The organism is Streptomyces sp. NPDC059679, from assembly GCF_042734105.1.
Lineage (GTDB): Bacteria > Actinomycetota > Actinomycetes > Streptomycetales > Streptomycetaceae > Streptomyces.
In genome coordinates, this window is sequence record NZ_JBHWES010000060.1 from 21739 (window position 1) to 77263 (window position 55525).

Below are 55525 nucleotides of genomic sequence, written 5' to 3' on the forward strand. Positions count from 1 at the left end.
CCGCCCGCCGGGTCCCTCGTCCGGCGCAGCCGGACGCCCCACCTGTTGCCGCCGCCGACGCACGGCATTTGACTTTTGCTGCGCGGAGGTCGTGCGACGCCGGGCACGGAGGTGGCGGAGATGCTGTCGGCGAAAAGGCTGTTCCAGGAGATCATCGACAACGATGAATCCTTCCGGCTCTTCTGCTCCATCGCCGCCGGCGGCGAGGCCCAGGGCGGCTGGGAGAACGGAAGGATCGCCGCCCTCGTACCGGAGAGTCGGCGCGCCCTCGCCCCGAAGATCACCCGGCATGGCGCGGACGAGGACAAGCACGGCAGGATCTTCAACGCCCTGCTGCGCCGGCGCGGCCTCGAACCGGTCGAGGTCCCGCGCGAGACCGACTACACCATGCTGCTCGAAGCGCGTGGCATCGGCCTCGGCCACGACAAGCTGCGCCGCGACGAGCCGCTGACCGAGCAGGACATCATCACCTACCTCGTCCACAGCCGGGTCACCGAGCAGCGGGCCTCCGCCCAGATGGCGATGTTGTGCCGGTACTTCGGGGACGATCCGCTCGTCGGCCGCGCGGTCAGGATGATCTCGGACGACGAGGACAACCACCTCGCCTACTGCCACGAGGAACTGCTGCGCCTTGCCGCCGCCGGGCACGGCCCGACCATCCAGCGGGCGCTCAAGGAGTGCGCACTCGTCGAAGCGCGGGTCCACCGCGACGTCAGCCTCGCCGTCATGGCCCATATGGGCCGCATCCTGGGCTGGTCGAGGGCCAGGGCCGCGCTGCTGGCGGCCGGCATCCACGCGCTGTATCTGTTCGAGTGGCTGGGCGGCTGGCGGCGCATGGTGACGCTGCGGATGCCGGAGCGGCGGGACGCGCTCGGCGGGCGCGCGACGCCCGCTCCCGAGTTCGCCTGACCCAGGTTCGGCTGACCCGGTTCGCCCGAGGGCCCCGGCGTTACGCCCGAGGGCCGCGGCGCTACGCCCGAAGGCCGAGCCGCCCGGTCACAGCCAGCCGCGTCGCCTGAAGAAGCGGTGCAGCCCGAAGACCACCCCGGCCATGAGCAGCAGCACCGCCGGATAGCCCCATGTCCACGACAGCTCGGGCATGTGGTCGAAGTTCATGCCGTAGACCCCGGCGATCAGCGTGGGCACCGCGGCCATCGCCGCCCACGCCGAGATCTTCCGCATGTCGTCGTTCTGCCGCACGCCCATCTGTGCCAGATGCGCGGCGAGTATGTCCGACAGCAGCCGGTCCAGCCCCTCGACATGTTCGTTCACCCGGGTCAGATGGTCGCTGACATCGCGGAAGAACGGCCGCGACCCCTCGTGGACGAACGACACCCCCGCCCCCGCGAGCCGCGCCATCGGCTCCGCCAGCGGCCCCGTGGCCCGCCGGAATTCGAGCGCCTGGCGCTTGAAGCCGTAGATCCGGCCGGCCGTGTTCATCGCCGACCCGACCGGGCTGAACACCTCCGTCTCCAGCTCGTCCAGGTCGAGGCGGAGCGCGTCCGCGACATCCAGGTAGTGGTCCACGACCGCGTCGGACACCGCGTACATCACGGCCGTCGGCCCGTGCTGCAGCACCTCGGGCATCTTCTCCAGCCGCTCGCGCACCGCGCTCAGCGGATTGGCCTGGCCGTGCCGTACGGTCACCACGAAGGAGTCGCCGACGAACACCATCAGCTCGCCGGTACTGACGGTATCGGCCGTGTCGTCGTACTCGACCGGCTTCAGCACCAGGAACAGCGAGTCGTCGTAGACCTCCAGCTTGGGCCGCTGGTGGGCGCTGAGCGCGTCCTCGACGGCCAGCGGGTGCAGCCCGAACTCGCTGGTGACCAGCTCGAACTCCTTCTCGGTCGGCTCGTGCAGGCCGATCCAGAGGAAGGAGTCACCCTCCGCTCGCGCCTGGTCGAGGGCGTCGGAGAAGTCGGCAGGCCCCTCGGTACGCCGCCCGTCTTGGTAGATGCCACAGTCCACGATCACGCGGGGCATTCTGCCCCGCTTGCGACGAAAGCGCACGGGCGGCTCCTGGGCGAGCCAGGGAGCGCTGTTCGGGGGCCGTAGGGTGGCAGCCATGCCCACGCTCATCCTCGTACGGCACGGCCGGTCCACCGCCAATACCGCAGGAGTCCTCGCGGGCTGGACGCCCGGCGTCGCACTCGACGAGCGCGGCACCGCCCAGGCCGCGGCTCTGCCCGGACGGCTCGCCGCGCTGCCGCTCGCCGCCGCCGTCACCAGCCCGCTGCAGCGCTGCCAGGAGACCCTGGCCCCGCTGCTCGCCGCCCGGCCGGAGCTGCCCCTGCACACCGACGAGCGGATCGGGGAGTGCCACTACGGCGACTGGTCCGGGCGCAAGCTCGCCGAGCTCGCCGACGAACCCCTGATGAGAGTTGTCCAGCAGCACCCGTCCGCCGCCGCGTTCCCGGGCGGCGAGTCCATGCGGTCGATGCAGGCGCGCGCGGTCGACGCGGTGCGCGACTGGAACGCCCGGATCGAGGAGGAGCACGGCGCCGACGCGGTGTATCTGATGTGCTCGCACGGCGACATCATCAAGGCGCTCATCGCCGACGCCCTCGGCATGCATCTGGACCTCTTCCAGCGCATCTCGGTCGAGCCCTGTTCGGTCACCGCCGTCCGCTACACCCAGCTGCGCCCCTTCGTCGTGCGGCTGGGCGACACCGGCGACTTCGGCTCCCTCGCGCCCGTCGCGCCCCGTGAGGAGGGCGCGGACGAGGGCCCGGGCGGGAGCGCGGACGCGGGCCGGACCGGGGACGCGGAGGTGGGTGGCGGCGCGGGGGCACCGTGATCGCCGAGCGCAGTAGGGTGGTGCCGCGGAGCCGCCGGGCCGCGCACAGCCGTGGCCGGGCATACGTGCGTCCCAGCAGTCGACAGCCAAAACCCTGAAAACCACGTCGCAAACCACGCCGAACCAAATGGAGCAGGACGTTGTCCCGTCAGGTGTTCCTCTATGACCCGCCGGACCGTTTCGTCGCCGGCACGGTCGGGCTGCCCGGGCGCCGCACCTTTTTCCTGCAGGCGTCCGGGGGCGGCCGGACCACCAGCGTCGCGCTGGAGAAGACCCAGGTCGCCGCGCTCGCCGAGCGGATAGACGAGTTGCTGGACGAGGTGGTGCGGCGCACCGGTGGCAACGCCCCGGTGCCGGCCGTCGCGCCTCAGGAGCTCAGTGACACCGCGCCGCTGGAAGTCCCCGTGGAGGAGGAGTTCCGGGTCGGCACCATGGCGCTCGCCTGGGACGGCGAGGAACAGCGCATGATCGTGGAGGCGCAGGCCCTCGTCGAGCTGGAGGCCGAGTCGGAGGAAGACCTCGCGGAGGCCGAGGAGCGGCTGCTCCAGGACGAGGTCAACGGGCCGCCGATGCTTCGGGTACGGCTCACCGGGCCTCAGGCGCGCGCGTTCGCCAAGCGCGCCCTGGAGGTCGTCAACGCCGGCCGGCCGCCGTGCCCGCTGTGCAGTCTGCCGCTCGACCCGGAGGGACACGTATGTCCGCGCCAGAACGGATATCGCCGCGGGGCATGACGCCTCCGGAGCCCGCCGGGCCTTCGGAGCCCGCCGGGCCTCCGGGGGCTCCCGAGCCGTCCGAGCTGTTGGCGCTGGGCGAGCTGACGGTGCGCGGCCGGGTCCGGGAGGCGTCCAACGCGGTGCTGTACTGCACCGTCGAGTACGAGGGCCACAGCGCCGCCTGCGTCTACAAGCCGGTGGCCGGGGAGCGCCCGCTGTGGGACTTCCCGGACGGCACGCTGGCCCAGCGCGAGGTCGCGGCGTACGAGCTCTCCGAGGCCACCGGCTGGGGCCTGGTGCCGCCGACCGTGCTGCGGGACGGGCCGTACGGGCAGGGCATGTGCCAGCTGTGGATCGAGGCGGCCACCGGCGAGGACGGCGACGGCGCGCCGGAGCTGCTGGCGCTCGTCGACGGCGATGAGCCGGGCCCGGGGTGGAAGGCCGTCGCCTTCGCCGAGGTGGACGAGGGCCGCACCGCGCTGCTGGTGCACGCCGACGACGAGCGGCTGCGCCGGCTGGCCGTCCTCGACGCCGTGATCAACAACGGCGACCGCAAAGGCGGCCATCTGCTGCCCACCGCCGACGGGCAGATCTATGCGATTGATCACGGTGTGACGTTCAACGCGGACGACAAGCTGCGCACCCTGCTGTGGGGCTGGGCGGGCGAGCCGCTGTCCGACGAGGCGCTGACCGTACTGCGGGGGCTCGCGGACCGGCTGGCCGACGGCGATCCGCTCACCGCCCGGCTGGCCGAGCTGATCACCGAAGCCGAGATCGCGGCGCTGCGCGCCCGGGTCGCGGCCCTGCTGCGGTCCGGGTGCCACCCCAAGCCCAGCGGACAGTGGCCCGCCATCCCCTGGCCCCCGGTCTGACCGCGTACCGGTCGGACGGAGCAGACACAGCAGGTCACGGGCGATTCCGCAAGACCGCCTATCAAGCCAACTAGGCCCCATCCGGTTCGTATCCGGAAGCTGCGTCCGGTTACGCTCGACACATGTATGCCTGGCCCGCTTCCGAGGTGCCCGCCCTGCCTGGCAGAGGCCGCGACCTGAGGATCCACGACACCGCGACCGGGGGACCGCTCACCCTCGACCCCGGCCCCGTCGCCCGCATCTACGTCTGCGGGATCACCCCGTACGACGCCACCCACATGGGGCATGCGGCGACCTACAACGCGTTCGACCTCGTACAACGCGTGTGGCTCGACACCAAGCGGCAGGTGCACTACGTCCAGAACGTCACCGATATCGACGACCCCCTGCTCGAGCGCGCCGTGGCGAACGGCGACGACTGGACGGCCCTCGCGGAGCGCGAGACCACCCTGTTCCGCGAGGACATGACGGCGCTGCGGATGCTGCCGCCGCGCCACTACATCGGCGCCGTGGAGGCGATCCCGGGCATCGTGCCCCTCGTGGAGCGGCTGCGCGACGCGGGCGCCGCCTACGAGCTCGAGGGCGACATCTACTTCTCCGTCGAGTCGGACCCCTCCTTCGGCGGCGTCTCCGGGCTCGACGCCGAGGCGATGCGGCTGCTGTCGGCCGAGCGCGGCGGCGACCCGGACCGCCCCGGAAAGAAGAACCCCCTGGACCCCATGCTGTGGCTGGCCGCCCGCCCGGGCGAGCCGAGTTGGGACGGCGGATCCCTGGGGCGCGGCCGCCCCGGCTGGCACATAGAGTGCGTGGCCATCGCGCTGGACCACCTCGGCATGGGCTTCGACATACAGGGCGGCGGCTCCGATCTCGCCTTCCCCCACCATGAGATGGGCGCCTCGCACGCCCAGGTGCTCACGGGGGAGCGGCCGTTCGCCAAGGCGTACGTCCACGCGGGCATGGTCGCCCTCGACGGCGAGAAGATGTCCAAGTCCAAGGGCAATCTCGTCTTCGTCTCCGCGCTGCGCCGCGACGGCGTGGACCCGGCGGCCATCCGCCTGGCGCTCCTCGCGCACCACTACCGCGAGGACTGGGAGTGGACCGACGGCGTCCTCCAGGAGGCCCAGGAGCGCCTGGCCCGCTGGCGCGCCGCCGTCTCCCGCCCCGACGGCCCCCCGGCCGACGCCCTCCTGGACGAGATCCGCACCGCCCTGGCCGACGACCTCGACGCCCCGGCCGCGCTGGCCGCGGTCGACCGCTGGGCGGCGGCGCAGGCGGCCGAGGGCGGTACGGACGAGGGGGCGCCGGGTCTGGTGTCCCGCGCGGTGGACGCGCTGCTGGGCGTCGCGCTCTAGAAGAGCGACCCCGGCCCGGGGGGCCCGGGGGGCGCCCCCCCCCCCGGGCCCGGGCCCCCCCCCCCCCCCCGGCCGGGTGGTGGGGGGGGCGGAGAGTGCCCACCACGGCGGGGCGGGCGGGCGGGGGCGGGGGGGGGGGGGGGGGGGGGCCCGCGGGGGGGGCGGGGGGGGGGGGGCCGCCCCCAATACCCCCCCCCCCCGGCCCGGGGGGCGGGGCCCCGCCCCCCGCGCGGGGGGCGCCCCCCGCCCCCACGGCCGTTGCTTGCCTTGTGGTACGCCGATGGCGCCATGCGGGGGCTACTGGGGTCCGGGGGAGGGCCCGTAGCGGCACCCGCAGCGGCATTGCTCTGTGGCTCGGGCCGGAGGCCCGGCCTGAGCCTCCGGGTCCGGCCCGGGGCGGCCCGGCTCGGCCCGGGCCAGGGCCAGGGCGCGCTCAGCCGTCCTGGTCGCCGTCGGGGCGCTCGCGGCCGCCGCTCTGCTCGCCGCCGCTCTCGTCGCCCTCGCCGCTCTCGCCGTTCTCGTCCCGCTCCTCCGCCGTGTCGTCCTTCGCCGAAGGTCTCCGCGGCCGCGTGGAGCCGGAGCCGGTGCCGGTGCCAGGGCCGGTGCCGGCACCCGGGGCCGAGGAGTCGCGCAGATACGAGCCGGGGCCGCCCGTGCCGCCCTCGCGTCCGTCCGCGATCCCGCCGCCCGCGTCCGTCGCATGGCCGCCCGGGCCCGGCTGGCCGTCCCGGCGCCGCAGATAGCGCTCGAATTCGCGGGCGATCGCCTCGCCCGACGCCTCCGGCAGCTCCGCCGTGTCGCGGGCCTCCTCCAGAGACTGGACGTACTCCGCGACCTCGCTGTCCTCGGCGGCGAGTTGATCGACCCCAAGCTGCCAGGCGCGCGCGTCCTCCGTCAGCTCGCCGAGCGGGATGCGCACGCCGATCAGGTCCTCGAGGCGGTTGAGCAGGGCCAGGGTGGCCTTGGGGTTCGGCGGCTGCGAGACGTAGTGCGGTACGGCCGCCCACAGGCTGACCGCCGGGACCCCGGCGTGGGTGCACGCCTCCTGGAGGATGCCGACGATGCCCGTCGGCCCCTCGTAGCGCGACTCCTCCAGGTCGAGGCTGCGGGCCAGATCCGGGTCGGAGGTGACGCCGCTGACCGGCACCGGCCGGGTGTGCGGGGTGTCGCCGAGCAGCGCGCCGAGGACCACGACCATCTCGACGCCCAACTCATGGGCATAGCCGAGGATCTCGTTGCAGAACGACCGCCAGCGCATGCTCGGTTCGATGCCGCGCACCAGCACCAGGTCGCGCGGCTTGTCGCCGCCGCCCGCGCGGACCACCGAGAGCCGGGTGGTCGGCCAGGTGACCTTGCGGATGCCGCCTTCGAGCGCCACGGTCGGCCGGTTGACCTGGAAGTCGTAGTAGTCCTCGGCGTCGAGCGCGGCGAAGACCTCGCCCTTCCATTCCCGATCCAGGTGCCCCACCGCGGTGGAGGCGGCGTCTCCGGCGTCGTTCCAGCCCTCGAAGGCACAGATCATGACCGGGTCGATCAGCTCGGGAACCCCCTCAAGCTCGATCACCCAGCGCCTCCTTCCGACCGGGGCGGACGGGTCCGTACCGCCTCCGGCTGCAGTTCCATTCGCATCGTCCCAAGCCTACGGCGTCCGGGGCCCCCCGCCGCAGCCCCCATGTGGGGGTGGGGAGGAGCAAGGGACAGAGGCGAGCCAGAGGGCCAGGCAGGGGGAGTAACGGAGCGGCGAGCAGAGATTCATCCGATCTGTTCTCCGGCCGCTCTGAGGAAATTTCGTGCACCCCTCTGGACGGACGGGCCCATGCGGCGCTATACATCGGATCACCGCGAAAGGTCCGATGTTCTATCGCGCCGTACAGGGAGTCCCCATTGAGATTGCGCCCGACCGTCACCGAGATCGAGGTCCATGACGTCCGGTTTCCCACCTCCGAACAGCTTGATGGCTCGGACGCCATGAACCCCGACCCCGACTACTCGGCGGCGTACGTCGTGCTGCGCACGGACGCGGCGGAGGGCGCGGAGGGGGACGCGGCCGACGAGACCGGCGGCGCCAGGGCCGAGGGGCACGGGTTCGTCTTCACGATCGGCCGTGGCAACGATGTCACCGCGGCCGCGATCCGCTCGCTGCGCCCCCACGTCGTGGGCCGCCCCGCCCCGCTGACCGCCGCCGACCTCGGCGCCCTCTACCGGGATCTGACACACGATTCGCAGCTGCGCTGGCTCGGCCCCGAGAAGGGCGTGATGCATATGGCGGCCGGCGCGGTGGTCAACGCCGCCTGGGACCTCGCCGCCCGGCAGGTGGGCAAGCCGCTGTGGCAGTTCCTCGCCGACATGCCGCCCGAAGACCTCGTCGAGCTGGTCGACTTCCGGTATCTCACCGACGCCCTCACCCCCGAGGAGGCGCTGGAGATCCTGCGCGCCGCCGAGCCGGGCCGCGCCGAGCGGGCCGCCCAGCTGCGCGAACGGGGCTACCCCGCCTACACCACCTCCCCGGGCTGGCTCGGCTACTCCGACGAGAAAATGATCAAGCTCGCGCAGGAGGCCGTCGCCGACGGCTTCGAACAGATCAAGCTCAAGGTCGGCGGCGACCTCGACGAGGACCTGCGGCGGATGCGCCTGGCCCGCGAGGCCGTCGGCCCCGACGTGCGGATCGCGGCCGACGCCAACCAGCGCTGGGACGTGGCCGAGGCGCTGCGCTGGATGCGCGCCCTGGCGCCGTACGAGCCGCACTGGATCGAGGAGCCCACCAGCCCCGACGACGTCCTCGGGCACGCCGCCATCCGCAGTGGACAGCCCGTCAAGGTCGCCACCGGCGAACATGTCGCCAACCGCGTCGTCTTCAAGCAGCTGCTCCAGGCCGGCGCCGTCGACTTCGTACAGATCGACGCGGCGCGGGTGGCCGGCGTCAACGAGAACCTGGCGATCATGCTGCTCGCCGCCAAGTTCGGCGTGCCGGTCTGCCCGCACGCCGGCGGGGTGGGCCTGTGCGAACTCGTCCAGCATCTGGCGATGTTCGACTTCGTCGCGGTCTCGGGCAGCTGGGAGGACCGGGCCATCGAGTACGTCGACCACCTCCACGAGCACTTCGCCGACCCGGCCGTCGTCGAGGGCGGCCGCTATCTCGCCCCGGCCGCGCCCGGCTTCTCCGCCCGGATGCACCCCGAGTCCATCGCCGCCTACCGCTACCCGGACGGGCCCGAGTGGCAGGCCCGGAACGTCGCACCACAGGAGGGAACCTCGTGAACCAGGCCCACCCGACCGGCGACTTCGAGGGGCTGGCCGCGCTGGTCACCGGCGGCGCCTCCGGTATCGGCGCCGCGATCGCCACCCTGCTGCGCGATCGCGGAGCGCGGGTCGCGGTGCTCGACCGCGACCCGGCCGGCGCCCCCGCCGGCACCCTGGCGGTGAAGGCCGACGTCACTTCGGACGAGGCGATACGGAGCGGGGTGGCCGAGGCCGTCGCCGAGTTCGGGGCGCTGCACACCGTCGTGGGCAACGCCGGGATCGGCGCCATCGGCACCGTCGAGGACAACGCCGACGACGAGTGGCACCGGGTACTGGACGTCAACGTCCTGGGCCTGGTCCGTACCGCCCGCGCCGCGCTGCCCCATCTGCGCGCCGCCGCGGCCGAGCGGCCCGGCAGCGTCTCCATCACCCACACCTGCTCGATCGCGGCCACCGCGGGGCTGCCGCAGCGCGCCGCCTACAGCGCCAGCAAGGGCGCCGTGCTCGCGCTGACCCTGGCCATGGCCGCCGACCACGTACGCGAGGGCATCCGCGTCAACTGCGTCAACCCCGGCACCGTCGACACCCCCTGGGTCGGCCGGCTGCTCGGCCGGGCCGACGACCCCGCGGCCGAACGCGCCGCCCTGGAATCCCGTCAGCCGGCCGGACGGCTGGTGGCCGCCGACGAGGTGGCGGCGGCCGTCGCGTATCTGGCCAGCCCCGCCGCCGCGGCCGTCACCGGCACCGCGCTGGCCGTCGACGGGGGGATGCAGGGCCTGCGCCTGCGCCCCGCCACCTGACGGACCCGGGGTGTACGCCCCGCCCCCACAGCCCTGGAGCACAGAGCCGCACCACTCGATCAAGGACGGGATTCGATGACGAGACTCCGCACGACCGGCACCGTCGCCTGTGCCGTGCTGCTCGCCGCCGCCGCTCTCGCGGGCTGCAACCGCGAGAGCAACGGCGCCGGTGGTGGCAAGGTCGGCATCGACATGCCGCGCACCGACACGGACTTCTGGAACTCCTATCAGCAGTACCTCGAGAAGGGCATCGACGACGGCACGGTCAACGCGCTGCCGCTGTCCAACTCGCAGAACGACATCGCCAAGCTCGTCGCCAACGTCCAGGCCTTGACCGACCAAGGCGCCAAGGCGATCATCATGGCCCCCCAGGACACCGGCGCGATCTCCTCCACCCTGGACGACCTCAAGGAGAAGAAGATCCCCGTCGTCAGCGTGGACACCCGCCCGGACGCGGGCGAGGTCTACATGGTCGTACGGGCCGACAACCGCGCCTACGGCACCAACGCCTGCGAGTACCTGGGCAAGCAACTGGGCGGCAAGGGCCGGGTCGCCGAGCTGCAGGGCGACCTCAGCTCCATCAACGGCCGCGACCGCTCCGAGGCGTTTGCCTCCTGTATGAAGGAGAAGTTCCCGGGCATCAAGGTGCACGAGCTGCCCACCGACTGGAAGGGCGACGTCGCCTCCGCCAAGCTGCAGAGCCTGCTGGCCCAGCACAAGGACCTCGACGGCATCTACATGCAGGCCGGCGGCGCATTCCTGCAGCCCACGCTCGCGCTGCTGGAGCAGAAGAAGCTGCTCAAGCCCGCCGGGTCCGACGGGCACATCACGATCATCTCCAACGACGGCATCCCGGAGGAGCTGGACGCGATCCGCTCCGGGAAGATCGACGCCACCCTCTCCCAGCCCGCCGACCTGTACGCCAAGTACGCGCTGGAATACGCCAAGGCGGCTCTGGACGGCAAGAAGTTCAAACCTGGCAAGACCGACCACGACTCCGAGATCGTCAAGATCAAGAACGGCCTGGAGGACCAGCTCCCGGCGCCGCTGGTCACCAAGGAGAACGTCGACGACAAGAAGCTGTGGGCCAACCAGCTCGAGAAGAAGTAGCCATGGCCGTCGCTGACCAGCCCGCCGCCGCTGACCAGCCAACCTCCGCGGAGCCCACCGTCGTACGGGCGGAGCGCATCGTCAAACGGTTCGGGCCGACCCTGGCCCTGGACCGCGCGCATCTGGCCGTACGGCCGGGGGAGGCCCATGCGCTGGTCGGGCGCAACGGGGCGGGCAAGTCCACGCTGGTGTCCGTGCTGACCGGCATGGAGCGCCCCGACGAGGGCACCGTCACCTTCTCGGACGAGCCCGCCCCCGGCTACGGCGACACCGCCGCCTGGCAGCGCAAGGTGGCCTGCGTCTACCAGAAGTCCATGGTGGTGCCCGACCTGACGGTCGCCGAAAACCTCTACCTCGGCCGCTTCCAGGGCACCTCGCGGATCCGCTGGCGCGCGCTGCGCCAGGACGCCCGCGCCCTGCTGGCCGAGTACGGGGTGGATGTCGACCCGCAGACCCGCGCCAAGGACCTCACCGTCGAGCAGGGGCAGTTCGTCGAGATCGCCAGGGCGCTGTCCTTCGGCGCCCGTCTGATCATCCTCGACGAGCCCACCGCGCAGCTCGACGCAGGGGGCATCGAACGGCTCTTCAGCAAGCTGCGCGAACTGCGCCGCCAGGGCGTCGCCTTCCTGTTCATCTCGCACCATCTGCAGGAGGTCTACGAACTCTGCGACACCGTCACCGTCTTCCGCGACGCCCGGCATGTGGTGACCGCCCCGGTCGCCGAGCTGCCCAAGGACGAACTGGTCGCGGCGATGACCGGGGACGCCGAGGCCGGGCCGCCCAAGGGGGTGCGGGGCGCGGTGCCCGCGGCCGTGCCGGGCGAGGAGACCGGCCCCGGCGCGGAGCCGGTGCTGCGCACCGAAGCGCTGTCCCGCGCGGGCGAGTTCGACCCACTCGACCTGGTGGTGCGGCCGGGCGAGGTGGTGGGCCTGGCCGGGGCGACGGCGAGCGGCAACACCGCGGTCGGCGAGACCCTGGTGGGGCTGCGCAAGCAGGACGGCGGGCGGGTGGTGGTGCGCGGCCACGCCGTGCGCCCCGGAAGCGTGCCGCACGCCATCGACGCGGGCATCGGGTACGTACCCGAGGACCGGCACCGCCAGGGCCTGGTCCTGGGCCGCAGCGTCGCCGAGAACGCCACGCTGACGGTGGCCGACCAGCTCGGCCCCTTCGGCACGGTGCTGCCCTCCCGGACCCGGGCCTTCGCCGGCCGCATGATCGCCTCGCTCGACATCAAGACCTCGGGCCCCGGGCAGGTCGTCTCCGGCCTCTCGGGCGGCAACCAGCAGAAGGTCGTCATCGCGCGGGCGCTGGCGCGCGAGCCGAGCGTCCTGGTGGCCATCCGCCCGACCGCCGGCGTGGACGTGAAGTCCAAGGACGCGCTGCTGGGCGTAGTACGGGAGGTGGCGGCGGCCGGCAGCGGCGCGCTGATCGTCTCCGACGAACTGGACGACCTGCGGGTGTGCGACCGCGTTCTGGCGTTCTTCCACGGGCGCGTCGTGGCCGAGTTCGGCAGCGACTGGAGCGACCGCGGGCTGGTCGCCGCGATGGAGGGGATGGCGGGACCGGAGACGGAGCACGGCGCAGAGAAAGCAGCAGGCACAGCAGGAGACGGCAGAAACCGCGCGTTCGAGGGGAAAGAGGGAAGCCAGTCATGACCGATACCACACGGCAGCGCCCCGCCGAAGTGGTGGCGGCCGGCGAAGCGGCGGCGACGGCCGGACGGGCGCGACCGAAGATCGACATCGCCCGCTGGCGGGATCTGTCACTGGTCCCGGTGATCTTCGTGCTGGGCGTGATCGGCTTCATCGTCTCGCCCGCCTTCCTCACCCAGGACAATCTGATCGGCGTCGTCCAGCAGTCCACCGAGCTGGGGCTGCTGGTGCTGGGCGAGGCGCTGATCCTGATCTGCGGGCGGATGGACCTCTCCCTGGAGTCGACCATCGCCGTCGCGCCCGTGATCGCCCTGTGGCTGGTGCTGCCCGCCCACGGCGCCCGGTTCGAGGGCCTGGGCCTGCTGCCCACCTGGACCGCGATCCCGCTGTGCCTGGCCGTCGGCGCCGCGATCGGGGCGGCCAACGGCTTCCTCATCCTCAAACTGCGCGTCAACGGGTTCATCGCCACCCTCGGCATGCTCACCATGCTGCGCGGCCTCCAGGTCGGCGTCGCCGAGGGCCAGTCGATCATCAACGTCCCCGAGTCCTTCCGCTACCTGGGCAAGGCCGACTGGATGGGCGCCCCGGCGGCCGTGTGGATCTGCCTGGGGCTGTACGCGATCGGCGGCCTGGCGCTGGGCTATCTGCGGCACGGGCGCGCGCTGTACGCCATCGGCGGCAACCCGGAGGCCGCCCGTGCGGCGGGCATCCGGGTGGACCGGATCACCTGGATCGTGCTGTCCGTCGGCGGGCTGCTCGCCGCCTTCGCCGGCATCCTCTACACCGGCCACTACGGCTCGGTGGCCGCCACCCAGGGCAACGGCTGGATCTTCCAGGTGTTCGCCGCCGCGGTCATCGGAGGCATCAGCCTCAAGGGCGGGCGCGGCACGCTCTTCGGGGCGCTCACGGGTGTGCTTACGCTGCAGTTGGTGGTCAATGTGATGACGCTCGGTGGCGTACCGCCCCTGTGGAACCAGTTCATCAACGGCTCGATCATCATCGTCGCGCTCATCATCTCCCGCTACGCCAGCGGCGAGAAGCAGGACTGACCAGAAGGACGGGTGACCCATGGCGCAGCCACCTGGGGCCGGAGGGCCGCGTGAGCTCGGGCGCACGGGCGTGTACGTACCGGCGCTCGGGCTCGGCTGCGCGCCCCTGGGCAATCTGTACACGACCATGCCCGACGAGCGCGCCCTGGCCACCGTCCAGGCCGCCTTCGAGGCCGGATGCACCTATATGGACACCGCGCCGCACTATGGGGTCGGCCTGTCGGAGGAGCGCCTTGGCCGCGCGCTGACGGGCCGCGACCGCGCCTCGTACACCGTCTCCACCAAGGTGGGGCGCGCCCTGCGGCCCCGGAAGCCGGAGGAGCCGGTCGATGCCCAGGGCTTTGTGGACACCCCGGACCGCGTCCGCGAGTGGCGACTGACCCGGGACGGGATCCGCGCCACCCTGGAGTCCTCGCTGGACCGCCTCGGCCTGGAGAGCGTGGACATCGTCTACCTCCACGATGTGGAAAACCACATCCGCGAGGTCTATGAGACCGCCTTCCCGGCCCTGGCCGAGCTGCGCGACCAGAAGCGCGTACGCGCCATCGGCTTCGGCATGAACCACAGCGATGTGCTCGCCCGGTTCGTGGCCGACCTCGACGTCGACGTGGTGCTGTGCGCCGGCCGCTGGACCCTGCTGGAGCGCACCGCCTACGACGACCTGCTGCCGGTGTGCGAGCGGCGCGGCACCTCCGTGGTGGTCGGCGGCGTCTACAACTCCGGGCTGCTCGCCGACCCGAGCCCGGACGCGCACTACAACTACGAGCGGACGCCCCCCGACATGCTGGAGCGCGCCCGGCAGCTGGCCGCGGTCTGCGGCGAGTTCGGCGTACCGCTGCGGGCGGCGGCCCTGCGCTTCCCCTTCGGCCACCCGGCCGTGGCCGCGGCGGTGGTCGGCTGCGCCTCGCCGGAGGAGGTGCGGGACAACGCCGAGATGTTCGGCCACGACATCCCGGACGAGCTGTGGCCGGCCCTGGTGGACCGGGGCCTGCTCGACGAGGATGTCCCCCTGCCGGCCGCCCGCTGACTGAACCGCACCGACCGACCGCCTGTTGTCCGACCGCCGACCCGCCGCCGATCCCGAGGAGCGCCCCTCCGTGCCGCGCATCGACGCCCATCACCACCTGTGGGACCTGGACCGCCGCGAACAGCCGTGGATGGACGGCCCCTGGGCCGACCCGATCCGCCGTACGTTCACCCTCGACGACCTGGAGCCGCACCTCGCCGCGCACGGCGTCGACGCGACCGTCGTCGTCCAGTCCAGCTCCTCGCACGAGGAGACGCTGGAACTCCTCGCCACAGCCGAGGCGTCGGACCGTGTCGCGGGCGTCGTGGGCTGGGCCGACCTCACCGACCCCGGCCTGCCCGAGGTGCTCGCGGCCCTGCGCGCCGCGCCCGGCGGCGACCGCCTCGCCGGCCTGCGCCACCAGGTGCAGGACGAGCCGGACCAGCGGTGGCTGGACCGCCCCGACGTCCGCCGGGGGCTGACCCAGTTGGCCGGGGCGGACCTCGCCTACGACCTGCTGGTCACCCCGCGCGAGCTGCCCGCGGCCATCGACGTCGTCCGCGACCTGCCCGAGGTGCGCTTCGTCCTCGACCACGCGGCCAAGCCGCCCGTCGCGAGCGGCGCCCGCGACCCGTGGGACCGGCAGCTGACCGAGCTGGCGGCCCTGCCGAACGTCGTCTGCAAGCTCTCCGGCCTGGTGACCGAGGCCGACTGGGACGGCTGGCAGCCCGAGCAGGTGCTGCCCTACGCCTGGCATGTGCTGGACGCCTTCGGCCCCGACCGGGTGCTCTTCGGGTCCGACTGGCCGGTGTGCACCCTGGCCGCGTCCTACGACCAGGTGGTCGACCTGGCCGGCCGCGCCACGCTCCGCCTCACGGAGGCGGAGCGGGCGGCGGTGTTCGGGGGCACGGCGGCCCGTGCGTACGGTCTGAAGGTGTAGCGCCGCGTACGCGCCGCCTGGACGCCCAGGCGCGTACGGCCCGAACGCCCAAGCCTCACCGCGTACGGCCCGAGCGTCCCGTCACAGCGTCGAGCGCAGCCACTGCTCCACGCTCGCGACATGCACCGTCGCCCAGGACCGCGCCGCCTCCGCGTCGCGGTCCCGCAGCGCGCCCAGGATCGCCCGGTGCTCGTGCAGCGTGCGGCTGACCGCGTCCTCCTGGGTCAGTCCGCGCCAGACGCGGGCGCGGGTGGTGGGCCCGGACAGGCCGTCCAGCAGCGAGCACAGCACCGAGTTGCCGGAGGCCTGGACGATGCCCCGGTGGAACTCCAGGTCGCAGGCGACCAGCTCCTCCACCGACGGCTCCGGCCCGAGCGCGTCGAGCTGCGCGGCCAGCGCGTCGAGCGTGGCGTCGCTGATCCGGGCGCAGGCCTGCGCGGTGGCCGCGGGCTCCAGGATGCGCCGGACCGCGAGGAATTCCAGCACCGTGTCGTCGCGGTGGAAGTCGACGACGAAGCTCAGCGCCTCCAGCAGCAGCTGCGGGTCCAGGCTGGTGACGTACGTACCGTCGCCCTGGCGCACGTCCAGGATCCGGATCAGCGACAGGGCGCGCACCGCCTCGCGCAGCGAGTTGCGGGACAGGCCCAGCTCGGCGGCGAGTTCGCTCTCTTTGGGAAGCCGGTCACCCGGGCGCAGCGCACCCGAGACGATCATGCCTTTGATCTTTTCGATCGCCTCGTCGGTGACCGCCATCATGGACCTCCCCGGTTCAGACATCCGATGTCTGCCCCCATTATGGCGCCTGACGTCGGCTGCTCGTCGACGAGGGCAGCATGGCACGCCGAACGGACCGGCGTCCCCTGCCGGGGTGGACGCCGGTCCGCTGGCGATCACATGGGGTGCCTGGGGTGCGCTGTACGCGATCAGAAGGTGAACGGACCCGGCGACTGGGCCGAGGTGGCGGTGCAGTTCACCGTGATGAGACCGAAGATCACCAGCTTCAGCGACTTGGCCTCGAGCTTGTCACCGGCGGCGACCGTGCCCTTGAGCGGACCGGTGGTCACGTCGGCCCCGGTCTTGATGGCCGGGTTGGAGTTGCCGGTGAACGTCGTGGTTCCGGAGCCGTTCTTCGACAGGGTCAGCGTCGAGTTGACCGAGTTCGCCGGAACGTCGATGGGAGCTTTGATGGCGCCCGAGGACAGGGTGATCGTCGCGGAGGTCCCGCTCTGCGTGGCCGTGAGGGTGGCCAGGCCGGAGCCGTAAGTTCCGCACTCGGCCGTGAGGGTCGCGGTGGTCGGGTCGACCGCGCTCGCGCTCGGCGCGAGCGCGAGCGCGCCCATGGCCATTCCCGCTGCTCCCAGTGCCGTGCCGATCCCGAGTTTCATGCGTCTCATGGGATTGCCTTCCGGTGTGGGGGAAGTGCCTGCCTAGCCGCGTCAGTGCTTGTTGCTTGTTGACTTGTTGCGTGGAGCGGCGCACATGAGACACGGCGGGATCCCGGGCGCGCCCGAGGGCGCGTCGCTGCGTACGTGTGCGCGGTGCGGGGGGTGAGATCACGCGGGGCTGCGGCTCGGGCCTCGCGCAGACCGCCACCGTTCCTGACGTGACGTCAGGCGGGGCGCTGTTATTGATGCGCGCGCCATCGAAGAACGCAAGAGCGATTCATTGATTTTTTACTGGCGAGTCAGTTGGCGCAGCGGCCGAGGGGGAGGCTCCACGGCGGAGCCTCCCCCTCGGGAGTACGGGCGTACGGGCCTACGGGCGACGTACGGGCCGGGTTCGTCAGACCGCGCGCTGGTCCAGCAGCTTCTGGACCCGGGCGCGCACCTCGTCGCCGTCCAGTCCGCGGATCGTCAAGGTGGTGCGGCGGCGCAGCACATCGTCCGCCGTCTGCGCCCACTCGTGGTCGCGGGCGTAGACGACCTGGGCCCAGATCTCCGGCGCGTCCGGGTGGATCCGCTCACCGAGCGCCGGGTCCTCGTTGGCCAGCCGCGCGATGTCGAAGGAGAGCGAACCGTAGTGCGTCGCCAGGTGGCGCGCGGTGTCCGCGGCCATCCGCGGGCCGGGGGTGCCGCCGTCCACCAGCAGCCGGTGGGCGACCGCGTGCGGGTTGGCCAGGCCCGGCAGCGGGACGTGCTTGGGCAGCTGGGATATGGGCTCCATATCGTCCGCGAGCGGGTGGCCCGGCAGCTGCGCGAGCTTGTTCATCACGGTGCGGCCGATGTGGCGGAAGGTGGTCCACTTGCCGCCCGCGATGGAGAGCATCCCACCGCGGCCCTCGGTGACGACCGTCTCCCGCTTGGCTTTGGCGGTGTCCCCGGGGCCGCCGGGCAGCACCCGAAGACCGGCGAAGGAGTAGGTGATCAGGTCGCGGGACAGCTGCTGGTCCCGGATGGAGAAGGCGGCCTCGTCGAGTATCTGGGCGATGTCCTGCTCGTTCACCCGGACATCGGCCGGGTCGCCCTCGTACGCCTCGTCGGTGGTGCCCAGCAGCAGCATGTCCTCCCAGGGGAGGGCGAAGGTGATGCGGTACTTGTCGATCGGGGTCGCCAGCGCCGCCCGCCACGGCGCGGTGCGCTTGAGGACCAGGTGCGCGCCCTTGGAGAGCCGGATGGAGGGGGCCGCGTTCGGGTCCTCCATCCTGCGCAGGTGGTCCACCCACGGACCGGTGGCGTTCAGCACCAGACGGGCGTTCACTCCGAACTCGGTCCCGTCCAGGCGGTCCCGGAGCTCCGCGCCGGTGACCCGGCCGTCGGTCTTCCGCAGCCCCACCACCTCGGCGTGGTTGAGCACGGTCGCGCCGGCCTCGACGGCCGCCCGCACCGTCATCAGGGCCATACGGCTGTCGTTCATCTGGCCGTCGCCGTACACCGCGACCGCCTTGAGGCCGTCGGTGCGCAGCTCGGGGACGTCCCGTGCGGCCTTGTCGGCGCTGATCACATGGCCGACGCCGTCCCGGAAGGCGGAGAGGGCCGAGTACGCGAACACGCCCGCGCCGAGCTTGGCCGCGCCGTGCGGGCCGCCCTTGTAGACCGGCAGGTAGAAGGTGAGCGGATTCGCCAGGTGGGGGGCGACGCTGCGGGAGACCGCGCGCCGCTCGAAGTGATTCTCGGCGACCAGCTTGACCGCGCCGGTCTGCAGATAGCGCAGACCGCCGTGGAGCAGCTTGGAGGAGGCCGAGGAGGTGGCGCCGGCGAAGTCGCCGGCGTCCACCATGGCCACCCGCAGTCCCGACTGGGCCGCGTGCCAGGCAGTGGTGATGCCCAGAATGCCGCCGCCGATCACCAGGAGGTCGTGCGTTGCCTTGGCCAGCTGTTCCCGGGTTTCGGCGCGGCTCGGAAGAGAGCCGGCAGCCGGGTGCGTCCCGAGGGCCGGGACGCTCTGCAGGGTGGTCATTGCTTACTCCTCGTCTTCGATCCAGCCCATGGTCCGCTCAACGGCCTTGAGCCAGTTCTTGTACTCGCGGTCGCGGACATCCGCGTCCATACGGGGGGTCCACTCGGCGGCGCGGCGCCAGTTGGCGCGCAGCGCCTCGGTGTCCGGCCAGAAGCCGACGGCCAGACCGGCGGCGTAGGCGGCGCCGAGGCAGGTGGTCTCGGCGACCATCGGCCGCACCACGGGCGCGTCCAGGGCGTCGGAGAGCGTCTGCATCAGCAGGTTGTTGGAGGTCATACCGCCGTCGACCTTGAGCGCGGTGAGCTCGACGCCGGAGTCCTTGGTCATCGCGTCGACGATCTCGCGGGTCTGCCAGGCGGTGGCCTCGAGCACGGCGCGCGCGATGTGGGCCTTGGTGACATAGCGGGTCAGACCCGCGATGACGCCACGCGCGTCGGCCCGCCAGTAGGGGGCGAACAGACCGGAGAAGGCCGGCACGAAGTAGGCGCCGCCGTTGTCCTCGACCGAGCTGGCCAGGGTCTCGATCTCGGCCGCGCTGTTGATCAGCCCCATCTGGTCGCGCATCCACTGCACCAGCGAGCCGGTGACGGCGATCGAGCCCTCGAGGGCGTACACCGGCTTCTGGTCGCCGATGCGGTAGCCGACGGTGGTCAGCAGGCCGTTGTACGAGTTGACGGGCTTGGCACCGGTGTTCATCAGCAGGAACGTTCCGGTGCCGTAGGTCGACTTGGCCTCGCCCTCGGAGAAGCAGGTCTGGCCGAAGAGGGCGGCCTGCTGGTCACCGAGCGCGGAGGCCACCGGCACGCCCGCGAGGACGCCCTCGGCGGTGGTCCCGTACACCTCGGCGGAGGAGCGGATCTCGGGCAGCACGGCCGCCGGGATCTCCATCGAGGACAGGATGCGCTCGTCCCAGTCGAGGGTCTGGAGGTTCATCAGCAGCGTGCGGGAGGCGTTGGTGACGTCGGTGACGTGCACGCCTCCGTTGGTGCCGCCGGTGAGGTTCCAGATCACCCAGGAGTCCATGGTGCCGAAGAGGATCTCGCCGGCCTCCGCGCGCTCACGCAGCCCCTCGACGTTGTCGAGCAGCCAGCGGATCTTCGGGCCCGCGAAGTACGAGGCGAGCGGCAGACCGGTCTCCCGGCGGAACCGGTCCTGGCCGACGTTGCGGCCGAGCTCGCGGCACAGGGCGTCGGTGCGGGTGTCCTGCCAGACGATGGCGTTGTGCACCGGCTCGCCGGTGTTCTTGTCCCACAGCAGCGTGGTCTCACGCTGGTTGGTGATGCCGATCGCCTTCACATCGGCGGAGGTGATACCGGCCTTGCTGATCGCTCCGGCGACAACTTCCTGCACGTTCTCCCAGATCTCGGTCGCGTTGTGTTCGACCCAGCCGGGCTTGGGGAAGATCTGCTCGTGCTCCTTCTGATCGACCGAGACGATGCGGCCGTCCCGGTCGAAGACGATGCAACGGCTCGAGGTGGTGCCCTGGTCGATCGCTGCGATGAACGGGCCGGTGGAGTGGGTGTCGGTCATGGTGTGCGGCTCTCCTGCGCGTCAAGAGGGGGTGGAATGGGGTTAGGGCTAGGCGAAGGCGATCTCGTAGATGCCGCCGGCGATGGCGCCGCCGATGAGCGGGCCGACGACGGGGATCCAGGCGTAGCCCCAGTCCGAGCCGCCCTTGTTGGGCAGCGGCAGGAGGGCGTGGGCGATACGGGGACCGAGGTCACGGGCCGGGTTGATGGCGTAGCCGGTCGGTCCGCCGAGCGAGAGGCCGATGCCGACCACGACCAGCGAGGTGATCAGCACGCCGATGACGCCCAGGCCGTGGCCGTCCCCGTTCAGACCCTGGGTGAGGATGGCCAGCACCAGGACGGTCGTGGCGATGATCTCGGTGGCCAGGTTCTGCACCGTGTTGCGGATCTCGGGGCCGGTGGAGAAGATGCCGAGCACCGGGCCGGCGTCCGACGTCGCCTGGGCGGCGGCCTTGGCCGTGTCCTGGGCGCCGGGGCCGCCGACGATCTCGCGGTCGGTCAGATGGGCCTGGAAGTGGCCCAGGTAGGCGACCCACACCAAGGTGGCCCCGATGATGGCGCCGGTCATCTGACCGAGCACATAGATCGGCACATCGCTCCACTCGGTGCCGCCCTCGATCGCGAGGCCCAGCGTCACAGCGGGATTGAGATGTGCCCCGGACAGGGGGGCCGAGATATACGCGCCGGTCAGTACGGCGAAGCCCCACCCGAAGGTGATGGCCAGCCAACCCGCGCCGAACGCCTTGGAGCGCTTCAAGACAACGCCGGCGACCACACCACCGCCGAGCAGGATGAGTACGGCGGTACCGATGGTCTCGCCAATGAAGATGTCGGAGCTGGACACCCGCGACTCCTTTGTCCTTCGTCCAGATGGACACCGGGAAGCGCCGTACCACGGGAATCAACCGATGGTCCGCGCCCCCTCGGTGAGGGCTGGTCGGCCCGCGGCGAGTCACACCTTAGCGAATATTGTCGTCAGATGTTCGACAATGCCGACCGACGAACGGCAGTTTTCTGCACGGTGAAGGTTGAGGTCAAGGGTCGTGTGACTGAAAACTCGTACCGGGATGAGCGGGGGTGAACCGACCGATACCGGCCGGTAACTCTCAGAAGCGACTGGCGCCCAAATCGCGGGAAACCGACCGTGCGCAGTCCCGCACCGCGGCGATCAGATCGGAGCGCAGCTCGCCCTCCTTGCACACCCGCTCCACCGCTCCGGCGACACCCACCGCGCCCACCGGCATCCGCCGCCGGTTGTGGATCGGGGCGGCGATCGACGCCACGCCCTCCCAGGTCTCCTCCACGTCCGAGCCCCAGCCGCGCGCCCGGGTCAGGTCCAGGACCGACTCGAAGCCCGCCATGGAGGTCACCGTGCGGGGCGTGAACGCCTCGCGCTCGGCCTCGGCCGCCTCGCTGTGCGCCACCGGGTCGTACGCGGACAGCACCTTGCCCAGCGCCGTGGAGTGCAGCGGCTGCATCGCGCCGACCTCCAGCACCTGGCGGCTGTCGTCGGGGCGGAAGACATGGTGGACGATGAGCACGCCCTGCTGGTGCAGCACGCCCAGATACACGCTCTCCCCGCTGGAGCGCGCCAGGTCGTCGGTCCACACCAGGGCGCGGGCGCGCAGTTCGTGCACGTCCAGGTAGCTGTTGCCCAGGCGCAGCAGCTCGGCGCCCAGCTGATAGCGGCCCGACGCCTCGTCCTGCTCGACGAAGCCCTCCTGCTGGAGCGTGCGCAGAATGCCGTGCGCGGTGCCCTTGGCGAGCCCCAGCGACGAGGCGATGTCTGACAGCCCCAGACGGCGCTCGCCCCCGGCGAGCAGACGCAGCATCGCGGCAGCCCGCTCGAGCGACTGGATGGTCCGTGCCATCGCGCACCCCTCCTGACACTACGGTTCGACAATGCTGAACACTATCGGTCCATGCCGACCCCGTGGTACAGCGGGGAAAGGGTAAACGATCACAGACCCTCCGCGGGCGGCACCCATCCGCCGCCCATCCCGCCCCATGCGAGCTGTCCCGTCACGTGGAACACCACTCGCCGAAAGCTCCCCGGCGGCTACTCTGGCTTGGTGCGCCCTCCGCCGAGGAGGGCGCAAAGCCGACAGCCGTCGCACCCAGGGAGTTCACCCATGGCCTCGCATACGCCTATGTCCGCAGCCACCGACCCCGCCGACCGGGTCCGCGCACTCCGCGAGGCCCTCGCCACCCGCGTGGTGGTCGCCGACGGCGCGATGGGGACGATGCTCCAGGCCCAGGACCCCACCCTCGAGGACTTCCAGCAGCTCGAGGGGTGCAACGAAATCCTCAACATCACCCGCCCCGATATCGTCCGCTCGGTCCACACGGAGTACTTCGAGGCCGGCGTCGACTGCGTGGAGACCAACACCTTCGGCGCCAACCACGCCGCGCTGGGGGAGTACGAGATCTCCGACCGGGTCTACGAGCTGTCCGAGGCCGGCGCCCGGGTCGCCCGCGAGGTCGCCGACGGATTCGCGGCCGACGGACGCCCCCGCTGGGTGCTCGGCTCCATGGGCCCCGGCACCAAACTGCCGACACTGGGCCACGCCCCGTACACCGTGCTGCGCGACGCCTACCAGGCGAACGCCGAGGGCCTGATCGCCGGCGGCGCCGACGCCCTGCTGGTGGAGACCACCCAGGACCTGCTGCAGACCAAGGCCGCGGTCCTCGGCGCCCGCCGCGCCCTGGACGCCTCGGGCTCCGACGCCCCGGTGATCTGCTCGGTCACGGTGGAGACCACCGGCACCATGCTGCTCGGCTCGGAGATCGGCGCCGCGCTCACCGCGCTGGAGCCGCTGGGCATCGACATGATCGGTCTGAACTGCGCGACCGGCCCGGCCGAGATGAGCGAGCACCTGCGCTATCTGGCCCGCCACTCCCGTATCCCGCTGTCCTGTATGCCGAACGCCGGCCTGCCGGTGCTGGGCAAGGACGGGGCGCACTACCCCCTCACCCCGGGCGAGCTGGCCGACGCCCAGGAGACGTTTGTGCGCGAGTACGGGATGTCGCTGGTCGGCGGCTGCTGCGGCACCACGCCCGAGCATCTGCGCCAGGTCGTGGAGCGGGTCCGCGAGCTGACCCCCACCGAGCGCACCCCGCGCCCCGAGCCCGGCGCCGCCTCCCTCTACCAGACCGTGCCGTTCCGTCAGGACACCTCGTATCTGGCGATCGGCGAGCGGACCAACGCCAACGGCTCGAAGAAGTTCCGCGAGGCCATGCTGGAAGGCCGCTGGGACGACTGCGTGGAGATGGCCCGCGAGCAGATCCGCGAGGGCGCCCACCTGCTCGACCTGTGCGTGGACTACGTCGGCCGGGACGGCGTCGCCGACATGGAGGAGCTGGCCGGCCGCTTCGCCACCGCCTCCACCCTCCCCATCGTGCTGGACTCCACCGAGGTCGACGTCATCCGCGCCGGCCTGGAGAAGCTGGGCGGCCGCGCGGTCATCAACTCCGTCAACTACGAGGACGGCGACGGCCCCGAGTCGCGCTTCGCCAAGGTCACCCGGCTGGCCCAGGAGCACGGCGCCGCGCTGATCGCGCTGACCATCGACGAGGAGGGCCAGGCCCGCACCCCGCAGAAGAAGGTCGAGATCGCCCAGCGGCTGATCGCCGATCTGACCGGCAACTGGGGCATCCACGAGTCGGACATCCTGATCGACACCCTGACCTTCACCATCTGCACCGGCCAGGAGGAGTCCCGCAAGGACGGCGTCGCAACCATCGAGGCGATCCGCGAGCTCAAGCGCCGCCACCCGGACGTGCAGACCACGCTGGGCCTGTCGAACATCTCCTTCGGCCTCAACCCGGCCGCCCGCATCCTGCTCAACTCCGTCTTCCTCGACGAATGCGTCAAGGCGGGCCTCGACTCGGCGATCGTGCACGCCTCCAAGATCCTGCCGATCGCCCGGTTCGACGAGGAGCAGGTCACCACCGCCCTCGACCTGATCTACGACCGCCGCAGCGAGGGGTATGACCCACTGCAGAAGCTGATGGCGCTGTTCGAGGGCGCCACCGCCAAGTCCCTCAAGGCCGGCAAGGCCGAGGAGCTGGCCGCACTGCCGCTGGAGGAGCGCCTCAAGCGCCGCATCATCGACGGCGAGCGCAACGGCCTGGAGGCCGACCTGGACGAGGCCCTGCGGGAGCGGCCCGCCCTGGACATCGTCAACGAAACCCTGCTGGACGGCATGAAGGTCGTCGGCGACCTCTTCGGCTCCGGGCAGATGCAGCTGCCATTCGTCCTCCAGTCCGCCGAGGTGATGAAGACCGCGGTGGCCCATCTGGAGCCGCATATGGAGAAGTCCGAGGACAGCGACGGGGCGGGCAAGGGCACCATCGTGCTCGCCACGGTCCGCGGCGACGTCCACGACATCGGCAAGAACCTCGTCGACATCATCCTGTCCAACAACGGCTACAACGTGGTCAACCTGGGCATCAAGCAGCCGGTCTCGGCCATTTTGGACGCCGCGCAGGAGCACCGCGCCGATGTGATCGGAATGTCCGGGCTGCTGGTGAAGTCCACGGTGATCATGAAGGAGAACCTGGAGGAGCTGAACCAGCGCAAGCTGGCCGCCGAATACCCCGTCATCCTCGGTGGGGCGGCGCTGACCCGGGCGTATGTCGAACAGGACCTGCACGAGATCTACGAGGGCGAGGTCCGCTACGCCCGCGACGCCTTCGAGGGCCTGCGGCTGATGGACGCGCTGGTCGCCGTCAAGCGCGGCGTACCGGGCGCGACCCTGCCCGAGCTCAAGCAGCGCCGGGTCCCCAAGCGCGCGGCGGCGGCCGTCGAGGTGGCGGAGCCGGATGAGGGGCCGGTCCGCTCCGACGTGGCCACCGACAACCCGGTGCCCACCCCGCCCTTCTGGGGCAGCCGCGTGGTCAAGGGCATCCAGCAGGCGGACTACGCGTCCTGGCTGGACGAGGGCGCGCTGTTCAAGGGCCAGTGGGGCCTCAAGCAGGCCCGTACCGGCGAGGGGCCGAGCTACGAGGAGCTGGTGGAGACCGAAGGCCGGCCGCGGCTGCGGGGCTGGCTCGACAAGCTGCACACCGAGAACCTGCTGGAGGCGGCCGTCGTCCACGGCTACTACCGGTGTGTGTCCAAGGGCGACGACCTGGTCCTGCTGGGCGAGGACGGCAGCGAGCTGACCCGCTTCACCTTCCCGCGCCAGCGGCGCGGCCGGCGGCTGTGCCTGGCGGACTTCTTCCGCCCGGAGGAGTCCGGCGAAACCGATGTGGTCGGGCTGCAGGTCGTCACCGTCGGCTCGAAGATCGGCGAGGCCACCGCCGAGCTGTTCGCCGCCGACTCCTACCGCGACTACCTCGAGCTCCACGGGCTGTCCGTGCAGCTGGCGGAGGCGCTTGCCGAGTACTGGCACGCCCGCGTCCGCGCCGAGCTGGGCTTCGCGTCCGAGGACCCCGCGGACGTCACCGACATGTTCGACCTCAAGTACCGCGGCGCGCGCTTCTCCCTGGGCTACGGGGCCTGCCCCGACCTGGAGGACCGCGCGAAGATCGCCGACCTGCTGCGCCCGGAGCGCATCGGGGTCAAGCTCTCGGAGGAGTTCCAGCTGCACCCCGAGCAGTCCACCGACGCGATCGTCATCCACCACCCGGAAGCCAAGTACTTCAACGCACGGTGACGGGCCCGTCGCGCTCCGCGGCGATCGGCGGGAAGCCGTCGGGCGTCGCGCGGCGGGCCGTCGTACACTGGTCGATCCGGTAGAGGCCGGTCGTCTTCCGCATCGTGAGAACCGCGAAACCAGCGAGAACCGCGAAGCCAGCGAGAACCGCGAGAGTCGCGAGAACCGCGGAAGACGGCCGGCCTCCGTGCCCCTCTCCCGGAGGTGATCGGATGACCAGCAGCATCCCCGCCGTCGACCCTCGTACGGCCGAAGGCTCCGCCCTGCAAGCCGTCCTGCTCGACATGGACGGCACCCTGGTCGACACCGAGGGCATCTGGTGGGACACGGAGGTCTCCATCTTCGCCGAGCTCGGCCATGCGCTCGCCGAGGAGTACCGCGAGGTGGTCGTCGGCGGCCCCATGACCCGCAGCGCCTCCTTCCTGATCCAGGCCACCGGTGCGGACATCGCGCTCGCCGAGCTGACCGGACTGCTGAACAGCCGCTTCACCGAGCTGATCGACGGCACCGTGCCGCTGCTCCCGGGCGCCCGCAGGCTGCTCACCGAGCTGGTTGCGCACGGCGTGCCCACCGCGCTGGTCTCGGCCTCCCACCGGCGGGTGATGGAGTCGGTGCTGCGCTCGATCGGCCCGGAGCACTTCGCGCTCACGGTCGCGGGCGACGACATCGGCCGGACCAAGCCGCACCCGGACCCGTATCTCTTCGCCGCCGCGGGGCTGGGCGCGGACCCGGCGCGCTGTGTGGTGGTGGAGGACACGGTGACCGGCGTGACGGCGGCCGAGGCGGCCGGATGCCAGGTGGTGGCCGTGCCGTCGCTGGTGATGATCGAGCCTGCCGTGGGGCGTACGGTCGTCGGCTCGCTGGAAGAAGTCGACGTCCCGTTTTTGCGCACTCTGATCACCGGAATGCACTGATCGCGCACCGAGCGTATTTCGGTTAAGGACAGGCCGGGAAATAGACGGCCCTAATTCCGCTTACCCAGCGGCATGGCGGGAGAAGTGATGTTTCTCACCGCGCCGGCCGTCGACGGGGTGGCGAGGGGTCTGCTTCGAGTCCCGTCTGGTCCGATTTGTGCGGACCCATGTGTCCGGATTGATGGCATGTCAGTGGAAACGTGATGGCGTCCGGATATCGGTGAACCGTTACATGTTATCGGGGCGTGATAACGCCTCAACTTCGTTGTGTTCCAGTAGGGCTGGCGCCGCGGACTAATCTCTTCGCGAGTAGTTGATCGATCGCAGGGAGACTCCCGAGAATGAACCGTAAGTCGCTGGTGCTGCCGGTCCTGGCGGGACTGATGACCTCCACGCTCGCCGCGTGCGGCGGTACCGACGGCGCAGGGTCGGACGACGGGGCGATCGTCGTGGGGAGCACCGACCGCATCGAGGCCTCGAAAGTTGCGACCGCGCCGCTGGACCCGGCCCAGGCGTATGACTTCGCCTCCTGGAGCGTGCTGCACAGCACCTTCCAGACGCTGATGAGACTGCCCCGCTCCGGCACCGACCCCATCCCCGACGCCGCCGAACAGTGCGGCTTCCAGGACCGGCAGAGCGAGCAGTACCGCTGCAAGCTGCGCAAGGGGCTGAAGTTCTCCAACGGCCACGATCTGACCTCTGCCGATGTGAAGTTCTCGCTGGAGCGGGTGCTGCGGATCAAGGACCAGAGCGGGGTGTGGTCCCTGCTGTCCAACGTGGACAAGGTGGAGACCCCCAACGACCGCGAGGTCGTCATCCACCTCTCCAGCCCGGACGCCACGTTCCCGTCGAAGCTCACCACGCCCGCCGCGGCGATCCTCGACAGCGAGGTCTACAAGAAGGACGCGGTGCAGAAGGGCTTCGACATGGTGGGCTCCGGCCCGTACACGGCGAAGACCGAGGTGGAGAACAACCGGCTGACGAAGGTGGTCTTCACCAAGAACTCCGAGTACCAGGGCGATATCCAGCCGCGCAGCGACAAGCTCGAGATGCGCTTCTTCGACGACGCCAAGAGCATGGAGAAGGCCCTGACCAAGGGCGATGTCGACGTCGTCAACCGAGGCTTCTCGCCCGAGCAGATCGAGCGGATGGACACCACCGGTATCAAGGGCATCCAGCTCCAGGAGACCTCCGGCCAGGGCATCCGCTACCTCGTCTTCGACACCTCGGCCCCGGTGGTGAAGAACAAGGCCGTCCGCCAGGCCATCGCGCGCATCGTGGACCGCCAGGCGCTGGTGCGCGATGTGTACAAGCGGACCGCCGAACCGCTGTACTCGATGGTCCCCAACAACATCACCTCGCACACCAACTCGTTCCACAACGAGTACGGCGACCCGAACGTCGGCGCCGCGCGCGATCTGCTGCAGCAGGCCGGCATCGAGACCCCGGTGCAGCTGACGCTGGCCTACACCACCGACCACTACGGCCCTGAGACGGCCCTGGAGTTCAAGAAACTCCAGGCCCAGCTGAACGCCAGCGGGCTGTTCTCGGTCAGGATCAAGGGCGTCAAGTGGACCGAGTTCCGCCCGGCCGTCGTCAAGCGGGAGTACGCCGTCTACGGCATGGGCTGGCTGCCCGACTTCCCGGACGCGGACACCTACGTCGCGCCGTTCCTCACCAAGGACAACTGGCTCAACTCCCCGTACCACAACAAGACCATCGAGGACGAGCTGATCCCCAGGACCCGGCAGGAGGCCCAGCGGGCCCTCGCGGTCAAGGATCTCCAGAAGATCCAGAACCTCGTCGCCGGCGATGTGCCGTATCTGCCGCTGTGGCAGGGCAAGCAGTACGTGGCCGCCCGCGACGGCGTCGTGGGGACCGAGTACCTGCTCGACGCCTCGAGCATGCTCCAGCTGTGGGAGCTCGGCCGCACCAGCGACGGCTGAGCCGACTCGGACCCGGGTAGCAGCACCGAGGGCCGTATCCCGCACCGCCAGGAGGCGGCGGGGGATACGGCCCTCGGTCTTGCCCTGCGTACGTCGGTGCGCCTCGGCGCCTCGGTGTGCGCAGACGCGTCTTGAAGCGAAGCGGAGGGCTTGCACGCTACTGCGCGCCGGGGCGCACCAGCCCGCTCTCATACGCGTACACGGCGGCCTGCACCCGGTCCCGCAGCCCCAGCTTCGTCAGCACATGCCCCACATGGGTCTTCACCGTCGTCTCGCTGACGAACAGATCCGCGGCGATCTCCGCGTTGGACAGCCCCTTGGCGACCAGCTTCAGGACCTCCACCTCGCGCTCGGTGAGGGTGTGCAGCGTGTCCGGCACCGGCTCCTCGCCGGACGGCAGATGCCCGGCGTACTTGTCGAGCAGCCGCCGGGTGATGCTCGGCGCCAGCATCGCCTCGCCCGCCGCCACCACCCGGATCGCCTGCACCAGCTCATGGGCGGGCGCGTCCTTGAGCAGAAAGCCGCTGGCCCCCGCGCGCAGCGCCTCCACCACGTACTCGTCCAGGTCGAAGGTGGTCAGGACCAGGACCTTGGCCGGACCGTCCCGGCCCGGGCCGGTGATCTGCCGGGTCGCCTCCACACCGTCCATCCGCGGCATGCGGATGTCCATCAGCACCACATCCGGCTGCAGCGCCCGCACCTGATCCAGGGCCTGCAGACCGTCCCCCGCCTCGCCGACGACCGCGAGATCCTGCTCCGCCTCGAGAATCATCCGGAAGCCGGTGCGCAGCAGCGGCTGGTCGTCGACCAGTAGGACGCGGATAGCCACAGGTTCTCCTTCGCTGGACCGCTAGACCTGCCCCATTCTGCCGGACTGCGCGGGCACGGTGGCCGCCGGATAAGGCGGGGGAGTCCCACCGAATTCCGGGCAATGCGCCTGGTGGTCGCACCAGCCGCACAGCTTGGTCTGGCGCGGCAGGAAGACGCCGGTCTCCATCGCCTCCGAGATCGCCTCCCACAGGGCCCGCACCTTGCGCTCCACGGCCAGCAGATCCGACTCGTCCGGGTCGTACGTCAGCACATCCCCGCTGCCCAGATAGACCAGCTGGAGCCGGCGCGGCACCGCCCCCCGCAGCCGCCACAGCACCAGGGCGTAGAACTTCATCTGGAACAGCGCCCCCGCCGCGTACTGCGGGGCGGGCGCCTTGCCGGTCTTGTAGTCGACGATCCGCACCTCGCCGCTCGGCGCGACGTCCACCCGGTCGATATAGCCGCGCAGCGTCAGCCCGCCCTCCAGCTTCGTCTCCACATACAGCTCCCGCTCGGCGGGCTCCAGACGCGTCGGGTCCTCCAGCGAGAACCACTGCTCGACCAGCCGCTCGGCATCCGCCAGCCACTGCTCCAGCCGCTCCGGCTGCTCCGTGCCGTCCTCCGTACGGAACAGCTCCGTCAGCTCCGGCCGCGCCTTCAGCAGCCGCTCCCACTCGCCCGGCACCATCGAGCGGGCGCGCGAGGCGGTGCGCTCCGCGGCCGGGGCGTCGAACAGACGCTCGAGCACCGCGTGCACCACCGTGCCCCGGGTCGCGGCGGCGCTCGGCTTCTCCGGCAGTTTGTCGATCACTCGGAAGCGGTACAGCAACGGACACTGCATGAAGTCCGCCGCGCGCGACGGCGACAAGGACGGCTTCGACGGCGACGCGGCCGGCGGCACAGCGGAGGACCGACCGGACTGCGGCGTCCGATCGGCCCGTTCGGCCTTCCCGGTGGAGGTTCCCATGGCGCAGACCCTACGGCCCGCCACCGACAGCCGGACGCATACCATCGACGTCCGAGGTCCTCGCACTGCATGATCGTGGGGACCATACCGAAGAAGGGGTGCGAACCGCGCATCCGACGAGGGGACACCGTGGAAAACAGCGGGCAGCGGCAGTCCGACAGCGGGGGATCGGACCGGACGACCGAGCCCGAGGGCGAGAAGCCGCAGCGCCCCCGTGAGGCGGGCGGCGGCTTCCTGATGGGCCGGCCGTTCGGTGTGCCCGTATACGTCTCGCCCAGCTGGTTCCTGGTCGCCGCGCTCATCACCTGGGTCTTCGGCGGCCAACTGGAGCGGGTGCTGCCGGAACTGGGCGCCGCGCGCTACATCGTCTCGCTCTTCTTCGCGGTGGCCTTCTACGCCTCCGTGCTGGTCCACGAGCTCGCCCACACCGTCGCGGCGCTGCGCTTCAAGCTCCCGGTGCGCCGGATCCAGCTCCAGTTCTTCGGGGGCGTCTCGGAGATCGAGAAGGAGTCCGAGACGCCCGGCCGGGAGTTCGTCCTGGCCTTCGTCGGCCCGCTGCTCTCCCTGATCCTCTCCGGCCTGTTCTACCTGGGCATGCTGCTCGTGGAGCCGGACACGGTGGTCGGGGTGCTGCTGGCCGGGCTGATGATCTCCAACCTCATCGTGGCCGCCTTCAACCTGCTGCCGGGCCTCCCCCTGGACGGCGGCCGGATGCTGCGGGCCGTCGTCTGGAAGATCAGCGGCAAGCCCATGACGGGCACCATCGCCGCGGCCTGGACCGGCCGGGCGCTCGCGGTCGCCGTGCTGGTGGGCCTGCCGCTGGCCACCCAGACCGGCGGGTTCGGCGACGAGGCCGAGGGCTTCGGCAGCGTCGACTCGCTGACCGACGCGCTGCTCGCCGCCATACTCGCCGCGATCATCTGGACCGGCGCCGGCAACAGCCTGCGCATGGCCCGGCTGCGCGAGCGCCTTCCGGACCTGCGGGCCCGTACGCTCACCCGGCGAGCCGTCCCGGTCGCGGCGGACACCCCCCTCTCGGAGGCGCTGCGCCGCGCGAACGAGGCCGGGGCGCGGGCCCTCGTCGTGGTCGACGGCCAGGGCGCACCCACCGCCGTGGTGCGCGAGGCGGCCATCGTCGGGGTCCCCGAGCACCGCCGCCCCTGGGTCGCGGTCAGCGGCCTCGCCCAGGACCTCAAGGAGGGCATGCGAGTCTCCGCCGAACTCACCGGCGAGGAGCTGCTGGACACCCTGCGTGCCACCCCGGCCACCGAGTACCTGGTGGTCGAGGACACCGGGGAGATCTACGGCGTCCTGTCGACGGCAGACGTCGAGCGCGCCTTCGTGGCCGCGATGGCGCGGACGCCTTCTTGAGGCTTACCGGATCGAGCCTTACCGGACCGGCGGTCGGAGCGTCCCCGCAGGCCCGGTAGGCTGGCCACATGTCCGAACCGACCGGTGCCGCCCGCCGTCGCGGGCCCTTCCAGGTCGGGGACCAGGTCCAGCTCACCGACCCCAAGGGACGCCACTACACCTTCACGCTCGAGGCCGGGAAGAACTTCCACACCCACAAGGGTTCCTTCCCCCACGACGAGCTGATCGGTGCCCCTGAGGGAACCGTCGTGCGTACCACGGGAAACGTCGCGTACCTCGCGCTGCGCCCCCTGCTCCCCGACTATGTCCTGTCCATGCCACGCGGTGCCGCCGTGGTCTACCCCAAGGACGCGGGGCAGATCCTGGCGATGGCCGACATCTTCCCCGGCGCGCGCGTCGTCGAGGCGGGCGTCGGCTCGGGGTCGCTCAGCACCTTCCTGCTGCGTGCCATCGGTGACCAGGGCATGCTGCACTCCTACGAGCGCCGGGCCGACTTCGCCGAGATCGCCAAGCAGAACGTCGAGCGCTACTTCGGCGCCCCGCACCCCGCCTGGCGGCTCACCGTCGGCGACCTTCAGGACAATCTCTCCGACACCGACGTCGACCGCGTCATCCTGGACATGCTGGCCCCCTGGGAGTGCCTGGGCCCCGTCTCCAAGGCGCTGGTCCCCGGCGGCATCCTGTGCGCGTACGTCGCCACCACCACGCAGCTGGCCCGCACCGTCGAGGCCATCCGCGAGCACGGCACCTTCAACGAGCCCGCGGCCTGGGAGACCATGGTCCGCACCTGGCACGTCGAGGGCCTTGCGGTGCGCCCCGACCACCGCATGATCGGCCACACCGGCTTCCTGCTCACCGCCCGCCGCCTCGCGGACGGCGTGGAGCCCCCGCTGCGCCGCCGCAGGCCCGCCAAGGGCGCCTACGGCGAGGACTACGCGGGCTGGGGCAACGGCGGCGGGACGGCCGCGGGCGCGGACAGCGCCACGAACGGCTCCGCCGACCGCGGCTGACCCAGGGCCTGTCGTCAAAGGGAGCGCCCTGCTCCCGACGCCCGGCACGGCACCTCGCTGCGTTGTCGCATCGCCCAAGTACGCCCAGTACGAGGGCGACGCTCCGCCTTGCGATGTACCGCACCAGACGCCGCTCGCGGCCGGACGCCCCCTTTGACGACAGACCCAGCCCGTACCGCCAACCCCGCACCAACACCTGGGCGCGGCCACCGACTTCCGCCGGGATTTGCCCGGGGAGGCGGTGGCCGCGCGCTGTGAGATGTGGCACTATGCGGGGCACCCCCCGACGCCACCGCTCTCACAGGAGTCACGCCGCGTGCTGCCTCTGGGCCCGGACCTCCCGCACACCCACCCCCGGCCGGTGCACTGGCTCGCGACAGCGGCCGCCCTCGCCGCCGTCGTCGCCGGGGCCGCGGTGCTCCAGCCCTCCGACGCCAAGGCCACGACGGACACCTCCACGGCCTCCGCACCGGGATCGGGCGCCCCGGTGGTCAAGGCCCCGGACCCCACCGCCGCGGACTACCCCGTGGACTGCGGCCCGGCGAAACTGGACGTCACGGACCGCGCCTCGGGCGATCTGGACGGTGACGGGCGGCCGGAGACGGTGGCCGTGGTGCGCTGCCACTCCGAGACCGGCACCCCGCCCAGCGGCATGTATGTGCTGGCCCAGCCGGACGGCAAGAACAGCGAGGGCGGCAACGACAGCGGGAAGGCCGGCAAGAGCGGCGGCAGCGGCCCGGCGAGGCCGCGGATCGTCGCCACCTTCCTGGATCCCAAGGAAGGGATGAGCATCAAGGATTTCGCGCTGCGCGGAACCAAGGTTTCGGCCACTCTGCTCGGCTACTCCTCGGAGCAGGTGGCGCGCTGCTGTCCGGACCTTCAGCGCGAAGTCAATTGGCAGTGGAAGGACGGCAAGTTCGTCCTCAAGGCCCTGCCGGTTCCGGGCAGTGTCTGATCGATCACCGTCTGATCGATCACTCGGCGTCGGGCCCGTACACCTCGACCCGGTCGGACACTCGCCGTACGTGGATGCACTCACCGGGACACTCCTTGACGGAGTCCACGACCTCGGTGAGCAGGGGCAGCGGGACGCGTGTCGTCGCGCCCTGGTCCTGCAGCAATTCGTCGTCGGCGCTCTTGACGTAAGCTAGACCGTCGATGTCGAGTTCGAAGATCTCGGGTGCGTACTGGGCGCAGATCCCGTCGCCCGTGCACAGATCCTGGTCGATCCAGACCTCAAGGTCACCGAGCTCCTCGTTCCGCACAGTCACGATCTGCCGTCCCCTGATACATGATTCAACATTGACTAAATAGCGCCAGCCTTGGCGGGTGTTGACCATCTCGACGATACAACCGGTCGCTTTCCGATGTTGTTGGGTGGGTATTCACCTGGCGTGAGGGAGTGCGCAAGGGTGAAGATCGGACACACGCCGACCGGGTTTGTGATCTAGGGGTTTCAACCCGCACCGGCCCAGGTAGGGTCAGGAAGCGTCCAGCTCCCCTTGGAGGAGGTGAGGACCGTGGCAGCCCACGACGACGACATCAACCGCGGCATCCGGCCGGGGCGGGGGTCTGACGACCCAGCCGGCCAGGTTGCCTATCTCGAGCAGGAAATCGCCGTCCTGCGACGCAAGCTCGCCGACTCTCCGCGGCACACGAGGATTCTCGAAGAGCGGATCGTCGAGCTGCAGACAAACCTGGCGGGCGTGTCCGCGCAGAACGAGCGGCTCGCCAACACTCTCCGTGAGGCCCGCGACCAGATCGTGGCCCTCAAGGAGGAGGTCGACCGGCTCGCGCAGCCGCCGGCCGGCTTCGGGGTGTTTCTGCAGGCGAACGAGGACGGCACGGCCGACATCTTCACCGGAGGACGGAAACTCCGGGTGAACGTGAGCCCGAGCGTCGATCTCGAGGACCTCAGGCGCGGCCAGGAGGTCATGCTCAACGAGGCGCTCAACGTGGTCGAGGCCATGGAGTTCGAGCGCGCCGGGGACATCGTCACCCTCAAGGAGGTCCTTGAGGACGGCGAGCGCGCCCTGGTGATCGGGCACACCGACGAGGAGCGCGTGGTGCGGCTCGCCGAGCCGCTGCTGGACATCACCATCCGCCCCGGCGACGCCCTGCTGCTCGAGCCCCGCTCCGGCTACGTCTACGAGGTCGTGCCCAAGAGCGAGGTCGAAGAGCTCGTCCTCGAAGAGGTCCCGGACATCGACTACACCAAGATCGGCGGCCTGGGCAACCAGATCGAGCTGATCAGGGACGCGGTCGAGCTCCCGTACCTCTACCCCGACCTGTTCAAGGAGCACGAACTGCGGCCGCCCAAGGGTGTGCTGCTGTACGGCCCGCCCGGCTGCGGTAAGACGCTGATCGCCAAGGCCGTGGCCAACTCCCTTGCCAAGAAGGTCGCCGAGGTGACCGGGAAGCCCGCGGGGAAGAGCTTCTTCCTCAACATCAAGGGCCCCGAGCTGCTGAACAAGTACGTCGGCGAGACGGAGCGGCACATCCGGCTGGTCTTCCAGCGGGCGCGGGAGAAGGCCAGCGAGGGCACACCGGTCATCGTCTTCTTCGACGAGATGGACTCCCTCTTCCGGACCCGCGGCTCCGGTGTCAGCTCGGACGTGGAGAACACCATCGTCCCCCAGCTGCTCTCGGAGATCGACGGTGTCGAGGGCCTGGAAAATGTGATCGTCATCGGCGCCTCCAACCGCGAGGACATGATCGACCCGGCGATCCTGCGCCCCGGCCGCCTCGATGTGAAGATCAAGATCGAGCGTCCGGACGCCGAGGCCGCGAAGGACATCTTCTCGAAGTACCTGACGGAAACCCTGCCGATCCACGGCGACGACCTCACCGAACACGGTGGATCCCCCAAGGCCGCCGTCGGCGGCATGATCCAGTCGGTCGTCGAGCAGATGTACACCGAGTCCGAGGAGAACCGCTTCCTCGAGGTCACCTACGCCAACGGTGACAAGGAAGTCCTCTACTTCAAGGACTTCAACTCCGGCGCCATGATCCAGAACATTGTGGACCGGGCCAAGAAGATGGCCATCAAGGACTTCCTGGACCACAACCAGAAGGGCTTGAGGGTCTCCCATCTGCTCGCCGCCTGCGTGGACGAGTTCAAGGAGAACGAGGACCTGCCGAACACCACGAACCCCGACGACTGGGCCCGGATCTCCGGCAAGAAGGGCGAGCGGATCGTCTACATCCGCACCCTGGTCACCGGAAAGCAGGGCGCGGACACGGGACGCTCCATCGACACGGTGGCGAACACCGGTCAGTACCTGTAACACCGCGGTCCGGCTGCGGATGTCCTGGACGGGGCATCCGCAGCCGGATGCGCTTTTCGGACCGTGATTTCGGATGTGTATGTCGGACCTGTCAGCACAGCGAGCGGGCACCTACGAGCCGGACCGGAGCAATGACTGAAATGATCGCCTCAGGGCCGTGCAGCGGCTCTAGGCTCTGCGGTACCGCGGCAGCGCGGTGCGGGGGATCGGGGGCCGCGCACGGACCGGAAGCACAGCGGTACTTGAGCGCCGAACCCGCCCAGGGGCGGCGCCGGGCAAGGAGGGCCGCATGACCGTACGGCGAGTAATGGGGATCGAGACGGAGTACGGGATCTCCGTCCCGGGCCACCCGAACGCCAATGCCATGCTCACCTCATCCCAGGTCGTCAACGCGTACGCGGCGGCGATGCACCGGGCGCGCCGCGCCCGCTGGGACTTCGAGGAGGAGAACCCGCTGCGGGACGCCCGCGGCTTCGACCTCGCCCGCGAGTCCGCGGACGCCAGCCAGCTCACGGACGAGGACATCGGCCTGGCCAATGTGATCCTCACCAATGGGGCGCGGCTCTACGTCGACCACGCACACCCCGAGTACTCCGCCCCCGAGGTGACCAACCCCAGGGACGCGGTGCTCTGGGACAAGGCGGGCGAGCGCATCATGGCCGAGGCCGCCCTGCGCGCCGGCCAGCTGCCCGGAGCCCAGCCGATCCACCTCTACAAGAACAACACCGACAACAAGGGCGCCTCCTACGGCACGCATGAGAACTACCTGATGAAGCGGGAGACCGCCTTCTCGGACATCGTGCGCCACCTGACCCCCTTCTTCGTCTCCCGGCAGGTCGTCACCGGCGCCGGCCGCGTGGGCCTGGGCCAGGACGGCCATGAACACGGGTTCCAGATCAGTCAGCGGGCCGACTACTTCGAGGTCGAGGTGGGCCTGGAGACCACCCTCAAGCGCCCCATCATCAACACCCGCGACGAGCCGCACGCCGACGCCGAGAAGTACCGGCGGCTGCATGTGATCATCGGCGACGCCAACCTCTCCGAGATCTCGACCTACCTCAAGCTCGGCACCACCTCCCTGGTGCTGTCGATGATCGAGGACGGCTTCATCGCCGTGGACCTCGCCGTGGACCAGCCCGTACGCACCCTGCACCAGGTCTCCCACGACCCGACGCTGCGCCGCCTGGTCACGCTGCGCAGCGGCCGCACACTCACCGCGGTGCAGCTCCAGATGGAGTACTTCGAGCTGGCCCGCAAGTACGTCGAGGACCGCTTCGGCGCCGACGCCGACGAACAGACCCGGGATGTGCTCACCCGCTGGGAGGACGTCCTGAACCGGCTGGAGCGGGACCCGATGAGCCTGTCCGGCGAGCTGGACTGGGTCGCCAAGCGCGAGCTGATGGAGGGCTACCGGCGCCGTGACGGCCTCGAGTGGGACGCCGCCCGGCTCCACCTGGTGGACCTCCAGTACGCCGACGTACGCCCCGAGAAGGGTCTGTACAACCGTCTGGCGGCCCGCGGCAAGATGAAGCGGCTACTGGACGAGGACGAAGTGTCCCGGGCCCGGAGCAAGCCGCCGGAGGACACCAGGGCCTACTTCCGCGGCCGCTGCCTGGAGCAGTACGCCGACGACGTGGCCGCGGCCTCCTGGGACTCGGTGATCTTCGACCTGCCGGGCCGGGACTCCCTCCAGCGGGTCCCGACGCTGGAACCGCTGCGCGGCACCAGGAACCACGTCAAGGAGCTGCTGGACCGCTGCCGCACGGCCGAAGACCTGGTCCGGGTGCTCTCGGGGGGCTGAAATGGGCCGCGGCCGGGAATCATCGAGGTGGCCTCGGTGCGTTGTAACAACTGCGAGGCCGATGTCGGACCCGGCTTGTAGGGTCTGATCTTGACCGATCGAATCAAGCTGGGGCGAACCGAGCGGGGTGAGGGATATGGCGACAAAGGACACCGGCGGCGGACAGCAGAAGGCGTCGCGCACGACCGAGGAGGTCGAGGAGCAGGCGCAGGACGCGCAGGCAGCCGAAGATCTCAAGGAGCGGCACGAGAAGCTGTCGGATGACGTGGACGACGTTCTGGACGAGATCGACGACGTACTCGAGGCTAATGCCGAGGATTTCGTGAGGTCCTTCGTTCAAAAGGGTGGCCAGTAGGCTGCTTTTGCCTTCGATTCCAAGGCGAGGTCGAGGGTTGCGTGGAGTGAACGAAGAGACGGAAGCGAGGCGCTGTTCGCGCTGCAAGCAGGACCTCCCGCGGACTGCCTTTGCGAGCAACAGGTCCATGCCCGATGGTCTCCAGGCGTACTGCCGGGAGTGCTACGCCCAGTACTACCGGCAACGCCAGGAGGCCAAGGGGAAGAGGGTCCGGGAGAAGGTCCCGGACCCGCTGGGACACAAGCGGTGTCCGCAGTGCGAACAGGTGAGACCGCACTCCGAGTGGGAGCGCAACAAGTCCTCGTCGGACGGCTGGGCGAGTTATTGCCGTGCGTGCAGGGCAGAGCGGAACCGGGTCAGCTATTTCAAGCGCAAGTACGGCCTCACGCCAGCGGAGTTGGACGCGCTGGTCGCCGAGCAGCAAGGCGTCTGCTGTATATGCCTTGCCGCTCCGGCCGCACATGTGGATCACTGCCATGAGAAGGGTAGGGTCCGTGGCGTACTGTGCTTCAGCTGCAACGCGGCACTGGGGCAGTTCAAGGATCGGCCCGACGTGATAAGGCGGGCTGCGACATACTTGGAAGGAAACGCGTGGAAGCCAATTCTCGTAGCACCGGGCGTCTACCAGCTGCCTTCCTGACGCCTGGGTCGGCCTCGTTCATGGACTTCCTCGGTGCCCACTCGCCCGAGCTGCTCCCGGGGAAGCGCCCGCTCCCCCCGGTGCAGGGCGCGATCGAGGCCCCTCACGGCACGACGATCGTCGCGGCCACTTTCCCCGGCGGCGTGGTGCTCGCCGGTGACCGCCGCGCGACGATGGGCAACCTGATCTCCCAGCGCGACGTCGAGAAGGTCTTCCCCGCCGACGAGTACTCGGCCGTCGGCATCGCGGGCACGCTCGGCTTCGCCGTGGAGATGGTCAAGCTGTTCCAGCTGGAGCTGGAGCACTTCGAGAAGGTCGAAGGCACCACCCTCTCCCTGGAGGGCAAGGCCAACCGGCTGTCGACCATGATCCGCGGCAACCTGGGCATGGCCATGCAGGGCCTGGCCGTCGTCCCGATCTTCGCGGGCTGGGACGTCGACCGCGAGAAGGGCCGCATCTTCTCCTACGACGTGACCGGCGGCCGCTCCGAGGAGCACGGCTTCGCCGCCACCGGCTCCGGCTCCCTGTTCGCCCGCGGCGCGCTCAAGAAGCTGTACCGCGAGGATCTGACCGAATCCGACACCGCCACGGCCGTCATCCAGGCGCTGTACGACGCCGCCGACGAGGACTCCGCGACCGGCGGCCCCGACCTCGGCCGGCGCATCTACCCCATCGTCACGGTGATCACCGAGGACGGCTTCAAGCGACTCACCGAGCCGGAGGTCTCCGAGATCGCCCGCACCATCCACGAGCGGCGGCTCGAGGAGCCGGACGGCCCGCGGGCCTCGCTGCTCTGAGGGGACGGTTGACCCGGAATGCATTCGCCACTGACAGAAAGGGACGGATAGCCGGTGACGACGCCGTTCTATGTATCGCCCCAGCAGGCCATGGCCGACCGCGCCGAATACGCCCGCAAGGGCATCGCGCGCGGCCGCAGCGTGGTCGTGCTGCAGTATGCCGACGGCATCCTCTTCGTCGCGGAGAACCCGTCCCGCGCGCTGCACAAGGTCAGCGAGATCTATGACCGGATCGCCTTCGCGGCGGTCGGCAAATACAACGAGTTCGAGAATCTGCGCATCGGCGGTGTCCGCTACGCCGACCTGCGCGGCTACACGTACGACCGCGACGATGTGACCGCTCGCGGCCTCGCCAATGTCTACGCCCAGACGCTCGGCACCATCTTCTCCAGCGCCGCGGAGAAGCCCTATGAGGTCGAGCTGATCGTCGCCGAGGTCGGGGACGGCCCCGAGGACGACCAGATCTACCGGCTGCCGCACGACGGTTCCATCGTCGACGAGCACGGCTCGGTCGCGGTGGGCGGCAACGCCGACCAGATCAGCAGCTATCTCGACCAGCGCCACGTGGACGGCATGACCCTCGCCGAGGCGCTGAAACTGGCCGTCGAATCCCTCGCCCGGGACAGCAACGGCGGCGAGCGCAGCCTCACCGCCGAGCAGCTCGAGGTCGCGGTGCTGGACCGGACGCGACCGCAGCAGCGGAAGTTCAAGCGGATGGTGGGCAGCCAGCTGACCCGCCTCCTGGAGAGCGCCACGGCCGAGGGCGAGGCCGCGACCGATTCCGAGGCGGATTCCGAGGCCGAGACGTCGGCCGAGGAGTCCTCCGAGACGGAGGAGTAACCCTCCCCGCCGCCTCACCCACCATGGCGCGCCCCGGCCCCAGCCGAGGCGCGCCGAGGCGTCTGCGGCCCCGGCAGTCGGCCTCGGGCATGCCACCGGCGCATGATTGGCGAAGCGAAGCGGCAGGGGCCACCCCCAAGGGTGGCTGGGGGAGTGCCGGAGCGGCGTGCGGGCAAGCCGTGGCTGGTGCGGGGCTAGCGTGGTGGCGGGGCGCTGGAGCCGCGGGGGACGAGTTCTACTGGGAGCGATGTGTCGCGTGCCGGCTCGCCGGCCAGGACCGCCATCAGGGCCCGCATACCGGCCGCACCGACCGCCTCCGCCGGCAGCCGTACCGTCGTCAGCTCCGGGTCGACCGCCGTGGCCAGCGCGAGGTCGTCGAAGCCGGTGACCGAGACGTCGTCCGGCACCCGCAACCCCAGTCGCCGGGCGGCCTTGCAGGCGCCGGCCGCCAGGATGTCGTCGTCGCATACGAGCGCCGTGGGGCGGGGGCCGGGGCGGGTGAGCGCCCGTTCGGCCGCGCGGCGGCCCTCGTCGACCGTCAGGGGGGCCGCCTCGGTGTGCAGGGAGGCGCCCGGGACCGCGCCCACCGCCGCCGCCAGGGCCCGCGCGCGGACCCGGAAGGTCCAGGTGTCCACGGCCGCCGCGACATGGGCGATACGGCGGTGTCCCAGGCCCAGGAGGTGCCCGGCGGCTTGTCGCATGCCGTCGGCGATGTCGAGGTTGACCGTGGCGGCCGCGGCGGTCTCATCGGGGGAGCTGTCGAGCATCACCAGCGGGAGCCCGCCGCCGCGCACCGCGGCCAGCGCGTCCGCCGCCATCGAGGAGGCGATCACGCCGTCGAGCGAGGCCCGCGCCGAGTCGAAGGGGTCGCGCGCCGGGCCCACGCCCTCCGGGGACGGGTAGAGCACCACCCCGAAGCCGCCCTCGGCGGCCACGCGCGCGGCGCCGGTGTACACCCGGGCGAAGAACTCCGTGGTGAGCGCCGGGACGACGAGCAGCGCGGTCCTGGTCCGGCCGAGGCGGAGGCTGCGCGCCGCGAGGTTCGGGCGGTAGCCGAGCTCACGCGCGGCGGCGCGCACCGCCGCCGCGGTGCGTTCCGACACGCGTCCGGCCCACTTGTCGCCCAGGACCAGCGAAACGGTCGCCTGCGACACGCCCGCGACCCGCGCCACATCCCGACTGGTCGCCCGACCCCCGGCCACCCGCCGCCCCCCGCGCCCCCCGCCCGGTCCCTGGCCGGCACCGGTCTCGCGAGCCGCTCGCCCGCCCACATGGCCCGAGCCGCCTGCGTCGGCCGCGCCGTCCATGCCGCCCGCGTGCCCCCCGCCCGGTCCCTGGTCGGCGCCCGTCTCGCGCGCCGTCCGCCCGCCCGCGCTGCCGCCGCGTCCCGCGGTTGGTTCCTGACTGGCACTCGTCGCACGTGCCGTCCGCCTGCCCACGTGGCTCGAGCCGCCTGCGTCGGCCGCGCTGTCCGTGCCGCCCGCGTGCCCTGCGCCCAGTCCCCGGTCGGCACTCGTCTGGCGCGTCGTCTGGCCGCCCGCGCTGGCGCCGCGTCCCGCGGTCGGTGCCCGGCTGGCACTCGTCTCGCGCGTCGTCCGCCGGCCCACGTGGCCCGAGCCGCCGGCATCGCCTGAGCTGTCCGTGCCGCCCACGCCACCCCCGCGCCCCGCGCCTGGTCCCTGGCCGGCACCGGTCCCGCGCGCCGTCCGCCCGCCCACGTGGCTTGAGCCGCCTGCGTCGGCTGCGCCGTCCATGCCGCCCCCACGACCCGCGCCAGCCGCGCCGCCCGCGTGGTCCCGGCCCGGCGCCCCGCCGCTCGCGTCGGCCTCGGCCTCGGTCTTCGCCGGGCCGTGGCTCTCCAGGGCGGCCGGACTCGCGAGCGCGCCCGCGCCCCCGCGCCGTGCGCCGGGAGCGCGCGCCCCGTCGCCATTCGCGCTCGCCACCATCGCCTTCCCCTCGCCATGGTCATCACGGTCGCCCACCGTGAGGTGGACCGCGGTCGGCAGCCATGGTACGTATAACGGCGGACGTTATACGTAAAACCTCGGGCGGACTCGCCCGAGGGAGCACATGAATCAGAAACCCCGAACAGAAAGGGCAGGCGATGGCCGCCGGCTACAGGGACCTGCTGCGCAGCAAACACGCGGCCCGCCTCCTCATCGGCACGCTCGTCGGCCGGCTGCCGAACGCCACCGCTGCCCTCGCCGTCGTGCTCTTCACGCGTGCCGAGGGCGGCAGCTACGCCCTGGCCGGTGTGCTGTCCGCCGTCTACGGCGTGGGCAACGCGGTCGGTCAGCCGCTGCTCGGCCGGGCCGTGGACCACTACGGGCAGCCGCGGGTGATGCTGCCCGCGGCGGTGGCGTCCGCGGTCGCCATGGCCGTGTTCGCCGTGGTCGGGCTCGATCCGCTGCCCGTCGCGTACGCCTCGATGCTGGCTGCCGGTCTGTTCACCCCGCCCCTGGAGGGCGGGCTGCGGGCGCTGTGGCCGGGGGTGCTCGGGCGGGAGGAGTGGGTGCATGCGGCGTACGCGCTGGACGCCGTCGCGCAGGAGGTGATCTTCTCCGTCGGGCCGCTGCTGGTGACCGCCTTGGTGGCGCTGTGGTCGGAGGCGGCGGCGCTGCTGGTCATCAATGTGATCGGGGTCGCGGGCGCGCTGTCGGTCGTCGTCTCGCCGCCCTCCCGCCAGTGGCGCTCGGCGCCGCGCGAGGCGCATTGGCTGGGCGCGCTGCGCTCGCCGGGGCTGCTGGTGCTGCTCGGCACGTTCTTCTTCGTCGGCATCGCTCTCGGCTCGATCGGCGTGGCGGCCGTCGGCTACGCGGACGAGCACGGCGGCGGCATGGTGTCCAGCTATCTGCTCTCCGCGCTGGGCGTCGGCGCGCTGGTGGGCGGTCTCGCGTACGGGGCGCGGCCCTGGGCCGGTCCGCCGGAGCGGCGGCTGCGGGTCCTGGTGGCCGCGCTGGCGCTCGGCTATCTGCCGCTGGTTCTGGTGCCCGGGGTGGCCGCGATGACGGCTCTCGCCGGGCTCTCCGGCCTCTTTCTGGCTCCCGCGCTCGCCTGTGTCTTCGTGGTCGTCGACCGGCACGCCCCGCGCGGCACGGTCACCGAGGCGTTCTCCTGGCTGGTGACCACCTTCGTGGTCGGAAACGCCGCGGGAACGGCCGCCGCGGGGCCGGTGATGGAGCACGGCGGGGTGGCGGCGGGCTTCGCCGTTCCGGGGGCTGCCGGGGCGGTGGCGCTGGCCGTGCTGCTGGCCACCGCGCGCTTCCTCACCGGCACGCCGGGCGGTACACCAACCGGTGCGCCAACCGGCACACCAGGGGGGACGCCGGGTGAACCTCAGGCGGAAAATGATCGCAACCGTGCCGTCGAACCCGGTTTCAGAGCAGGCCATCAGGCGTAATGTTCAGGCATGGACCGCCGCATTTTCGGGCTGGAGAACGAGTACGGCGTCACGTGCACATTCAGGGGACAGCGCCGGTTGTCTCCTGACGAAGTGGCGCGCTACCTCTTCCGCCGTGTCGTCTCCTGGGGCCGCAGCAGCAATGTCTTCCTGCGCAACGGCGCCCGCCTCTATCTCGACGTGGGCTCGCACCCGGAATACGCAACTCCCGAGTGTGACAACGTGACCGAGCTGGTCACCCACGACAAGGCAGGCGAGCGCATTCTCGAAGGTCTGCTCGTGGACGCCGAGCGCCGCCTGCACGAGGAGGGAATCGCGGGCGACGTCTATCTCTTCAAGAACAACACCGACTCGGCGGGGAACTCATACGGCTGTCACGAGAACTATCTGGTGGCCCGACACGGTGAGTTCTCCCGCCTCGCCGACATTCTCATCCCCTTCCTGGTGACCCGGCAGCTGCTGTGCGGCGCCGGCAAGGTGCTGCAGACGCCGCGCGGTGCGGTCTACTGCGTCAGTCAGCGCGCCGAGCACATCTGGGAGGGCGTCAGCTCCGCGACCACCCGCTCCCGGCCGATCATCAACACCCGCGACGAGCCGCACGCCGACGCCGAGCGCTATCGCAGGCTGCACGTCATCGTGGGCGACTCCAACATGTCCGAGACGACCATGCTGCTCAAGGTCGGCGCCACCGATCTGGTGCTGCGCATGATCGAGGCGGGCACGGTGATGCGCGATCTGACCCTGGAGAACCCCATTCGGGCCATCCGTGAGGTCAGCCATGACATCACCGGACAGCGCAAGGTACGGCTGGCCAGTGGGCGCGAGGCGTCCGCCCTCGAGGTCCAGCAGGAGTACTACGAAAAGGCGGTCGACTTCTGCGAGCGCCGCGGTATCCGCACCGGCACCGTCGAGCGCGTCCTCGAACTGTGGGGCCGCACTCTGGACGCGATCCGCACCGAAGAGCTGGACCGGATCGACACCGAGATCGACTGGGTGATGAAATACCGGCTGATCGAGCGGTACCGGGCGAAGAACAACATCACCATGTCCCATCCGCGGGTCGCGCAGATAGACCTCGCGTATCACGACATCCACCGCCGCCGAGGGCTGTACTACCTCCTGGAGAAGCGGGGTCAGGCGGCCCGGGTGTGCAACGACTTGAAGATTTTCGAGGGCAAGTCGGTGCCGCCGCAGACCACCCGTGCCCGGCTGCGCGGTGATTTCATCCGCCGTGCCCAGGAGCAGCGCCGCGACTTCACCGTCGACTGGGTGCACCTCAAACTCAATGATCAGGCGCAGCGCACGGTGCTGTGCAAGGACCCGTTCCGCTCGGTGGACGACCGTGTGGAGAAGCTGATCGCCGGAATGTGACGACGGCGCCCGGACGGCCCATGTCCGGCGCGGGGCCCCGTACGTTTCGCGTACGGGGTCTCCGGCACGTCGTAGAGTGGCGCGCATTGCCCCCGCAGGATCTACCCAACGAGGACTTTCGTGCGCCGACGTTCCGTACTTCTTGCCGTGCCCGCCGGCTTGCTCACCGCCGCGGGCTGCGGCAGCGAGAAATCAGGATCCGAAAAGTCGTCCAAGGCCTCGCCGTCGCCGGAGACCAGCAGCCCGAAGGCCGCCGAGCCCACCGGCAAGATCGTGAGCGGGCCGGTGCCGGCCATCACCGGCGGTACGAAGTTCGGTGAGAAGCCGAAGGTCGCCAAGGGCACGGGTACGCCGTCCTCGGACCTGGCCGTCAAGACGGTCATCAAGGGCGACGGGGCCGAGGTGGCCTCGGGCGACTATCTCCAGGTGCACTATCTCGGCCAGATCTGGAACACCGCCAAGGTCTTCGACAACTCCTACGACCGGGGGCAGCCCGCCGTCTTCCCGATCGGCGTCGGCCAGGTCATCCCGGGCTGGGACAAGGGGCTCGTGGGCAAGCAGGTCGGCAGCCGGGTGGAGATGGCCATCCCGCCGGCCCTCGGTTACGGCAAGCAGGGCCAGCCGCAGGCGGGGATCAAGGGGACGGACACGATGGTGTTCGTCGTCGACATCAAGAACGCCTTCAACGGCAAGAGCTCGGCCAAGGGCGACACGGTGGCGCAGAGCAACCCCGATCTGCCCAAGGTCGGCACCGGGACCGACGGCAAGGCGCCGTCCATCGACGTCCCCAAGAAGGCCGCGCCCAAGAAGCTCGTCTCCGCCTATGTCATCGAGGGCGACGGGCCGAAGGTCAAGGCCACCGATTCCCTGCTCGTCCAGTACAAGGGCGTGTTGTGGGACGGCGGCAAGCAGTTCGACGCGACCTATAAGAAGGGCCAGCTGGCGCAGTTCTCGCTGCAGCAGGTCGTCAAGGGCTGGGCGCAGGGGCTGACCGGCAAGAAGGTCGGCAGCCGGGTGCTGATCGTCATTCCGCCGGACCTCGGCTACGGAAAGCAGGCCCAGCAGGGCATCCCGGCCAACTCCACATTGGTCTTCTCCGTCGACATCCTGGCCGTTCTGTAAGACGGCGGTTCTGTAAGACTGGGCAGGTTGCCCACCACGTAAGAGGAGCAAGTTCGTGAGCATCGACAAGCCCGAGGTCGACTTCCCGGGCGGCGAGCCGCCGAAGGACCTGGAGATCAAGGACATCTGGGAGGGCGACGGCCCCGTCGCCAAGGCCGGAGCCACCGTCTCCGTCCACTACGTCGGCGTCGCCTTCAGCACCGGCGAGGAGTTCGACGCGAGCTGGAACCGTGGCACCCCGCTGCAGTTCCAGCTCGGTGCCGGCCAGGTCATCTCCGGCTGGGACCAGGGGGTGCAGGGCATGAAGGTCGGCGGCCGCCGCCAGCTGACCATCCCGCCGCACCTGGCCTACGGCGACCGGGGCGCCGGTGGCGGTCGGATCAAGCCGGGCGAGACGCTGATCTTCGTCTGCGACCTGGTCGCCGTCTGAGGCAGGCGCGGTCAAGGTCCGTGCCCGCCTGAGGCAGGCGCGGTCAAGGCCCGCGGGTGAGCATTGACCCGTGGCCCGAGCGCCCTCGTGGGGCCCCTGCCGCCCGGCAGGGGCCCTCGGCTTTTGTCCCGCGTCCCGGTAGCGGTACGGTCACGGTCGGAAGGTCACAAAGAAGGGGCGTCGATGGCGATTGCCAAGGCCGAGCGGCTGATGAATCTGGCGCTGTGCCTGTTGGGAACCCGGCGCCCGTTGACGAAGCGCGAGTTGCGCGAATCCATAGAGGCATACATCGAAGCAGCCGCGGCTGCTTCGGCCACCAACTCGGCCTCCGGCTCGGGCGGCGACGAGGCGTTCAATCGCATGTTCGAGCGGGACAAGGACGATCTGCGTGAACTCGGCCTGATCATCGAGACCGTGGAGAGCGTCGACGGCGAAATCGGCTATCTCGCCCGCCGCGACAGCAACCGCCTCCCTCCGATCACCCTGGACGCCGAGGAGGCCGCGGCCCTGGGCCTGGCCGCGAAGGTCTGGCAGCAGGCCCGGCTCGCGGGCGCCGCCAGCGGTGCGCTGCAGAAGCTGCGCGCCGCCGGGATGCCGGTCGCCGAGGACCCGTACGACACCCAGCCGGCCGGCGCCCTGGAACCGCGGATCCCGGTCCACGAGGCCGCCTTCGAGCCGCTGATGCTCGCCTGCCGCGACCGCCGCCCCGTCATGTTCGACTACCGCAAGTCGAACGCCGCCCGGCCCGAGCAGCGCCATGTCGAGCCGTGGGCGCTGGAGTGCTGGCGCGGCCACTGGTATCTGGCCGGATGGGACCGTGAGCGCACGGCCGAGCGGGTCTTCCGGCTCTCCCGGATCACGGGCAAGGTGCGCCTGCGGGCCGGCGCCTACGCCGCCGAGGTGCCCGACCACGTCACCGTGCGCGAGACCGTGGAGCGGTGGTCGGGGGAGACCGCCACCCGTACCGCCCGGATCAAACTGCGCTCCGGCCACGGCTACCCGCTGCGGGCCAGGGCGCTGCACACCCACCCGCTGGGCGACGGCTGGGACGAGCTGGAGGTCCCGTACGGCCACGGGCTCGACGCCTGGCTGGTGGAGTTCGGGCCGGACGTGGTCGTCCTGGCGCCCGACGAACTGCGGGCCGATGTCATCGACCGGCTGCGCGCCGTGGCCAAGGGCTGAGGGGGGATTCCACATGGCCGGAAACGCCATTGACCAGACCCGCCGGATGCTGTCCCTGGTGACGTATCTGCGCGAGCGCCCCGGCGCCCATATCGCCGATGTCGCCCGCGCCTTCGGCATCACCGAGGACGAGCTGATCTCGGACTTGGACGTACTGCCGCTGTGCGGCACCAGCTTCCGCGGCGGCGACCTGCTGGACATCGACACCGACGGCGAGCGCATCTGGTGGCACAACCCCGACGATGTCGCCGAGCCGCTGCGGCTCGCCGCCGACGAGGCCACCGCGCTGCTGGTCGCCGCCCGCGCCGTGGCCACCCTCCCCGGGCTGCGCGAGGGCGACCGGGACGCCCTGCTGCGCGCCACCGCCAAGCTGGAGGCGGCCGCCGGCGAGGCGGCCGGCGCCAGCTCCCGGCTGTCGGTCACCTTCGAGTCCGAGGGCGGGGTCTTCGCCGACGTCGACCGGGCCATCGCCGAGCGCCGCCGCCTGTGGCTGCGCTACTACTCGCCCGCGCGGGACGAGCTCACCGAGCGCGAGGTCGACCCGATCAGGCTGTTCGCCGTCGGCCGTACGTACATGGAGGCGTGGTGCCGGCTCTCCGAGGCGCGGCGCACCTTCCGGCTTGACCGGGTCGCGGAGATCAAGCTGCTCGACGCGCCCGCCGACCCGCCGCCGATCGAGCTGCGCGATCTGTCGGACCTGTCCGCCGGGCTGGTGCAGACCGGCGCCGAGGACCCCGAGGTGGTCGTCGAGGTCGGCCCCGGCGGGCGCTGGGTCGCCGAGTACTACCCGCACGACAGCGCGGAGGAGCTGCCCGACGGCGGCCTCAGGATCACGCTGCGCACCCCCGACCCCGGCTCGCTGCGCCGCCTGGCGCTGCGGCTGGGCAGGGACGGCAGGATCGTCTCCCCGCGGGGGCTGGCGGACAGCGCGCGGGACGCGGCGCAGCGGGCGCTCGCGGCCTATGGTGAGTGAAGGGACACGCACAGTGACCGCTGGGGGGAATCCCACCTCGGTGATCTTCAAGGCAGCCTGCCCGGACTGCCGTGGCCGGTTCGAGCTGGCGGCCACCGCCCTGCGGCTGGCGATCGGGGGGAGCGACCGCACCACGTTCTACTCCTTCACCTGCCCCGACTGCGGATCGGCGGTGCGCAAACCGGCGGGGGAGCGGATCGTGGAGCTGCTCACCGGCGGCGGGGTGAGCACGTTGCGGCTGCACTCGAAGGTCTAGGCTGCTCTAGGCTCTGCCGCATGCTCTGGCCGATGCTCGCCCTCGCTCTCGCCGTCACCGGAATCGCGGTGCTCGCCGTGCCCGCCGTACGGGTCTTCGTCGAAGTGCGGCGGCTGGCCCGGCAGGTGGGGGAGAGCTCGCGGCGGATCACCCGGGCCGCCGAGGACCTGGAGCGGGCCACGGCCCCGCTGGGCGGCCACGTGGACGCGCTGCGCCGCGGCCGGGACGACGTACTCGCGTCGGACGAAGGACTGTCGTCCGACGGCGTACTTTCGTCAGAGTCGGCGGCTGACCGAGGCCAGGGACTGACGCACGGGTCAGCGGGGTAGGCTGCTTGGCGCAGTTGTGACGGCGGCGCCGTGGAAGCAACGGGGAGTATGCATGGGCATTGCCCAGGGTTTACTCCTGCGGGTTACGATCGCTGCCAGCACTAGCACGCCAGTCCGATCCCATACGGCAGGCATGAAAGTTACGCCGCCCCGGCGAGAAGGTAGTCGCACATGCTCGGCAATCTGAGGCCCACCGAGATCGTTCTGATCCTCGTTGTCATCCTGCTGCTCTTCGGCGCCAAGAAGCTCCCGGACATGGCTCGGTCCCTCGGCAAGTCGGCCCGCATCCTCAAGAGCGAGGCCAAGGCCATGAAGAAGGACGACGAGGCGGCGAAGACCGCCGAAGCTCCGACGACCGCGTCGGCGCCCGCCGACCCCACCCCGCAGGCCGCGCCGCGGACCATCCAGGCGGCCCCCGGCGATGTGACCAGCTCCCGCCCGGTCACCGAGCCGAACCGTACCGCCCAGAGCTGACGGAGCCGACGCAAGCCGAGAGTGCCGCCGCGGCTCGCTGAGCCCGCGACGGCCTTCGCACGAGACGAGGACGTGGGTTGCTCAAGTCTGCCCGCAAACAGCAGAAGGACCCTGAGGGGCGGATGCCTCTCGCGGAGCATCTGCGTGAGCTGCGCAACCGACTGCTGAAGGCGGTCGTCGCGATCATCGTGGTCACGGTCGTCGCGCTGATCTACTACAAGCAGATCGCGGAGTTCCTGACCGGCCCCGTCATGGACAGCGTCGGCTGCAAGAAGGGCGAGGCCGTCGGCGGCGGCGCCGACCCCAAGCCCTGTGCGCAGATCACCGCCAACGGCCTTCTCGCCCCCTTCACGATCATGCTGAAGGTGAGCCTGATGACCGGCGTCGTCATCTCCAGCCCGGTCTGGCTCTACCAGCTGTGGGCCTTCCTCGCGCCCGGTCTGCACAACCACGAGAAGAAGTACGCGCTCGGCTTCGTGGCCGCGGGCGTGCCGCTGTTCCTGGCCGGCGCCTGGCTCGCCTACGCCGTGCTGCCCACCACGGCCGGGGCCCTGGTCGGCCTCACTCCCGAGGACTGGACCAACCTGTTCCCCGCGGACGAGTTCTTCGACATCGTCACGCGCATGGTGATCGTCTTCGGTCTCGCCTTCGAACTCCCGCTGCTGCTGGTGCTGCTGAACTTCGGCGGGGTGATCACCGGCCGCCGGATGCTCGGCTGGTGGCGGGGCATGGTCGTCGGCATCACCGTCTTCGCCGCCATCGCCACGCCCACCGGCGACCCGCTGACCATGTCGCTGCTCGCGGCGCCCATCGTGGTGCTGTACTTCGGCGCCACGGGCATCTGCCTGTTCAACGACCGCCGGCGCCGCCGCGGCAACCCGGACGCCGGGCTGAGCGACGACGAGGCCTCCGACCTCGATCTGACCCCCGCGCCCGTCGGTGACATCGAGCAGGTGTCCCCGACGCCCCGCCCCGACGATCCGGATGACCCGGGCCCGACCCGGCGCAACGGCTACGACGACATCACCTGAGCCGACCGGGCCGGTGCCGGTGCCTGTGCCGGTAGGGTCCGCGGGTGACCTGCGACATCACCCTTCTCGTCAACCCGACGGCGGGCCGCGGCCGTGGCGCCCGCGCCGCCCGGCCCGCCGTCGAGACCCTGCGCGGCTACGGATTCACCGTGCGGACCGTGGTCGGCGCCGACGCCGCGGAGGCCCTGCGGCGGGCCCGTGAGGCGGTGGCGGGCGGCACCGGCGCGCTGGTGGCCGTCGGGGGCGACGGCATGGTCTCGCTCGCCCTCCAGGCGGTCGCCGGGACGGGCACCCCGCTGGGGGTGATCGCCGTCGGCGGCGGCAACGACTTCGCCCGGGCCACCGGGCTGCCGATACAGGACCCGGGCGCCGCGGCCCGGCTCATCGCCGCGTCGCTCAAGGGCGACGGCGGCCGCGAGGTCGACCTGGGGCGCGTGGACGACCCAGGGCGGGTGGACGACCCGGGGCGGGTGGGCGACGTCTGGTTCGGCACCGTCCTCGCCTCCGGCTTCGACTCCCGGGTCAACGAGCGCGGCAACCGGATGCGCCGGCCGCGCGGCCGGCTCCGCTACGACCTGGCCATGCTCGCCGAACTGGCGGCCCTGAAGCCCGTCCGCTACCGGATGAGCCTCGACGGCGGGCCGCGGCGCGAGGTCGAGGCCACCTTGATCGCCGTCGGCAACGCCACCTCGTACGGCGGCGGCATGCGGATCTGCGCGGGCGCGCTCCTCGACGATGGGCTCTTCGACATCACGGTCGTCGGCCCGTGCAGCCGCACCACGCTGCTGACGGTCTTCCCCCGCGTCTACCGCGGCACCCACCTCGGCCACCGGGTGGTCACCACCCACCGGGCCGCCTCGGTGTCCCTGGCCGCAGAGGGCCTGACCGCGTACGCGGACGGCGAGCGCCTGGGGCCGCTGCCGCTCACCGCCACGACGGTCCCCGGCGCCGTACGGCTGCTGGGGACGCCCGGGCCGGGCACGGGCGCCTGAACCCGGGCCGGCCCTGGGCCGTCGCCGTGCCCCTGCCGCCCCCGAGCGTGGTGTCCTCGCTGCCCCTGGGCGCGGCGCCCCTGCCGCCCGTCCCGATCGGTGAGAAAGATCGCGTGCGTTGTCAGAGGCGGCCGGTAGTCTCGTACGTACGATGACCGACGAGCTAACTCCCGCCGAGCGCTACACCGCGGCCCGTCTGCGGGCGGCCGAGGAGGCCACCGCGCTGGCCCCCTTCCGCGAGATGTACGACTTCGAGCTGGACCCGTTCCAGATCGAGGCGTGCAAGGCCCTGGAGGCCGGAAAGGGCGTGCTGGTCGCCGCCCCCACCGGCTCGGGCAAGACCATCGTGGGCGAGTTCGCCGTCCACCTGGCGCTCACCCAGGGCCGCAAGTGTTTCTACACCACGCCCATCAAGGCGCTGTCGAACCAGAAGTACACCGACCTCGTCAAGCGCTACGGCGCCGACCGCGTCGGCCTGCTCACCGGCGACAACAGCATCAACTCCGAGGCCCCGGTGGTCGTCATGACCACCGAGGTGTTGCGGAACATGCTGTATGCGGGCTCCCAGTCGCTGCTGGGGCTCGGCTATGTGGTGATGGACGAAGTCCATTACCTCTCCGACCGGTTCCGCGGCGCCGTCTGGGAAGAGGTCATCATCCACCTCCCCGAGTCGGTCACGCTGGTGTCGCTGTCCGCCACCGTGTCCAACGCGGAGGAGTTCGGCGACTGGCTCGACACGGTCCGCGGCGACACCGAAGTGATCGTCTCCGAGCACCGTCCCGTCCCGCTGTGGCAGCACGTGCTGGCCGGGCGCCGGATGTACGACCTCTTCGAGGAGAAGAGCGGGCAGGGGGACGGCCAGGTCGGCCGCCGGGAGGTCAACCCCGACCTGGTCCGGCTGGCCCGGATGGAGAACACCCGCCCCAGCTTCGGCCGCGACAAGCGCCGCGGGCGGAACAATATGCGCGAGGCCGACCGGGAGCGCGAGCGCCGTCAGCGCAGCCGGATCTGGACCCCCGGCAGGCCCGAAGTCATCGAGCGGCTCGATGCCGAGGGGCTGCTGCCCGCGATCACCTTCATCTTCAGCCGGGCCGGCTGCGAGGCCGCCGTACAGCAGTGCCTGTACGCCGGGTTGCGGCTCAACGACGAGGCGGCGCGCGCCCGGGTGCGCTCCATCGTCGAGGAGCGCACGTCGGGCATACCGGACGAAGACCTGCATGTGCTGGGCTACTTCGAATGGCTGGAGGGCCTGGAGCGGGGCATCGCCGCCCATCACGCGGGGATGCTGCCGACGTTCAAGGAGGTCGTGGAGGAGCTGTTCGTCCGCGGGCTGGTCAAGGCGGTGTTCGCCACCGAGACCCTGGCGCTCGGCATCAACATGCCCGCCCGTTCCGTGGTGTTGGAGAAGCTGGTCAAGTGGAACGGTGAGCAGCACGCCGACATCACCCCCGGCGAGTACACCCAGCTGACCGGCCGGGCCGGCCGGCGCGGTATCGACGTCGAGGGCCATGCCGTGGTGCTGTGGCAGCGCGCGATGGACCCGGCCGCCCTCGCGGGCCTGGCCGGCACCCGTACGTATCCGCTGCGCTCGTCCTTCAGGCCCTCGTACAACATGGCGGTCAATCTGGTCTCGCAGTTCGGGCGGCACCGCTCCCGCGAGCTGCTGGAGACCTCCTTCGCGCAGTTCCAGGCCGACAAGGCGGTCGTCGGCATCTCCCGGCAGGTGCAGCGCAACGAGGAGGGCCTGCGCGGCTATCGCGCCTCCATGACCTGCCACCTGGGCGACTTCGACGAGTACGCGCGGCTGCGCCGCGACCTGAAGGACCGCGAGACCGAACTGGCCAAGCAGGGCGTGGCGCAGCGGCGCGCGGCCGCCGCCGACGCGCTGGAGAAGCTGCGCCCCGGCGATGTCATCCACGTCCCGACCGGCAAGTACGCCGGACTGGCGCTGGTGCTCGACCCCGGGCTGCCGGCCGGGCGTACGGGCGGCCACCGCGGCCTGGAGTACCACGACGGGCCGCGTCCGCTCGTGCTCACCGTCGAGCGGCAGGTCAAGCGGCTGGCCGCGATCGACTTCCCGGTGCCGGTCGAGCCGTTGGAGCGGATGCGGATCCCCCGGTCCTTCAACCCGCGCAGCCCGCAGTCGCGTAGGGACCTGGCGTCCGCGCTGCGCACCAAGGCGGGCCACCACGAGATGCGCCGCCACCGCAAGGAGCGCTCGGCCGCGGCCGACGACACCGAGATCGCCCGGCTGCGCGCCACCCTGCGGGCCCACCCCTGCCACGGCTGCGACGAGCGCGAGGACCACGCCCGCTGGGCCGAGCGCTACCACCGGCTGCTGCGCGACACCCGCCAGTTGGAGCGGCGCATCGAGGGGCGCACGAACACCATCGCGCGCACCTTCGACCGGATCTGCGCCCTGCTGTCCGAGCTCGGCTATCTGAGCGGCGAGGAGGTCACCGACGACGGCAAGCGGCTCGCCCGGCTCTACGGCGAGCTCGACCTGCTCGCCAGCGAGTGCCTGCGCGAGGGCGTATGGGAGGGGCTGGCCCCCGCCGAGCTGGCGGCCTGCGCCTCCGCGCTGGTCTACGAGGCGCGGGCGGCGGACGACGCGATGCCGCCGAAGCTGCCCGCGGGCCGGGCCAAGGGGGCGCTGGGCGAGATGGTCCGCATCTGGGGCCGGCTGGACGCCCTGGAGGACGACCACAAGATCAAGCAGGCGGAGGGGGTCGGCCAGCGCGAGCCCGACCTGGGCTTCGCCTGGGCCGCGTACCGCTGGGCCTCCGGACACGGCCTGGACGAGCTGTTGCGCGAAGTCGACATGCCCGCGGGCGACTTCGTGCGCTGGTGCAAGCAGGTGATCGACGTGCTGGGCCAGATCGCCGTGGCCGCCCCGGCGGGCGGCACGGTGGCGCGCGCCGCCCGCCGGGCGGTCGATGCGCTGCTGCGCGGTGTGGTGGCGTACTCCTCCGTGGGCTGATCCGCCGCACGGCGTTCTTTTCGGGCCGTGTGGGGGGGGGGGGGGTGCCCGGGCCGGGCCCGGGCCGGGGGTTAAGCTTTGTTGTTTTTGTTTACAGGATCTAGCTTAATGCGATAACCAAGACGCCG

Annotated in this window: 47 protein-coding genes and 1 pseudogene; 36 read left to right on the forward strand and 12 right to left on the reverse strand. The window is 71.0% G+C overall.

Annotated features, from left to right (window positions below; translation table 11 throughout):
• Window positions 1-120: 120 nt before the first annotated feature.
• Window positions 121-909 (forward strand): ferritin-like domain-containing protein, encoded by a 789-nt coding sequence (locus ACFV2X_RS41930; RefSeq protein ID WP_385626572.1) that lies wholly within the window; start codon window positions 121-123, stop codon window positions 907-909.
• Window positions 910-996: 87 nt separating this feature from the next.
• Here the strand turns inward: ACFV2X_RS41930 and corA are convergent, their stop codons facing one another.
• Window positions 997-1986: a magnesium/cobalt transporter CorA gene (corA, locus tag ACFV2X_RS41935; protein ID WP_385626618.1), complete on the reverse strand. Its 990-nt coding sequence runs from the start codon at window positions 1984-1986 to the stop codon at window positions 997-999.
• Window positions 1987-2068: 82 nt separating this feature from the next.
• On the opposite strand from corA, the gene ACFV2X_RS41940 reads away from it, so the two are divergent.
• The 4 genes from ACFV2X_RS41940 (at window position 2069) to mshC (ending at window position 5737) form a co-directional block, all read left to right on the forward strand.
• Window positions 2069-2800 carry a histidine phosphatase family protein gene (locus tag ACFV2X_RS41940; RefSeq protein ID WP_385626573.1) on the forward strand — a complete coding sequence of 244 codons (732 nt, stop codon included), beginning with the start codon at window positions 2069-2071 and terminating at the stop codon, window positions 2798-2800.
• Window positions 2801-2940: 140 nt separating this feature from the next.
• Entirely contained in the window at window positions 2941-3531 is a 591-nt protein-coding gene (locus tag ACFV2X_RS41945; protein WP_385626574.1) for a DUF3090 domain-containing protein, read from the forward strand.
• Complete coding sequence (locus tag ACFV2X_RS41950; protein ID WP_385626575.1) at window positions 3528-4385, forward strand: SCO1664 family protein; 858 nt, start codon at window positions 3528-3530, stop codon at window positions 4383-4385. The genes ACFV2X_RS41945 and ACFV2X_RS41950 overlap by 4 nt, the downstream gene beginning before the upstream one ends.
• A 122-nt stretch (window positions 4386-4507) precedes the next feature.
• Window positions 4508-5737 (forward strand): cysteine--1-D-myo-inosityl 2-amino-2-deoxy-alpha-D-glucopyranoside ligase, encoded by a 1230-nt coding sequence (gene mshC, locus ACFV2X_RS41955; protein WP_385626576.1) that lies wholly within the window; start codon window positions 4508-4510, stop codon window positions 5735-5737.
• A 433-nt stretch (window positions 5738-6170) separates the two neighbouring features.
• Here mshC and ACFV2X_RS41960 read toward each other — a convergent pair whose 3' ends face one another.
• Window positions 6171-7301 (reverse strand): PAC2 family protein, encoded by a 1131-nt coding sequence (locus ACFV2X_RS41960; RefSeq protein WP_385626577.1) that lies wholly within the window; start codon window positions 7299-7301, stop codon window positions 6171-6173.
• Window positions 7302-7627: 326 nt separating this feature from the next.
• Here ACFV2X_RS41960 and ACFV2X_RS41965 point away from each other — a divergent pair, with 326 nt between their 5' ends.
• The 7 genes from ACFV2X_RS41965 (at window position 7628) to ACFV2X_RS41995 (ending at window position 15534) form a co-directional block, all read left to right on the forward strand.
• Complete coding sequence (locus ACFV2X_RS41965) at window positions 7628-8995, forward strand: enolase C-terminal domain-like protein (protein WP_385626620.1); 1368 nt, start codon at window positions 7628-7630, stop codon at window positions 8993-8995.
• Window positions 8992-9777 carry an SDR family NAD(P)-dependent oxidoreductase gene (locus tag ACFV2X_RS41970; RefSeq protein ID WP_385626578.1) on the forward strand — a complete coding sequence of 262 codons (786 nt, stop codon included), beginning with the start codon at window positions 8992-8994 and terminating at the stop codon, window positions 9775-9777. Before ACFV2X_RS41965 ends, ACFV2X_RS41970 begins: the two co-directional genes overlap by 4 nt.
• A 75-nt stretch (window positions 9778-9852) precedes the next feature.
• On the forward strand, window positions 9853-10887 hold the full coding sequence (locus ACFV2X_RS41975; RefSeq protein ID WP_385626579.1) for a sugar ABC transporter substrate-binding protein: 1035 nt from the start codon (window positions 9853-9855) through the stop codon (window positions 10885-10887).
• Between the two features lie 2 nt (window positions 10888-10889).
• Window positions 10890-12542 (forward strand): sugar ABC transporter ATP-binding protein, encoded by a 1653-nt coding sequence (locus ACFV2X_RS41980; RefSeq protein WP_385626580.1) that lies wholly within the window; start codon window positions 10890-10892, stop codon window positions 12540-12542.
• A complete protein-coding gene (locus tag ACFV2X_RS41985; RefSeq protein ID WP_385626581.1) occupies window positions 12539-13588 on the forward strand; it encodes an ABC transporter permease in 1050 nt (349 codons plus the stop codon). Before ACFV2X_RS41980 ends, ACFV2X_RS41985 begins: the two co-directional genes overlap by 4 nt.
• Before the next feature lie 19 nt (window positions 13589-13607).
• Window positions 13608-14615 carry an aldo/keto reductase gene (locus ACFV2X_RS41990; RefSeq protein ID WP_385626582.1) on the forward strand — a complete coding sequence of 336 codons (1008 nt, stop codon included), beginning with the start codon at window positions 13608-13610 and terminating at the stop codon, window positions 14613-14615.
• Window positions 14616-14685: 70 nt separating this feature from the next.
• Complete coding sequence (locus ACFV2X_RS41995; protein ID WP_385626621.1) at window positions 14686-15534, forward strand: amidohydrolase family protein; 849 nt, start codon at window positions 14686-14688, stop codon at window positions 15532-15534.
• A gap of 81 nt (window positions 15535-15615) precedes the next feature.
• Here the strand turns inward: ACFV2X_RS41995 and ACFV2X_RS42000 are convergent, their stop codons facing one another.
• The 6 genes from ACFV2X_RS42000 to ACFV2X_RS42025 form a co-directional block, all read right to left on the reverse strand.
• On the reverse strand, window positions 15616-16287 hold the full coding sequence (locus tag ACFV2X_RS42000) for a FadR/GntR family transcriptional regulator (RefSeq protein WP_014181029.1): 672 nt from the start codon (window positions 16285-16287) through the stop codon (window positions 15616-15618).
• A gap of 170 nt (window positions 16288-16457) precedes the next feature.
• A complete protein-coding gene (locus ACFV2X_RS42005; protein ID WP_385626583.1) occupies window positions 16458-16928 on the reverse strand; it encodes a hypothetical protein in 471 nt (156 codons plus the stop codon).
• A gap of 388 nt (window positions 16929-17316) precedes the next feature.
• Window positions 17317-18930, reverse strand: a complete 1614-nt coding sequence (locus ACFV2X_RS42010; protein ID WP_385626584.1) for an FAD-dependent oxidoreductase — start codon at window positions 18928-18930, stop codon at window positions 17317-17319.
• 3 nt (window positions 18931-18933) lie between these two features.
• Window positions 18934-20460: a glycerol kinase GlpK gene (glpK, locus tag ACFV2X_RS42015; protein WP_385626585.1), complete on the reverse strand. Its 1527-nt coding sequence runs from the start codon at window positions 20458-20460 to the stop codon at window positions 18934-18936.
• Window positions 20461-20508: 48 nt separating this feature from the next.
• On the reverse strand, window positions 20509-21303 hold the full coding sequence (locus tag ACFV2X_RS42020) for an MIP/aquaporin family protein (RefSeq protein ID WP_385626586.1): 795 nt from the start codon (window positions 21301-21303) through the stop codon (window positions 20509-20511).
• A 262-nt stretch (window positions 21304-21565) separates the two neighbouring features.
• Window positions 21566-22330 carry an IclR family transcriptional regulator gene (locus tag ACFV2X_RS42025; RefSeq protein ID WP_385626587.1) on the reverse strand — a complete coding sequence of 255 codons (765 nt, stop codon included), beginning with the start codon at window positions 22328-22330 and terminating at the stop codon, window positions 21566-21568.
• A gap of 261 nt (window positions 22331-22591) precedes the next feature.
• Here ACFV2X_RS42025 and metH point away from each other — a divergent pair, with 261 nt between their 5' ends.
• The 3 genes from metH to ACFV2X_RS42040 all read left to right on the forward strand — a co-directional run bounded on the left by metH (window position 22592) and on the right by ACFV2X_RS42040 (window position 28979).
• Window positions 22592-26119 (forward strand): methionine synthase, encoded by a 3528-nt coding sequence (gene metH, locus ACFV2X_RS42030; protein ID WP_385626589.1) that lies wholly within the window; start codon window positions 22592-22594, stop codon window positions 26117-26119.
• Between the two features lie 212 nt (window positions 26120-26331).
• Entirely contained in the window at window positions 26332-27033 is a 702-nt protein-coding gene (locus ACFV2X_RS42035) for an HAD family hydrolase (protein ID WP_385626591.1), read from the forward strand.
• 341 nt (window positions 27034-27374) lie between these two features.
• Window positions 27375-28979 carry an ABC transporter substrate-binding protein gene (locus ACFV2X_RS42040; RefSeq protein ID WP_385626592.1) on the forward strand — a complete coding sequence of 535 codons (1605 nt, stop codon included), beginning with the start codon at window positions 27375-27377 and terminating at the stop codon, window positions 28977-28979.
• A gap of 157 nt (window positions 28980-29136) precedes the next feature.
• Here the strand turns inward: ACFV2X_RS42040 and ACFV2X_RS42045 are convergent, their stop codons facing one another.
• Both ACFV2X_RS42045 and ACFV2X_RS42050 read right to left on the reverse strand, forming a co-directional pair.
• Window positions 29137-29808, reverse strand: coding sequence for a response regulator transcription factor (locus ACFV2X_RS42045; RefSeq protein ID WP_014181038.1), 672 nt, complete (start codon window positions 29806-29808; stop codon window positions 29137-29139).
• Between the two features lie 21 nt (window positions 29809-29829).
• The gene (locus ACFV2X_RS42050) at window positions 29830-30756 is read right to left on the reverse strand and encodes a RecB family exonuclease (RefSeq protein WP_385626593.1); all 927 of its coding nucleotides are present in this window, start codon (window positions 30754-30756) and stop codon (window positions 29830-29832) included.
• A 69-nt stretch (window positions 30757-30825) separates the two neighbouring features.
• Between ACFV2X_RS42050 and ACFV2X_RS42055 the strand changes: the two genes are divergently transcribed.
• The 3 genes from ACFV2X_RS42055 to ACFV2X_RS42065 all read left to right on the forward strand — a co-directional run bounded on the left by ACFV2X_RS42055 (window position 30826) and on the right by ACFV2X_RS42065 (window position 34092).
• Window positions 30826-32127, forward strand: a complete 1302-nt coding sequence (locus tag ACFV2X_RS42055; RefSeq protein ID WP_385626594.1) for a site-2 protease family protein — start codon at window positions 30826-30828, stop codon at window positions 32125-32127.
• A 68-nt stretch (window positions 32128-32195) separates the two neighbouring features.
• Window positions 32196-33137: a tRNA (adenine-N1)-methyltransferase gene (locus tag ACFV2X_RS42060; protein WP_385626595.1), complete on the forward strand. Its 942-nt coding sequence runs from the start codon at window positions 32196-32198 to the stop codon at window positions 33135-33137.
• A 316-nt stretch (window positions 33138-33453) separates the two neighbouring features.
• Entirely contained in the window at window positions 33454-34092 is a 639-nt protein-coding gene (locus ACFV2X_RS42065; RefSeq protein WP_385626597.1) for a hypothetical protein, read from the forward strand.
• A 19-nt stretch (window positions 34093-34111) separates the two neighbouring features.
• On the opposite strand, the gene ACFV2X_RS42070 is transcribed toward ACFV2X_RS42065, so the two are convergent.
• Window positions 34112-34402: a ferredoxin gene (locus tag ACFV2X_RS42070; RefSeq protein ID WP_358645491.1), complete on the reverse strand. Its 291-nt coding sequence runs from the start codon at window positions 34400-34402 to the stop codon at window positions 34112-34114.
• Window positions 34403-34657: 255 nt separating this feature from the next.
• Here ACFV2X_RS42070 and arc point away from each other — a divergent pair, with 255 nt between their 5' ends.
• The 6 genes from arc to prcA all read left to right on the forward strand — a co-directional run bounded on the left by arc (window position 34658) and on the right by prcA (window position 40857).
• A complete protein-coding gene (arc, locus tag ACFV2X_RS42075) occupies window positions 34658-36424 on the forward strand; it encodes a proteasome ATPase (RefSeq protein ID WP_089509447.1) in 1767 nt (588 codons plus the stop codon).
• A gap of 289 nt (window positions 36425-36713) precedes the next feature.
• On the forward strand, window positions 36714-38225 hold the full coding sequence (gene dop, locus ACFV2X_RS42080) for a depupylase/deamidase Dop (RefSeq protein WP_370656706.1): 1512 nt from the start codon (window positions 36714-36716) through the stop codon (window positions 38223-38225).
• A gap of 136 nt (window positions 38226-38361) precedes the next feature.
• Window positions 38362-38580, forward strand: coding sequence for a ubiquitin-like protein Pup (locus ACFV2X_RS42085; protein ID WP_014181047.1), 219 nt, complete (start codon window positions 38362-38364; stop codon window positions 38578-38580).
• Window positions 38581-38707: 127 nt separating this feature from the next.
• The gene (locus tag ACFV2X_RS42090; protein ID WP_385626600.1) at window positions 38708-39220 is read left to right on the forward strand and encodes an endonuclease VII domain-containing protein; all 513 of its coding nucleotides are present in this window, start codon (window positions 38708-38710) and stop codon (window positions 39218-39220) included.
• Window positions 39172-40017 carry a proteasome subunit beta gene (gene prcB / locus ACFV2X_RS42095; RefSeq protein ID WP_385626601.1) on the forward strand — a complete coding sequence of 282 codons (846 nt, stop codon included), beginning with the start codon at window positions 39172-39174 and terminating at the stop codon, window positions 40015-40017. The genes ACFV2X_RS42090 and prcB overlap by 49 nt, the downstream gene beginning before the upstream one ends.
• A gap of 54 nt (window positions 40018-40071) precedes the next feature.
• A complete protein-coding gene (gene prcA / locus ACFV2X_RS42100) occupies window positions 40072-40857 on the forward strand; it encodes a proteasome subunit alpha (RefSeq protein WP_385626603.1) in 786 nt (261 codons plus the stop codon).
• A 194-nt stretch (window positions 40858-41051) separates the two neighbouring features.
• On the opposite strand, the gene ACFV2X_RS42105 is transcribed toward prcA, so the two are convergent.
• Complete coding sequence (locus ACFV2X_RS42105) at window positions 41052-42029, reverse strand: LacI family DNA-binding transcriptional regulator (protein WP_385626624.1); 978 nt, start codon at window positions 42027-42029, stop codon at window positions 41052-41054.
• A 932-nt stretch (window positions 42030-42961) separates the two neighbouring features.
• On the opposite strand from ACFV2X_RS42105, the gene ACFV2X_RS42110 reads away from it, so the two are divergent.
• From ACFV2X_RS42110 to ACFV2X_RS42165, 12 genes and pseudogenes are all read left to right on the forward strand, one after another.
• Entirely contained in the window at window positions 42962-44257 is a 1296-nt protein-coding gene (locus ACFV2X_RS42110) for an MFS transporter (RefSeq protein WP_385626604.1), read from the forward strand.
• A gap of 9 nt (window positions 44258-44266) precedes the next feature.
• Window positions 44267-45628, forward strand: a complete 1362-nt coding sequence (pafA, locus tag ACFV2X_RS42115) for a Pup--protein ligase (RefSeq protein WP_385626605.1) — start codon at window positions 44267-44269, stop codon at window positions 45626-45628.
• A gap of 120 nt (window positions 45629-45748) precedes the next feature.
• Window positions 45749-46750, forward strand: coding sequence for an FKBP-type peptidyl-prolyl cis-trans isomerase (locus ACFV2X_RS42120; protein WP_385626606.1), 1002 nt, complete (start codon window positions 45749-45751; stop codon window positions 46748-46750).
• A gap of 55 nt (window positions 46751-46805) precedes the next feature.
• A complete protein-coding gene (locus ACFV2X_RS42125) occupies window positions 46806-47180 on the forward strand; it encodes an FKBP-type peptidyl-prolyl cis-trans isomerase (RefSeq protein WP_385626608.1) in 375 nt (124 codons plus the stop codon).
• A gap of 183 nt (window positions 47181-47363) precedes the next feature.
• A complete protein-coding gene (locus ACFV2X_RS42130) occupies window positions 47364-48362 on the forward strand; it encodes a helix-turn-helix transcriptional regulator (RefSeq protein ID WP_385626610.1) in 999 nt (332 codons plus the stop codon).
• A 13-nt stretch (window positions 48363-48375) separates the two neighbouring features.
• Window positions 48376-49335 carry a YafY family protein gene (locus ACFV2X_RS42135; RefSeq protein ID WP_014181057.1) on the forward strand — a complete coding sequence of 320 codons (960 nt, stop codon included), beginning with the start codon at window positions 48376-48378 and terminating at the stop codon, window positions 49333-49335.
• The gene (locus ACFV2X_RS42140) at window positions 49325-49591 is read left to right on the forward strand and encodes a hypothetical protein (protein WP_055414334.1); all 267 of its coding nucleotides are present in this window, start codon (window positions 49325-49327) and stop codon (window positions 49589-49591) included. Before ACFV2X_RS42135 ends, ACFV2X_RS42140 begins: the two co-directional genes overlap by 11 nt.
• 20 nt (window positions 49592-49611) lie before the next feature.
• Window positions 49612-49803, forward strand: a pseudogene (locus ACFV2X_RS42145) (hypothetical protein); the annotation flags it as partial.
• A 288-nt stretch (window positions 49804-50091) separates the two neighbouring features.
• Window positions 50092-50394, forward strand: a complete 303-nt coding sequence (gene tatA / locus ACFV2X_RS42150) for a Sec-independent protein translocase subunit TatA (RefSeq protein WP_089509458.1) — start codon at window positions 50092-50094, stop codon at window positions 50392-50394.
• Window positions 50395-50516: 122 nt separating this feature from the next.
• Window positions 50517-51425, forward strand: coding sequence for a twin-arginine translocase subunit TatC (gene tatC, locus ACFV2X_RS42155; protein WP_385626612.1), 909 nt, complete (start codon window positions 50517-50519; stop codon window positions 51423-51425).
• A gap of 44 nt (window positions 51426-51469) precedes the next feature.
• Entirely contained in the window at window positions 51470-52417 is a 948-nt protein-coding gene (locus ACFV2X_RS42160; RefSeq protein ID WP_385626614.1) for a diacylglycerol kinase, read from the forward strand.
• 151 nt (window positions 52418-52568) lie between these two features.
• The gene (locus tag ACFV2X_RS42165; protein ID WP_385626616.1) at window positions 52569-55397 is read left to right on the forward strand and encodes a DEAD/DEAH box helicase; all 2829 of its coding nucleotides are present in this window, start codon (window positions 52569-52571) and stop codon (window positions 55395-55397) included.
• Window positions 55398-55525 lie beyond the last annotated feature (128 nt).

Bases quoted from the DNA above. Each gene is read 5' to 3' on its own strand.
- ACFV2X_RS41930 (WP_385626572.1), top strand. From the start codon at position 121: ATGCTGTCGGCGAAAAGGCTGTTCCAGGAGATCATCGACAACGATGAA.
- corA (WP_385626618.1), bottom strand. From the start codon at position 1,986: ATGCCCCGCGTGATCGTGGACTGTGGCATCTACCAAGACGGGCGGCGT.
- ACFV2X_RS41940 (WP_385626573.1), top strand. From the start codon at position 2,069: ATGCCCACGCTCATCCTCGTACGGCACGGCCGGTCCACCGCCAATACC.
- ACFV2X_RS41950 (WP_385626575.1), top strand. From the start codon at position 3,528: ATGACGCCTCCGGAGCCCGCCGGGCCTTCGGAGCCCGCCGGGCCTCCG.
- mshC (WP_385626576.1), top strand. From the start codon at position 4,508: ATGTATGCCTGGCCCGCTTCCGAGGTGCCCGCCCTGCCTGGCAGAGGC.
- ACFV2X_RS41975 (WP_385626579.1), top strand. From the start codon at position 9,853: ATGACGAGACTCCGCACGACCGGCACCGTCGCCTGTGCCGTGCTGCTC.
- ACFV2X_RS41980 (WP_385626580.1), top strand. From the start codon at position 10,890: ATGGCCGTCGCTGACCAGCCCGCCGCCGCTGACCAGCCAACCTCCGCG.
- ACFV2X_RS41985 (WP_385626581.1), top strand. From the start codon at position 12,539: ATGACCGATACCACACGGCAGCGCCCCGCCGAAGTGGTGGCGGCCGGC.
- ACFV2X_RS41990 (WP_385626582.1), top strand. From the start codon at position 13,608: ATGGCGCAGCCACCTGGGGCCGGAGGGCCGCGTGAGCTCGGGCGCACG.
- ACFV2X_RS42000 (WP_014181029.1), bottom strand. From the start codon at position 16,287: ATGGCGGTCACCGACGAGGCGATCGAAAAGATCAAAGGCATGATCGTC.
- ACFV2X_RS42005 (WP_385626583.1), bottom strand. From the start codon at position 16,928: ATGAGACGCATGAAACTCGGGATCGGCACGGCACTGGGAGCAGCGGGA.
- ACFV2X_RS42010 (WP_385626584.1), bottom strand. From the start codon at position 18,930: ATGACCACCCTGCAGAGCGTCCCGGCCCTCGGGACGCACCCGGCTGCC.
- glpK (WP_385626585.1), bottom strand. From the start codon at position 20,460: ATGACCGACACCCACTCCACCGGCCCGTTCATCGCAGCGATCGACCAG.
- ACFV2X_RS42025 (WP_385626587.1), bottom strand. From the start codon at position 22,330: ATGGCACGGACCATCCAGTCGCTCGAGCGGGCTGCCGCGATGCTGCGT.
- metH (WP_385626589.1), top strand. From the start codon at position 22,592: ATGGCCTCGCATACGCCTATGTCCGCAGCCACCGACCCCGCCGACCGG.
- ACFV2X_RS42035 (WP_385626591.1), top strand. From the start codon at position 26,332: ATGACCAGCAGCATCCCCGCCGTCGACCCTCGTACGGCCGAAGGCTCC.
- ACFV2X_RS42040 (WP_385626592.1), top strand. From the start codon at position 27,375: ATGAACCGTAAGTCGCTGGTGCTGCCGGTCCTGGCGGGACTGATGACC.
- ACFV2X_RS42050 (WP_385626593.1), bottom strand. From the start codon at position 30,756: ATGGGAACCTCCACCGGGAAGGCCGAACGGGCCGATCGGACGCCGCAG.
- ACFV2X_RS42055 (WP_385626594.1), top strand. From the start codon at position 30,826: ATGATCGTGGGGACCATACCGAAGAAGGGGTGCGAACCGCGCATCCGA.
- ACFV2X_RS42060 (WP_385626595.1), top strand. From the start codon at position 32,196: ATGTCCGAACCGACCGGTGCCGCCCGCCGTCGCGGGCCCTTCCAGGTC.
- dop (WP_370656706.1), top strand. From the start codon at position 36,714: ATGACCGTACGGCGAGTAATGGGGATCGAGACGGAGTACGGGATCTCC.
- ACFV2X_RS42085 (WP_014181047.1), top strand. From the start codon at position 38,362: ATGGCGACAAAGGACACCGGCGGCGGACAGCAGAAGGCGTCGCGCACG.
- ACFV2X_RS42090 (WP_385626600.1), top strand. From the start codon at position 38,708: ATGCCCGATGGTCTCCAGGCGTACTGCCGGGAGTGCTACGCCCAGTAC.
- ACFV2X_RS42110 (WP_385626604.1), top strand. From the start codon at position 42,962: ATGGCCGCCGGCTACAGGGACCTGCTGCGCAGCAAACACGCGGCCCGC.
- pafA (WP_385626605.1), top strand. From the start codon at position 44,267: ATGGACCGCCGCATTTTCGGGCTGGAGAACGAGTACGGCGTCACGTGC.
- ACFV2X_RS42130 (WP_385626610.1), top strand. From the start codon at position 47,364: ATGGCGATTGCCAAGGCCGAGCGGCTGATGAATCTGGCGCTGTGCCTG.
- ACFV2X_RS42135 (WP_014181057.1), top strand. From the start codon at position 48,376: ATGGCCGGAAACGCCATTGACCAGACCCGCCGGATGCTGTCCCTGGTG.
- ACFV2X_RS42140 (WP_055414334.1), top strand. From the start codon at position 49,325: ATGGTGAGTGAAGGGACACGCACAGTGACCGCTGGGGGGAATCCCACC.
- tatA (WP_089509458.1), top strand. From the start codon at position 50,092: ATGCTCGGCAATCTGAGGCCCACCGAGATCGTTCTGATCCTCGTTGTC.
- tatC (WP_385626612.1), top strand. From the start codon at position 50,517: ATGCCTCTCGCGGAGCATCTGCGTGAGCTGCGCAACCGACTGCTGAAG.
- ACFV2X_RS42165 (WP_385626616.1), top strand. From the start codon at position 52,569: ATGACCGACGAGCTAACTCCCGCCGAGCGCTACACCGCGGCCCGTCTG.